A 56,989-nucleotide genomic window follows, 5' to 3' on the forward strand; every position below is an offset into this window, starting at 1 on the left:
CCGTGCGCAGCGCGGTGGTGAGCGTGAGTTCGGACAGCAGCACGGGGTAGCCCGTGTCGACCTCGGCCAGCACGCCGAAGGCCATGACCGTGGGCAGGCCGACCTGCGTGTTGTGCGGATGGCCGTTGACGTACTTGAAGGCGTAGGCGCCGTCGTCGGCCACGGGCATGAGTTCGATCACCCCCAGGTGCGAATGGCTGGCCACGCGCGCCTTCTTGTCGAACTCGCGCCAGCGCAGGAAATCGTCGCGCAGCGCGTCGGCCAGGGTGATGAGGAATTCCGGAACGCCGGTCTCATCCACCAGGCGAACCAGGCTGTGAACATCGATGAAGCGGGTCATGGCGCGGCTCCTTGCGTAGCCCTGACACGGCGCTTCATCCGTTCACACGGTCTCCACCATGGCTGATTCAGGATGCGCCTGCGCCAAGGGTTCAAGCCATTGTGCGCCTGCGCGCGTCAACGTGCCAACACGGCCTTAAGAGCTACGCCAGTGTGCGTACCCAATCGCACCACCTCCTCCGGCGGCGCTGCCGCGACGATGCGTCCGCCGGCGTTGCCGCCCTCGGGGCCGAGGTCGATGATCCAGTCGGCTTCGGCGATCACGTCGAGGTCGTGCTCGATCACCACCACGCTGTGGCCGCCGTTCACCAGCCGGTGCAGCACGTGGATCAGCTTCTCGACGTCGGCCATGTGCAGGCCCACGGTCGGCTCGTCGAGCACGTACAGCGTGTGCGGCGGCTTCTGGCCGCGGCGCGTGATGTCGTCGCGCACCTTGCTGAGCTCGGTCACCAGCTTGATGCGCTGCGCCTCGCCGCCCGACAGCGTGGGCGACGGCTGCCCCAGCGTGAGGTAGCCCAGGCCCACGTCCTTCAGCAGCTGCAGCGGATGCGCGATGTTGGGCATGCTGGCGAAGAACTCGACCGCTTCGTCGACCTCCATCTTCAGCACGTCGCCGATGCTCTTTCCGCGCCAGCTCACGGCCAGCGTCTCGGGGTTGAAGCGCGCGCCGTGGCAGACCTCGCAGGGCACCTTCACGTCGGGCAGGAAGCTCATCTCGATGGTGCGCACGCCCGCGCCATCGCAGCCCGGGCAGCGGCCTTCGCCGGTGTTGAAGCTGAAGCGCGCCGGACCGTAGCCGCGCGCCCTGGCTTCCAGCGTGTCGGCAAAGAGCTTGCGGATGGTGTCCCAGAAACCGATGTAGGTGGCGGGGCAGCTGCGCGGCGTCTTGCCGATGGGGGTCTGGTCGACCTCGAGCACGCGGTCGATGACCGCGTAGCCGTCGACGCCGCGGCAACCGATCCAGGCCGGGCGCTTGCCCGCGGCATCGGCGTCGCGGCCGGCCTTGGTCATGCGCTGCACGACGATGCCCTGCACGCTGGCCAGCAGCACGTCGCGCGCGAGCGTCGACTTGCCCGAGCCGCTGACGCCGGTGACCACCACGAGGCGGTGCAGCGGCAGCGTGGCGGTCACGTCCTGCAGGTTGTGGAGGTCGGCGCCGTGCACGGTGAGCCAGTTGCCGCTGTCTTCCGCCTTCGGATCGGGCGAGGGAATCAGGCGGCGCGCCTGCAGCGGGTGCTTGATGGCATCGCGCAGGTAGCGGCCGGTCTGCGAATCGCTCGCCTTCTGGATGTCGGCCACCGTGCCCTCGGCCACGAGGCGGCCGCCGCGCTTGCCGGCGCTGGGACCGATGTCGATGATGTGGTCGGCGCGGCGGATGGTGTCTTCGTCGTGCTCCACCACCACCAGCGTGTTGCCCTTTTCGCCGAGCTTGTGCAGTGCGTTCAGCAAGATCTGGTTGTCGCGCGCATGCAGCCCGATGGTCGGCTCGTCGAGCACGTAGCACACGCCCTGCAGGTTGCTGCCCAGCTGCGCCGCCAGGCGGATGCGCTGCGCCTCGCCGCCCGAGAGCGTGGGCGCGCCACGATCGAGCGTGAGGTAGCCCAGGCCCACCTCTTCGAGGAACTCGAGGCGGCTCTTGATCTCTGGCACAAGGTCACGTGCGATCTCGGCTTCGCGGCCGGTGAGCACCAGCCCTTCGAACCACTGGCGCACCTCGGTCACGCTCATGCGCGCGAGCTGCGTGATGCCGATGCCACCCGAGCCGTCGGCCGCGGTGCCGAAGCCCACGGCGCGCGCGGTGGCGTTCAGGCGCGTGCCTTCGCAGGTCGGGCACGCCACGTCGGCGAGGTCTTCCACCTCGGGTTCGGCGAAGGTCTGCTCGCGGCCCTTGCTGTCGTCGTCGCGGATCGAATCGTCGAAGACCTTGCGCTGGTCCTTGCTGAGCTTCACGCCCGTGCCCACGCAGTCGGGGCACCAGCCGTGCTTGCTGTTGTAGCTGAACAGGCGCGGATCAAGCTCGGCATAGCTGGTGCTGCACACCGGGCAGGCGCGCAGCGTGGAGAACACCTGCACGCGGCCGATGCCCACGGCGGACACGCCGGCCATCATCGCGGCGCGCAGGCCGTCGAGTTCGCTCAGCACATGCACCACGCCCTTGCCGTGCTCCAACGCCTTGGTGAGTGCGGCGCGCAGCTCGTTCTCCTGCGAGGGCAGCACGTCGAGGCTGGCCACGGGCAGCTCGATGCTGTGTTCCTTGAAGCGGTCGATGCGCGGGAAGCCCGTGGTCGGCAAAAAGTCGCCGTCCACGCGCAGGTGCGTGAAGCCGCGCGGGCGCGCCCAGTCGGCCAGCTCGGTGTACACGCCCTTGCGGTTGCTCACCAGCGGCGCGAGCAGGCCGATGTGCTGGCCCTTGAAGTTGCGCATGAGCTGCGCGGCGATGCTGTCGGGCGTCTGCGGCTGCACGGCCGCGCCGTCGTGCACGCAGTGCTGGATGCCCAGCTTCACGTACAGCAGGCGCAGGAAGTGCCAGACTTCGGTGGTGGTGCCCACCGTGCTCTTGCGGCCGCCGCGCGACAGGCGCTGCTCGATGGCCACGGTCGGCGGAATGCCGTACACCGCATCCACTTCAGGCCGGCCCGCGGGCTGCACGATGCTGCGCGCGTAGGCGTTGAGCGATTCGAGGTAGCGACGCTGGCCTTCGTTGAACAGAATGTCGAACGCGAGCGTCGACTTGCCTGAGCCGCTCACGCCCGTCACCACGCTGAACTTGCCGCGCGGAATGTCGACGCTGAGGTTCTTCAGGTTGTGCTCGCGCGCGTTGACGATCTCGATGGCGTTGCTGCCCGGCGCCGTCTTCGCGTTGGCGATGTAGCGCCGCGCGGCGCGTTCGGCCACCTTGTAGGCGCCGGGGCCGATGGCCAGTTCGTAGTCGGCCAGCGCCGCGCCGGTGAGCGAGGCGCGGTTTTCGCGTAGCTGCTCGGGCGTGCCCTCGGCCACCACCTCGCCGCCGCCCTCGCCGCCTTCGGGGCCGAGGTCGATGAGCCAGTCGCTGGCGCGGATCACGTCCAGGTTGTGCTCGATGATGATCAGCGAATGGCCGGCGTCGAGCAGCTTGCGCAGCGCGCGCATGAGCCGCGCGATGTCGTCGAAGTGCAGGCCGGTGGTCGGCTCGTCGAACAAAAACAGCGTGCCCTTGCGCGCCACCATCTGGCGGCTCGCGGTCGCGCTCTTGGCGGCCTCGGCCAGGAAGCCCGCGAGCTTCAGGCGCTGGGCCTCGCCGCCCGACAGCGTAGGCACGGGCTGGCCGAGCTTCACGTAGTCCAGGCCCACGTCGACGATGGGCTGCAGCACGCGCAGCACGTCGCGGTCGGTGTCGAACAGCGCCGCAGCCTCGGCCACGGTGAGTTCCAAAATATCGGCCACGTTGTAGCCCTTGCCCTTGCGCTCGATCTTCACTTCGAGAATCTCGGGCCGGTAGCGCTTGCCGTCGCAGTCGGGGCAGCGCAGGTACACGTCCGACAGGAACTGCATCTCGACGTGCTCGAAGCCCGAGCCGCCGCAGGTCGGGCAGCGCCCGTCGCCGGAGTTGAAGCTGAACTTGCTCGCGGTGTAGCCGCGCTGGCGCGACAGCGCCGCGGTGGCGAAGATTTCGCGGATGGCGTCCCACGCGCCCACGTAGCTCGCGGGGTTGGAGCGCGCGGTCTTGCCGATGGGCGACTGGTCGACGAACACCACGTCGCCCAGGTGGTCGGCGCCGAGCATGCGGTCGTGCGCGCCCGGCGTCTCGGTGGCCTTGCCGAAGTGGCGCATGAGCGCGGGTGCCAGCACGTCCTGGATCAGCGTCGACTTGCCCGAGCCGCTCACGCCGGTCACGCACACGAGGCGCGCGAGCGGAAAGTCGACCGTGATGTTCTTCAGGTTGTGCTCGCGCACGCCTTCGAGAATGAGCCGGTGCGTGTTCTCGCTCACGATCCGCTTGAAGCCCATGCCGATCTTCTTGCGCCCGCCCAGGTACTGGCCGGTGAGCGTGTCGGCGTCGCGCAGCATGTCGGTGGTGCCGTCGAACACGATCTGTCCGCCGCGCACGCCGGGGCCGGGGCCCATGTCGATCACGCGGTCGGCGGCAAGCATCACGGCCGGGTCGTGCTCGACCACCACCAGCGTGTTGCCGGCATCGCGCAGGCGCAGCATGGCCTCGGTGATGCGGTTCATGTCGCGCGGGTGCAGGCCGATGCTGGGCTCGTCGAGCACGAACAGCGTGTTCACCAGCGAGGTCCCCAGCGCCGTCGTGAGGTTGATGCGCTGCACCTCGCCGCCGCTGAGCGTGCGGCTCTGGCGGTCGAGCGTGAGGTAGCCGATGCCGACGTCGTGCAGGTAGCGCAGGCGCGTGGTGATTTCCTCGAACAGCAGCTTCAGCGCCTGCGCCTCGCCTTCGCTCGCGGGGCTGCCATTGCCGTGGTGCTCCACGCGGTCGAAGAACCTGCGCAGCCGCTCGATGGGCAGCAGCATCAGGTCGTGCAGGCACAGGCCGGGCAGTGCCTCGAGCTGGGCGCGGCTCCACTTCGCGCCGGTGGGCAGGAAGCGCTTTTCAGGCGGCAGCACGGCGTCGGCGTCGTCCTTGCTGCCGATGCGCCACAGCAGCGGATCGAGCTTCAGGCGCGCGCCGCTGCAAACGGGGCACGGCGTGTAGCTGCGGTACTTCGACAAGAGCACGCGGATGTGCATCTTGTAGGCCTTGCTCTCCAGATAGCCGAAGAAGCGGCGCACGCCGTACCACTGCTTGTTCCAGTTGCCGTCCTTGTAGTTGGGCGTGCCCTCGATCACCCAGTGCTTCTGCTCCTCGGTGAGCTTGTTCCACGGCGTGTCGCGCGGAATGCCGGCCGCCTCGGCGTGGCGCATGAGGTCGTCCTGCGCCTCTTTCCACGCGGGCGTCTGGATGGTCTTGATGGCGCCGGCGCGCAGCGTGAGCTTGTCGTTCGGGATCACGAGCCCCAAATCGACGCCGATCACGCGGCCGAAGCCGCGGCAGGTGTCGCAGGCGCCCACGGCCGAGTTGAACGAGAACATCGACGGGATCGGGTCGGTGTAGCGGATGTCGCTTTCGGGGCAATGCAGGCCGGTCGAGAACTTCCACACGTCGGTGGGTGCGTTCTCTTCCGCGCCAGTCGCATGCACGGTGACGCGCCCGCTGCCGCGCTTGAGTGCCACCTCGATGGCTTCGACCACACGCGCCCGCTCGGCACTCGAGATGCGGAAGCGGTCGGCCACCACGTCGAGCACCTTGCGCGGCCCGGTGGGCGTGGCCACCTCGCGCTCGGCCTGCACGCGCGTGAAGCCGCTGGCCGACAGCCACTGCGTCACTTCTTCAGCCGACGTGCCGGCCGGCAGCTCGACCGGGAAGGTGATGACGATGCGCGGATCGCCCGCGGCCGCCGCCCGCTCGGCGATCTGCGCGTAGATGCTGTCGGGCGAGTCGTGGCGCACCGGCAGCGCGGTCTCGCGATCGAACAACTGGGCTGCGCGCGCGTAGAGCAGCTTCAGGTGGTCGTTCAGCTCGGTCATCGTGCCGACCGTGGAGCGCGACGAGCGCACCGGGTTGGTCTGGTCGATGGCGATGGCGGGCGGCACGCCCTCCACCTTGTCGACGGCGGGCTTGTCCATGCGGTCCAGGAACTGGCGCGCATAGGCGGAAAAGGTCTCCACGTAGCGGCGCTGGCCTTCGGCGTAGAGGGTGTCGAACACCAGGCTCGACTTGCCCGAGCCGCTGGGCCCGGTCACCACGGTCATCTCGCCGGTGCGGATGTCGAGGTCGAGGTTCTGGAGGTTGTGCTGGCGCGCGCCGCGAATCCGGATGGAGCCCTGTGTCATGAGTGCCTTGAGGGGTGGGGCAAACATTCTAGGGAGAGCTTCGTGACGCTCCGGCCCACGCCGGCGCATGGGCGGCGCCCGCGCAGGGGTTTGTCCGGATTCGTCGCAAGACACTTTGTGAAACAAATGCGACATTTGTTTTCACAATTGTTCAGTGAGTCTCCCGAAGGCTCCGAAAGGCTTTCATGACGAAGAAGAAAGTGGCAGGTTCACGGCACGCGCTCAGCGTGGCCGCCCTGCTCGCGCTGTGCGCGATGGGTGCCTCCGCCCAGATCGTGATCGGCCAGACCGCCGGCATGACCGGCTCGGTGGCCGCGAGCGTCAACGAGACCATCGGCGGCGCGCAGCTGGTGATCGACGCGGCCAACGCCCAGGGCGGCATCCACGGCGAGAAGATCGAGGTGATCCGGATGGACGACGCCTTCGACGTGAAACGCGCGGGCGACAACGCACGCGCGCTCATCGAGGACAAGAAGGTGCTCGCGCTCTTCATGAGCCGCGGCACGCCGCACTCGCAGGCCATCATTCCGTACCTGGACAAGAACGAGGTGGCGCTCATCGGCCCCTCGACCGGCGCGATGGTGTTGCACAAGCCGCTGCAAAAGCATGTGTTCAACGTGCGCGCCACCTACCAGCGCGAGGCCGAGAAGGCGGTGCAGCACCTGCTGACCATCGGCCTCACGCGCATCGCCGTGGTCCACGTCACCGACTCGTTCGGCGCCGACGCGCTGCAGGGCGCGATGAACGGCTTCACCAAGGGCAAGGCCCAGCCGATCGCCACCGTGCCGGCCGACCGCGAGAAGCCCGACTACAAGACCATCGTGCCCGCCATCATGAAGGCCGACGCGCAGGCGGTGGTATGGATCGGCTCGGGCGTGGCGGTGGTCGACGGCATCAAGGCGCTGCGCGCCGCGGGCTCGGCGGCGCAGGTGGTCACGCTGTCGAACAACGCCTCGTCGGGCTTCATCAAGCAGTTGGGCGACGCCAGCCGCGGCGTGATCGTGACGCAGGTGTTCCCCAACGAACGCTCGATGGGCCAGCCGATGGTGAAAGAGGCACTGACGCTCGCCCGCGCCAAGGGCCAGGGCGAGCTGTCACCGGCCGCGCTCGAAGGCTTCGCCTCGGCCAAGGTGCTGGTGGAGGCATTGCGCCGCGCGGGCCCCAAGCCCACGCGCGCCAAGGTGCTCGCGGCGCTCGAAAGCCTCAAGGGCTACGACCTGGGCGGCGGGCTCGAGGTGAGCTACTCGCCGCAGGACCACAGCGGCATCGACTTCGCGGACCTCGCGATCATCAGCGAAGGCCGCTTCAAGCGCTGACAGGGCCCGTTACTTCGCGGCGGAAGCCGCGGCAGCCGGTGCCGAGGCGCCAGGCGCCGGCGTGGTCGCGTGCGTCGCGTCGCCGCCGTGCTTCTCGCCGGACATGTCGATCTTGTCGCCGCCCATCGAAATCACATACAGGGCAATGGCGGCGAAGATGACGAAGCCGACAACGATTTTCCACATGGGTACTGTCTCCTGAGAAGGTGAAAAGGGGGATGAAGCGCGTTCAAGAAAAAGGCCTCATGCCGCTGGGCATGAAGCCTCTTTGTTGAACGGAGGGCAGCCGCCGCGCGGCCCCCTCCAACTGCGCGCAGATCAGTCGTTGGCGTAGATGTCCACGTCCTTGGTCTCGCGGATGAACAGCGTGCCGATCACCAGCGTGATGCCCGCGATGATGATCGGGTACCACAGGCCGTTGTACATGTTGCCGGTCGAGGCCACGATGGCGAAGGCGGTGGTCGGCAGCAGGCCGCCGAACCAGCCGTTGCCGATGTGGTACGGCAGGCTCATCGAGGTGTAGCGGATGCGCGTGGGGAACATCTCGACCAGCATCGCGGCGATCGGACCGTAGACCATAGTCACCAGCAGCACCAGCCAGAACAGCAACACGATGGTCAGCACCTTGTTGATCTTGGCGGGGTCGGCCTTGGCCGGGTAGCCGGCGATCTTCAGGTCTTCGGCCACGCCCTTCTTGAAGGCGGCAATGGCCTTGACGCTGCCTTCGTCGAACTTGGAGTTCGCGACCACGCCGGTGGGTGCCTCGACGGTCTTGTCGCCGATCTTCACGACGGCGGCAGAGCCGGGCGCACCGGCCACATTTTCGTAGCTCACCGAGTTCTGCACGAGGTAGCGCTTGGCGATGTCGCACGAGCTCTTGAAGTCGATCTCGCGGGCCACCGGGTTGCCCTGGAACGAGCAGGTCTTCGGGTCGGCCGTCACCGTGACGCCGGCCGTGGCTTGCGCGCGGGCCAGGTCGGGGTTGGCGGCTTCGGTCAGCATCTTGAAGACCGGGAAGTACGTGACCACGGCCAGCAGGCAGCCGGCCATGATGATCGGCTTGCGGCCGATCTTGTCGGACAGCGTGCCGAACACCACGAAGAAGGGCGTGCCCAGCAGCAGCGCGGCGGCGATCATCAGGTTGGCCGTGGTCGCATCGACCTTGAGCTGCTGCGTCAGGAAGAACAGCGCATAGAACTGGCCCGAGTACCAGACCACGGCCTGGCCGGCCGTGAGGCCCACCAGCGCCAGGATCACGATCTTCAGGTTCTTCCACTCGCCGAACGATTCGGACAGCGGCGCCTTCGAGGTCTTGCCCTCGGCCTTCATTTTCTGGAAGGCCGGCGACTCGCTCAGCGACAGGCGGATCCACACCGAGACGCCCAGCAGCAGGATCGACACCAGGAACGGAATGCGCCAGCCCCAGTCGCCGAATGCCTGCTCACCGAGCCAGGTGCGCACGCCCAGAATGACGATCAGGCTCAGGAACAGGCCGAGCGTGGCCGTCGTCTGGATCCACGAGGTGTAGGCACCGCGCTTGCCGTGCGGCGAGTGCTCGGCCACGTAGGTGGCGGCACCGCCGTACTCGCCGCCGAGCGCCAGGCCCTGCAGCATGCGCAGCGCGATCAGGATCACCGGCGCCGCGACGCCGATGGTCGCGTAGCTGGGCAAGAGGCCGACGATGAACGTCGACAGGCCCATGATCAGGATCGTCACCAGGAAGGTGTACTTGCGACCGATCATGTCGCCCAGGCGGCCGAACACGATGGCGCCGAACGGACGCACCAGGAAGCCGGCGGCAAACGCCAGCAGCGCAAAGATGAAGGCCGCGCCCGCATCCAGCCCGCTGAAGAACTGCTTCGCGATGATCGCGGCGAGCGAACCGTACAGATAGAAGTCGTACCACTCGAACACGGTGCCGAGCGAGGAGGCGAAGATGACCTTCTTCTCCTCCGCGGACATGGGCCGGGGGGCCGGATGCGGCATTCCCCTTGAATCTAGCGTGGCTGCCATCGTCGTCTCCTGGTGTGTATGTATGCGTTCATCGGTGCCCGGCATTCGGGACCGTGAGGCATTCTTGGAGGCGCGACTGACCCGAGGCTTTCGCGAAACTGAACGGGCGCTTACGGTTTAGGGTGAAACCCGCGCTGCTCGTTTCAGCTTGTAAGAAACAAAGACCCTGCGCGGGTTTGTCCTCATCCGGGCTTTTCAGCCCTTGCTGCTGCGCAACAAAGACGGACGCTGGTCGGCGCCGGTCCATTGCGGACCGTCGAACCACGCATCGCCCTGCAGGTAGGCGCGCAGCATCGCCAGGCCGTCGAAACCCCAGAACAGGCGCCCGTCGACCACGTAGCACGGCACGCCGAACACGCCCTGCGCCACGGCCTCGTCGGTGTTGCGCTTGAGCAAGGCCTTGTTCTCGTCGCCGTTCACATCGCGCTTGGGCTGCAGCTGCGCCGTGAGCGCGGCCAGCCGCGTGGCGTCGCCCGCTTCTTCGCCGCCGCGCCACACGTGGCGAAAGAGGGTCTCGGCCGCGAGGCGGTTGATGCTGCCGTCGTCGCCCGTGGCCACGGCCAGGCGCAGGTGCGGCAGCGGGTTGTAAGGATGCGAGGCCGGCATCTCGATGGGGATGCCATGCGCCTGGCCCAGCCACAGCACGTGGCGGTAGGTCCAGCTGCGCTTGGAAGGAATCTCGGCCGGGCCGAGCTGGCCGTGGTGCTTGAGCAGCGCGCCCAGCAGCACGGGCTTGTAGGCCACGCTCACGCTCAGGCCTTCGAGCGCCTCGGGCAGGTGCTCGAACGCGAGGTGCGCGTAAGGCGAAATGAAGTCGAGATAAAAGTCGATGTGCTTCATGCGTCGGTGTCTCCGGGGGTGGTTTCGGGCACGCGCCAGATGCCCGCCTGGGCGCGCAGTTCGATCGCGCGCCACACCTGGCGCCGCGTGTCGTCTTCCATCTTGCTCCAGCCGGCGATCTCGGGAATGGTGCGCAGGCAGCCTTCGCAGAAGCCGCTCAGGCGGTCCATGCGGCACACCGACGAGCACGGCGAAGGCACCTCGCCCTCCGTGCGCTGCACGGCGGTGGCGCGCTCGGCGAGCGCGTGCGCTTCGTCGAAGTTCACACCACGTCGGCCACCGGCGCGCCGGTGAGCTTCTCTAAATCGTTCGGGTGCAGCTGGAACACGGCGTGCGGGTGGCCCGCGGCGGCCCAGATTTCCTCGAAGCGAAACAGCTCGCGGTCGATCAGCACCACGGGCTTCGTCACATGGCCCACCGGCGACACGCCGCCGATGGTGAAGCCGGTGCGCGCCTTCACGAAGTCGGCGTCGGCGCGGCCGGTCTTGCCGACGATGGCATCGACCTTTTTCTCGTCGACGCGCTTGTCGCCCGAGGTGATGACCAGCACCGCCGCCTCGTCGCTCTTGCGGCGGAAGATGATGCTCTTGGCGATCTGACCGACCGAGATGCCGAGCGCGTCGGCGGCCTGCTGCGCAGTGCGGCAGGCGTCGTCGAGCATGCGGGGCGATGGGGATGGCCGGCGTCCTGCAGCACGCGGGAGACGCGCTGGACACCTTCAGGGAGGGAATGGAGTTCGGAGCCGCACATGGCAAGTTCTTCGAGGTTCGTGGGGGCGTTCGCCCTGCGTTGCAAGGCCTCGAGCATACGGAAAAGCCCCGCGCACCGACGCCACCGCCGCATCCGCCCCTCCACCCCGGCGCACCAATGCGGAGAGCGCCGGCGCACGACGCCCGTGCGTTCCACGCCGCGCCCGGTCCGCTTTCGGTGCGCCATCGGCCGATGAGGCCCGCCACACGGGCTTTGGCGCGCGGCACGCTTATTGCTGAGCAACGTTGCGACCCACCGGCCTCTGCGGCGGGTTCGCAGTGCCTCCGCTAACGACGGCGGGGTTCAAGCGCACCGATGGCCGCCCGCCGCCGGTTCGTCTGCTCCAACCCATTTCGCATCCGTTCCGTCGCGGGGGCCCCAACGACGCTGTCTGTTCGACAGCGGCTGCGGGGGCGCCTTCCAGGGCCGGTTGCGTGCAGGACCCCCAATGAAGATCGCAGTCATCGGCCACGGCATGGTCGGCCACAAATTCCTCGAGCAACTCCACACGCTCGGCATTCCCGGTGCACAGGTCACCGTGCTGTGCGAAGAGCCGCGCCCGGCCTACGACCGGGTGCACCTGTCCGAATACTTCTCCGGCAAGACAGCCGACGACCTGTCGCTGGTCGAGCCGGGCTTCTTCGAGCGCAGCGGCTTCACGCTGCGCCTGGCGGCCCGCGCGGCGGCCATCGAGCGGCGCAACAACACCGTCACCACGGCCGACGGCGAGGTGATCGCCTACGACAAGCTGGTGCTGGCCACCGGCTCCAACCCCTTCGTGCCGGCCGTGCCGGGCCGCGACCGGCCGAACTGCTTTGTCTACCGCACCATCGAGGACCTGGACGCCATGAAGGCCTGCGGCGCCAAGTCGCGCAGCGGCGTGGTGGTGGGCGGCGGCCTGCTGGGCCTGGAATGCGCCAAGGCGCTGCGCGACATGGGCCTGGAAACGCACGTCGTCGAGTTCGCGCCGCGCCTCATGGCCGTGCAGGTCGACGAAGGCGGCGGCCGTGCGCTGCGCGGCAGCATCGAGGCGCTGGGCCTGCACGTGCACACCGGCCGCAACACGGTGGAAATCACCGACGGCGCGAGCGCGCGGCACCGCATGGTGTTCGCCGACGGCACGCACCTGGAGACCGACATGATCGTGTTCTCCGCCGGCATCCGCCCGCGCGACGAGCTCGCGCGCCAGAGCCTGCTGGCCGTGGGCCCGCGCGGCGGCGTGGCGATCGACAGCCACTGCCGCACCAGCGACCGCAACGTCTACGCCATCGGCGAATGCGCGTCGTGGAACGAACAGACCTTCGGCCTCGTCGCGCCGGGCTACGACATGGCGCGCGTGGCCGCCCGCCACATCGCCGGCCAGGACGACGCCGCCTTCACCGGCGCCGACCTGAGCACCAAGCTCAAGCTGATGGGCGTCGATGTCGCCAGCATCGGCGACGCGCACGGCAAGACGCCGAAGTCGCGCGCCTACCAGTACATCGACGAGCGCAAGCAGGTCTACAAGAAGATCGTGGTGAGCGAAGACGGCAAGCAGCTGCTGGGCGCCGTGCTGGTCGGCGACGCCACCGAGTACGGCACGCTGCTGCAGCTGGCGCTCAACGGCATCGCGCTGCCCGACGAGCCCGAGTTCCTGATCCTGCCGTCCAGCGACGGCAAGGCCAGGCCGGGCCTGGGCGTCGATGCGCTGCCCGACAGCGCGCAGATCTGCTCGTGCAACAGCGTCACCAAGGGCCAGATCTGCGAGGCCGTGGGCCAGGGCGTGTGCACGCCCGCCGAGATGAAGGCCTGCACCCAGGCCGGCGCCACCTGCGGCGGCTGCGTGCCGCTGGTCACGCAGGTCATGAAGATGGAAATGGCCAAGCGCGGCATGGCCGTGAACAACCACCTGTGCGAGCACTTCCCCTACTCGCGCCAGGAGCTGTACCACCTCATCCGCGTGGGCGAGATCCGCAGCTTCGCCGACCTGCTCACGAAACATGGCAAGGGCCTGGGCTGCGACATCTGCAAGCCGACCGCCGCGAGCATCTTCGCCTCGTGCTGGAACGAGTTCGTGCTCAAGAAAGACCTGGCCGGCCTGCAGGACAGCAACGACTACTTCCTGGGCAACATCCAGAAGGACGGCACCTACTCCGTCGTGCCGCGCATGCCCGGCGGCGAGGTCACGCCCGACGGGTTGATCGCCGTGGGCCATGTGGCCAAGAAGTACGGCCTGTACACCAAGATCACCGGCGGTGCGCGCGTGGACATGTTCGGCGCGCGCGTCGAACAGCTGCCGTCCATCTGGGAAGAACTCATCGCCGCCGGCTTCGAGTCGGGCCATGCCTACGGCAAGTCGCTGCGCACGGTGAAGAGCTGCGTGGGCTCCACCTGGTGCCGCTACGGCGTGGACGACAGCGTCGGCCTGGCCGTCGAACTGGAGAACCGCTACAAGGGCCTGCGCGCGCCGCACAAGATCAAGTTCGGCGTGTCGGGCTGCACCCGCGAATGCGCCGAGGCGCAGGGCAAGGACGTCGGCATCATCGCCACCGACAAGGGCTGGAACCTCTATGTGTGCGGCAACGGCGGCATGAAGCCGCGCCACGCCGAGCTGCTGGCGAGCGACCTGACCAAGGCCGACCTGATCCGCATGATCGACCGCTTTCTGATGTTCTACGTGCGCACGGCCGACCGCCTGCAGCGCACCAGCACCTGGCGCGAGAACCTCGAAGGCGGCCTCGACTACCTCAAGGGCGTGCTGCTGCAGGACACGCTGGGCCTGGGCGCCGAACTCGAGACCCAGATGCAGCACGTGGTCGACACCTACCAGTGCGAATGGAAGACCGCCGTGACCGACCCCGCCACGCGCCAGCGCTTCCGCTCCTTCGTGAACAGCGAGAAGCCCGACGAGCACATCGTCTTCGTGCAGGAGCGCGGCCAGAACCGCCCCGCGCGTCCCGAAGAGCGCCGCGAAACCAGCGCCGCCTGAGCGACCAAAAAAGGACACCCCCACCATGACCACAGACACCCTGAACTGGACCGCCGTGTGCGCCGCCGGCGACATCCTCCCCGACACCGGCGTGTGCGCGCTGGTCGACGGCGTGCACGTGGCGATCTTCCGCGTCAGCCAGGAGCCGTCGCTCTTCGCCATCGACAACGTCGACCCGAAGGCCGGCGCCAGCGTGCTCTCGCGCGGGCTGGTCGGCAGCCTGGGCGATCGCATCGTCGTGGCCTCGCCGCTCTACAAGAACCACTTCGACCTGCGCAGCGGCGAATGCCTCGAGGCGCCCGAGCACTCGGTGCGCGCGCATGCGGTGCGCGTCGAAAACGGCCGCGTGCTCGTCGCGCTCGCCTGACGCCGCCCCCTCTTCTCTTTCTTTCAGCCTCTCTCCAAGGACTCCGAATGGCCTACCTCGCTCCTGCCGAATTCGTGACCAAGATGGTCGACGCCGGTGAATCCAAGCTGCTGATGTCCACGCGCGACACGCTGATCCGCTCGTACATGGCCGGCGCCATCCTCGCGCTGGCCGCGGCCTTCGCCGTGAGCATCACCGTGAACACCGGCAATGCGCTGGTGGGCGCGATGCTGTTCCCGGTCGGTTTCATCATGCTGTACCTGATGGGCTTCGACCTGCTCACCGGCGTGTTCACGCTGGCGCCGCTGGCCGTGCTCGACAAGCGCCCCGGCGCCACCTGGGCCGGCGTGATGCGCAACTGGAGCCTGGTGTTCGTCGGCAACTTCGCCGGCGCGCTGACGGTCGCGGTGTTCATGGCGATCATCTTCACCTTCGGCTTCAGCGAGGCGCCCAACGCCATCGGCGAGAAGCTCGGCCACATCGGCGAAGGCCGCACGCTGGGCTACTCCGCGCACGGCGCCGCCGGCATGCTCACGCTGTTCATTCGCGGCGTGATGTGCAACTGGATGGTCTCGACCGGCGTGGTCGCGGCCATGATGTCGACCACCGTGTCGGGCAAGGCCATCGGCATGTGGATGCCCGTGATGATCTTCTTCTACATGGGCTTCGAACACTCCATCGTCAACATGTTCCTGTTCCCCGCCGGCCTGATGCTCGGCGGCAAGTTCACCTTCATGGACTACCTGATCTGGAACGAACTGCCCACCGTCGTCGGCAACCTCGTCGGCGGCCTGACCTTCGTGGGCCTCACGCTGTACGCCACGCACTACAAGACGGCCGCCAAGCGCGTGATCGGCTGAACCGCAGCAGCAGCATCAGCACCCTCACCGTTCGCATGCCCGCGCCGCCGCGCAAGCAGCTGCGCGTGACGCTCGGCCAGCACTCGCTGGCGGGGAGCCACGCGCCGGTCAACCAGGACTTCCACGGCGCCATGCTGCCCGAGGGCACGCTGCGCGCGTCCAAGGGCATCGCCGTGGCGCTGGCCGACGGCATCGGCTCCAGCCGCGTGAGCCAGGTGGCGAGCGCGGCGGCCGTGCGCGGTTTTCTCGACGACTACTACGCCACCTCCGACACCTGGTCGGTGCAGCGCGCGGCGCAGCGCGTGCTCGGCGCCACCAATGCCTGGCTGCACGCGCAGACCCAGCGCAGCGACGCGCGCTTCGACAAGGACAGCGGCTACGTCTGCACCTTCAGCGCGCTGATCCTCAAGGGCCGCGACGCACACCTGCTGCATGTGGGCGACGCACGCATCCACCGGCTGCACGCCGGCGCGCTCGAACAGCTCACCGAAGACCACCGCGTGCGCGTGTCGTCGGTCGAGTCGTACCTCGGGCGTGCGCTGGGCGCGGGCGCGCATGTGGAGATCGACCATCGCTGCTGGGAGGCCGAGGTGGGCGAGGTCTACCTGCTGGCCACCGACGGCGCCTACACGCACCTGGACGCCGCCGCCGTGCACGAGGCGCTGGCACTGCACGCAGACGACTTCGACGACGCAGCGCGCTGGCTCACGGAGGCTGCGCGCACCAAAGGCAGCACCGACGACATCACGGTGCAGCTGCTGCGCATCGACGAGCTGCCCGACGCCGCCGCGCCACCCGCACAACTGCAGCGCGAGGGCCTGGCGATGCCGCCGGCGCTCGCGCCGCGGGCCCGCTTCGAGGGCTTCAGCCTCGTGCGCGAAATCCACATGAGTTCGCGCAGCCACGTCTACCTGGCCACCGACGACGCGACCGGCCAGCCCGCCGTGCTGAAGCTGCCGTCGGTCGACCTGCGCGACGACCCCGACTACCTCGACCGCTTCGTGCTCGAAGAGTGGGTGGCGCGGCGCATCGACAGCCCGCACGTGCTCAAGGCCAGCGCCGTCGAGCGCCCGCGCGCGCACCTGTACGTGGCCATGGAGTACGTCGACGGCCACACGCTCGCGCAATGGATGGTCGACCACCCCCGCCCCGACCTGGACAGCGTGCGCGGCATCGTCGCGCAGCTCGCGCGCGGGCTGCAGGCGCTGCATGGCAAGGAAATGCTGCATCAGGACCTGCGGCCCGAGAACGTGATGATCGACCGCACCGGCACCGTGAAGATCATCGACCTGGCCTCGACCCACGTGGCCGGCCTGGCCGACGGCAGCGGCGAAGCCCGCGCACTCGCCATCGAAGGCACGCTGCAATACACCGCGCCCGAGTACTTCACCGGCCACGGCGGCAGCGCGCGCTCCGACCTGTTCTCGCTGGCCGCGATCGTCTACCAGATGCTGTGCGGCCAGCTGCCCTACGGCCTGCACGTGTCGCGCGTCCGCACACAAGCCGACGTGGGTCGGCTGCGCTACGTGCCGGTGCGCCACCTGCGGCCCGAGTTGCCCGCGTGGGTCGATGCCGTGCTGCAGAAGGCGCTGCACCCGCAGGCCGCGAAGCGGCAGCAGGCGGTGTCGGAGTTCGTGCACGACCTGCGCACGCCGGGCCCGGAGTTCCTGAGCGCGCGCATGCCGCCGCTGATCGAGCGCCGCCCCGTGCTCTTCTGGCAGTGCACCACCGTGCTGCTGGCCGCGGCGGTGGTCGTGCTGCTGGGGCTGCGCGCCTTCGGACGCTGAGACGAAAGAGGGCTCAGCCCGCGCGCTTGGTGCGGATCGCCTTCGAGGCGCGCGAGTTCGGCTCGCGGCCCAGCGCTTCGCTGATGTACACGCCGGCGTCGATCAGCTTGTCCAGGTCGATGCCGGTCGCGATGCCCATGCCGTGCAGCATGTAGACCACGTCTTCGGTCGCGACGTTGCCCGTCGCGCCCTTGGCGTAGGGGCAGCCGCCCAAGCCCGCCGAGGACGACTGGAAGTTCCACACGCCCATCTCGAGCGCCGCCAGCGTGTTGACCAGCGCCTGCCCGTAGGTGTCGTGAAAGTGGCCGGAAATCGCGGCGACATCGAAGTGCGCCAGCGTGGCCTCCATCGCCGCCTGCACCTTGCGCGGCGTGCCCACGCCGATGGTGTCGGCCACGTCCACGCGCTGCACGCCGATGCCCTTCATCAGTTGTGCGAGGTACCCGACCTTGGACGGATCGATCTCGCCTTCGTAGGGGCAGCCCACCGTGCACGACATCGCGCCGCGCACGGCGATGCCCTTCGCGCGCGCCGCCTCGACCACGGGCGCGAAGCGCTCGATGCTCTCGGCGATCGAGCAGTTGATGTTCTTCTGGCTGAAGGCCTCGCTCGCCGCGCCGAACACCACGATCTCATCGGGCCACTCGTCGCGCGGCGCGGCAATGGCGGCCTCGAAGCCCTTCATGTTGGGCGTGAGCACCGAGTAGAGAACGCCCGGCTTGCGCGTGATGCCGTGCATCACTTCGGCGTTGTCGGCCATCTGCGGCACCCACTTGGGCGAGACGAAGCTGGTGACCTCGATCTCCTTCAGGCCGGCGTCCTGCAGGCGGTGCACGAGGCCGATCTTGACCTCGGCGGAGACGGGTTGCTTTTCGTTCTGGAGGCCGTCGCGCGGACCGACGTCGACGAGCTTGACCTGGGCGGGGAGTTTCATGGGATGTCTCTTGTGTCGCTGTCGCGGGAGGATGCTGAAAAACCGGCTTCGATTGTCTGACACATGGGCTTGCGCTGCTTGGTACACAAGTCGCAGAAGGTAGCAATGCGCGCCTGTGGGGTTGCAAATGGTGCCAACCGGGTGGCTGCGCAGGAAAACCGCCGCTAGACGGTTTCTCGTTGCGTGAAACCGTCGGGCAGATCGTCCGTGGCGTCGGCCTCGTTCACATCGACCGCATCCACGCGCGCACCGGCAGGCCCCTGGCGCGCCCAATGCACCAGCGCTTCGACCGCATCGGCGGCGCCGGCCACGAGCGCTTCCACGTTGCCGTCGCGCCGGTTGCGCACCCAACCGCGCACGCCGAGCCGCTGCGCGGCCTGCACCATCGACCAGCGGTAGCCCACGCCCTGCACGAGGCCGTGGACGACGAGGTGGCGGGTGACGGTGGCGTGTGGGTTCATGAGCAGTGGTCAGTACGACTTCGGCAGCCCCAGTGCTTTTTCGGCGATGAAGTTCAGGATCATCTGCGGGCTCACCGGTGCGATGCGCGGAATGTAGCTCTCGCGCAGCAAACGCTCAACGTGGTATTCCTTCGCGTAACCCATGCCGCCCAACGTGAGCACGGCGTTCTGGCAGGCGTCGTGCGCCGCTTCGGCCGCGAGGTACTTGGCGGCGTTGGCCTCGATACCGCAGGGCTCGCCCGTGTCGTACAGCGTGGCGGCCTTGAAGACCATCAGGTCGGCGGCTTCCAGGTTGGCCCAGGCGCGCGCGAGCGGGTGCGCCACGCCCTGGTTCTGGCCGATGGGCCGGCCGAACACGATGCGCTCCTGCGCGTACTGCGCGGCGATGCGCAGCGCGGCGCGGCCGATGCCGATGGCTTCGGCTGCGATCAATATACGCTCGGGATTCAGGCCGTGCAGGATGTATTCGAAGCCCCGGCCCTCCTCGCCGATGCGGTCTTCTTCGGGCACCTCGAGGCCGTCGATGAAGAGCATGTTCGAGTCGACCGCCGCGCGGCCCAGCTTGTGGATCTCGCGCACCTCGACCTTGCTGCGGTCCAGCGCCGTGTAGAACAGCGTGAGGCCCTGCGTGGGCTTCTTCACTTGATCGATGGGCGTGGTGCGTGTGAGGATCAGCATGCGGTCGGCCACCTGCGCAGTCGAGATCCAGATCTTGCGGCCGTGCAATACATAGCTGCCGTTCGGCTGGCGCACTGCCTGCGTCTTGAGGCTGGTGGTGTCGAGCCCCGCGTCGGGCTCGGTCACGGCGAAGCAGGCCTTCTCGGTGCCCGCGATGAGCGGCGGCAGGAAGCGCTGGCGCTGCGCCTCGGTGCCGAACACCACCACGGGGTTGAGGCCGAAGATGTTCATGTGCACCGACGACGCGCCCGACATGCCCGCGCCCGACGCGCTGATGGCGCGCATCATCAGCGCCGCCTCGGTGATGCCGAGCCCCACGCCGCCCTGCGCTTCGGGCATCGCGATGCCGAGCCAGCCGCTGTCGGCGACGGCGCGGTGGAACTCGTGCGGGAACACGGCGCGGTCGTCGTGGTCGCGCCAGTAGTCGATGGGGAAGTCTTCGCACAGGCGCTCGATGGCCGCGACGAGCGAGCGCTGGTCTTCGTTCAGGGAAAAATTCATTCGCTGTTGTCTTTCATGGGGGCCGGCTGCAGCGTGACGCCGCGCGCAAGCATGCGGTCGATGGCCTCGTCCGCGTAGCCCGCTTCGCGCAGCAGCTCGACGCTCTGCTCGCCGATGCGCGGCGCAGGCCGGCGGATGGCCGCGGGCGTGGCGCTGTAGCGACCGACGGGCGCGAGCGTGCGGATGCGGCCTTCGGTCGGGTGGTCGAACTCGGGAAAAAAGTCGACGGCGCGCAGGTGCGGGTCGTCGAGCAGGCTTTCGGTCGTGTGCAGGCGTGCGACGGGAATGTCGGCCGCTTCCAGCAGCGCCATCCATTCGTCGCTGCCGCGCGTGACCATCACCTCGGCCACGAACGCATAGACCGCGCCGATGTTCGCGGCGCGCGCCGTGTGCGTGCCGAACATCGGCGAGCTGCGCAGCTCCGGCCGGCCGATCACGTCGAAGAAGGCCTGCCAGTGCTTGTCGTTGTAGATGAGCACGCCGAGGTAGCCGTCGGCCGTGGCGTAGGGCTTGCGGTGCTCCGCGAGCAGGCGCGCGTAGCCGGTGGGCCCGAGCGGCGGCTCGAAGCTGTGGCCGCCGAGGTGATCGCCCATCACGAACTGCGAGAGCGCCTCGAACATCGGCACATCCACCGACTGGCCCTGGCCGGTGCGCTGCGCGCTGAGCACGGCGGCGAGCAGCGCGATGGCGGCCTGCAGGCCCACGGCGCGGTCGGCCAGCGTGACGGGCGCGTAGCGCGGCGCACCGCCGCTTTGCTGCGCGAAGAGCGAGGCGACACCGGCCGCGCCCTGGATCAGGTCGTCGTACGCGGGCTTGCCGGCGTACGGACCTTCTTCGCCGTAGCCGAAGGCGCCGAGGTAGACGATCTTCGGATTGACCGCGGCGACGGCGTCGTAGCCGAGCCCCAGCCGCGCCATCGCCTGCGGGCGCGTGTTGTAAATGAGCGCATCGCAACCCGCCGCGAGCCGCAGGCAGGCCTCGCGGCCTTCGGGCTGCTTGAGGTCGAGCACGATGGAGCGCTTGTTGCGGTTCAGGTGCATCGCCATCGCGCCCATGCCGGCGTGGCGCATCGGGCCGACGGCGCGCAGGTTGTCGCCCGACGGCGGCTCGACCTTGATGACGTCGGCGCCGAGGTCGCCGAGCGTCTGCGTGGCGTAGGGGCCCATCACCACGGCCGTGAGGTCGAGGATGCGGATGCCTTCGAGGGGTCCGGTGGTGTTCATGTCTTTGCTCCTTCCCCCTCTGGGGGAAGGTTGGGATGGGGGCAGGCAGAGCGCGCGATGGGTACGCCGCTTGCCCCCACCCCTGCCCTCCCCCAGAGGGGGAGGGAGAAAGTCAGTTCAGCGCTCATTCGGGTTGAATGCCCGCGGCCTGAATCAGCTTCTTCCACTTCGCCAGCTCGGACACGGTGAACGCCCCGAGTTCTTCCGGCGTGCTGCCGAACGCATCGAAGCCCAGCCGGCTCACGCGCTCGCGAAAGACCGCGCCGTTCGCCATCTCCGACAGCGCCTTGTTGAGCTTCAGCACGACATCGCGCGGCGTGCCGGCCGGCGCGAACACGCCGTTCCACGAGGTGATGTCGAAGCCCTTGAGCTCGGGCGTGTCGGCCAGCGGCGGCAGTTCGGGAAAGAGCTTCGTGCGCTCCTGCGTGGTGACCGCAATCGCGCGCATCTTGCCGACCTTGACTGTCGCGAGCCCCGCGGCGAGGTCGACCACCATCATCGACACTTGCCCGCCGATCAGGTCGGCGATGGCCGGCGGCGTGCTCTTGTAGGGCACGTGCAGCATCGGGATGCCGCTCATGCGTGACAGCGTGGCGCCGCTCACGATGCCGGTGCTGTTGCCGCTCGCATAGGTCAGCTTGCCGGGATGCGCGCGGCCCCAGGCCAGCAGCTCGGCGACGCTCTTCACGGGCAGGTCGTTGTTCACCACCAGCATGAACGGCAGGTTGCCCATGCGGCTCACGGGCGCGAAGTCTTTCACCGGGTCGTAGGGCAGCGACTTCATCAGGCTCGGGTTGGCCGAGTGCGTGGTGTTGGTCGTCATGAAGAGCGTGTAGCCGTCGGGCGGCGCCTTGGCCACCAGCTCGGCCGCGATCACGCCGCTGGCGCCGGCGCGGTTGTCGACGATCACCGAGCCCTTGAGCGCCTCGCCCAGCATCTGCGCAGTGATGCGCGCCACCGCGTCGGTGCCGCTGCCGGCGGCGAAAGGAACGATCAGCTTGATCGGTTGTTTCGGGTAGCCGTCCTGCGCAAAGGCCCAGGGCGCAGCGCCCACGAGGCCCGCGGCAGCGCCGATGGAAATGAAGCGGCGGCGGCTTTCCACCGCGACTGTTTCTGTCGCGTTCTTCGTCTGCATGGTTGTGTCTCCGGGGGTTGTCGTTCAGGGCCGGATCACGCGCTCCGGCGATTCCTCGTACGGCGGGCTGTAGATCACCAGCACGCGCACCGGCTCGTCGCTCACCACCGTGAAGGTGTGCATCGCGTCGGCCGGAAAAAAGCAGCTGTCGCCAGGATGCAGCTCCTGCCGCTGGCCGCCCACCTCGGCGACCGCGCGGCCTTCGAGCATGTAGCAGACCTGTTCGATGCCCGGGTGCGCATGCGGCAGCGCGCCCTTGCCCTTCTGGATGTGCCCCACCAGCACCTCGAGCTGCTTCGCGCCCACGGTCTCGGGGCCGATGAGCCGCTTGTTCAGCGTGCCGGTGTGGTTGGCCGGGTGGTAGCCGGTGATCTCGTCCTCGCGGACGAAGTAGCGTGCAGCGGTTGCGGTCATCGGGGGCTTTCTGTCTTGGGTTCGATGGCGAGGCAGGCCGAACGCAGCATCGCGGCGATGTCGTCGATGCGCGCTTCCATGCGGTAGCGCGGGCCGGCCACCGAGATCGCGTAGGCCTCACCGCCGATGCGCAGCGGCCAGGCCAGGCCGATCAGGTCGGGAATGCTTTCGCCGAGGTTGCCGTACCAGCCGCGCGCGGCGCCGCGCTGCAGCTCGGCCTCGATGGCGTCGGCGGTGGTGAGCGTGGCGTCGGTCAGGGGCGTGAGCGTCATGCCGTCGAGCCGCTTGCGACGCGCTTCGGGCGTGAGCGTGGACAGCAGCGCGCGGCCCATCGAATTGGCATACGCGGGCCGCGTTTCGCCCGACTCGGCCGTGTAGCGGATGCGCTGCGGCGCGCTCAGCACGTCGAGATAGACGACGTTTTCCGCATCGCGGAACTTGCCGAACACCACCGTTTCGCCCGCGGCGTCGCGCAGTTCTTCGAGCGTGGCCTTCACCCGGTCGAGCACCGGGTCGTGGGCGGCGATGACCTGCGCCATCGCCAGCAACCGGCCCGTGGGGTAGTAGCCCTGGCGGCGGCCGGTCTCGTACATGTAGCCCTGCTCTTCGAGCGTGCGGATCAGGCCCAGGCAGCTGGACACCGGCATCTCGAGCAGCCGCGCCATCTCGGACAGGGCCAGCGGCTGCTTCTCCCTGGCGAAGAGCTCGACGATCTCGATCACGCGAAACGCAGTTTTCACAACCATGAAGAAATTTTCTCGTATGTGAAAAACAAAAGCGTCGGGGTTTTCCCCCGCCGGCCGCGTTTCAGCCGGTTCGTCGCCGTCGGCGCAGGGGGGTCAGTAGCCCCGGACGGGATCGACGATGCCGGCGATCGGCAGCCCCTGCTCCATCGCGCGAATCTTCCCGGCGATCTGGGCGATGGACTCCTCGCGCAGCGTGCGCGCCGAGCCGTGCGGCGTGACGGTGATCTTTGGGTGGCGCCAGAAGGCATGGTCGGCCGGCAGCGGCTCGACCTGGAACACGTCGAGCGTCGCGCCCGCGAGCTGGCCGGCGTCGAGCATCGGGATCAGGTCGTCTTCGACCAGGTGGCCGCCGCGCGCGATGCTGATGAGGTAGCCCTCGGGCTTGAGCTTGCCCAGCGTCGTGCGGTTCAGGATGCCGCGCGTGGACTCGGTCAGCGGCAGCAGGTTGACCAGCACGCGCGTGGAGGCCAGGAACTCGTCGAACTGCGCCTCGCCGCTGAACACCTGCACGCCGTCGAGCGCCTTGGGCGAACGGCTCCAGCCGAGCACCGGAAATTCGAACTGCGCCACGGCCTTGGCCACGCGCTCGCCGAGCACGCCCAGGCCCATGATGCCGACCGGAAAATCGCGCCGCAGCTTCGGCTTGCGGTAGCTCCACTTGCCCTCGCGCGCATCGGCCTCGTACACGTCGAACTCGCGGAAGTGACGAATGAGCGTGTGGCACACGTACTCGGCCATCTGCACCGACATGCCCGCGTCATCGAGCCGCACGATGCGCGTGTGCGCCGGCACCTTGAGCTTGAGCAGCGCATCGACGCCCGCGCCGATGTTGAACAGGCCGCGCAGGTCGGGCTGCTCGTCGAGAAACTGCTGGGGCGGCGCCCACACCACGCCATGGTCGGCCTGCGGCGCGCCGGGCGTCCAGGCTTCGATGGTGGCTTCGGGGAGTTCGGCCTTGAGGCCATCGATCCAGGGATCGGGACGGTTGTCGGTGAGGTAGACGGAGATTCGCATGGCCGCCATCTTAGAAGGCACCGGCTTGTTGCGTCGGGCCCCATCTCCTATGCTCGACCGCATTCAGCCACCCAGGAGACACCCCCCATGATCAAAGTCAGCGTGATGTACCCCCACACCCCCGGCGCGCGGTTCGACCACGACTACTACCGCGACCAGCACATGCCGATGCTCAAGGCCCGCATGGGCGACGCCTGCCTCTCGTACACCATCGACAAGGGCCTGGGCGGCGGCGCACCGGGCGCGCCCCCCACCTACGTCGGCATGTGCCACGTATTCGCCGAATCGGTCGAGTCCTTCCAGAAGGCCTTCGGCCCGCACATGAAGGAGATCATGGGCGACGTGAAGAACTACACCGACATCGCGCCGGTGATGCAGATCAGCGAAGTGGTGGTGGGCTGACGCACCACTTCGCTTCCGACCGGACTCAGGCCTTGCCCGTCCGGCGACGGCGCCACAGCACCCGCACCAGCCACCCCACGGGCAGCACCACCAGCAGCAGCCACGGCAGCGCCGCGGCCACGAAGGTGATGAGCGCGCCCACGCTTTCGGCCAGCACGTCGCCCGCATTGCGCAGCGCGTGCGCCATCGGGCTGTAGCCGTCGCCGCCCTGCACCAGCGCGCGCTTGGGCGTGAACTGGATCTGGATGTGCTGCTTGCTGGTCTGCTGCGCGAGCACCTTGCGCTGGGTGGCGATAGCGTCGAGTTCGGCTTGCGTGTCCGACAGCGTGCGCTGGATCGCCAGCAGGTCGGCCATGGTGCGCTTGGTGACGGTGTCGCGCAGCATCACGCGCAGGCTGTCGCGAAACTCGGTGCGGTTCTTGATGCGGGCTTCGACGTCGATCACCTCGGAGGTCTTGTCCTCGCTGGTGGTGGTGTGCGAGACCACGTTCGCCACGCCGGCCAGGGCGCCGAGCAGCTTGTCGACGTCGGCGGGTTCCACGCGCATCTCGAGCAGGGCGTTGCCCGGCTGCTGCGGCGTCTCGCGCAGCAGCGAAGAAGACAGCAGCTCGCACTTCAGCGTGCCGCACAGGTCGCGCACCTTGCCCCAGGCATCGGCGAGCTGTTCGGCCGGGACTTCGACATTCAGGTCCTGGCGCACGGCCAGGAAGCGCTGCAGCGCGGTCTCGCCGCTGCCCTGCCGCGCCTCGTCGGACTGCGACGCGGCGATCTCGGCCTGCGGCGCGCGCGCCCTCTGTTCTTTCATGGCCATGCCGCCGCCGTAACCCATCGGCGGTGCCGGCATGGGCGCGGAGACCGGCGCGGCCGACTCGGCACTGCGCTGGCGGTCGCAGCCGGCCAGCGACAGAGCAGCCGCCAGGGCCAGCAGGACAGCGCCTGCGCGGTGGCGCACGGCGGCGCGAGGTGTCGACAGGGAAAGGGTGCGGCGGATCATCAGGACTCCTTGCAAAAAATGACTACCACCGCTGATACGGGCGAGCGCCCGGATCGGGGTTAAGCGGCTGCCGCAGCCATTCGCAACAATTCGTCGCCCTCCGCCACCTGCTCGCCCGGCGAGAACATCAGTTCTTCCACCGTGCCATCGGCGGGCGCGGCGATGGTGTGCTCCATCTTCATGGCTTCCATCACGGCCAGCGGCTGGCCGCGGCTGACCTTGTCGCCCGCCTTGACCGCGAAGGACACGACCTTGCCGGGCATCGGCGCCGTGAGGCGGCCACCTTCGGCGTGGGTGTCGCCCGCGTGCGCGAGGCGGTCGATGGCCGTGAGGCGCGTCGCGCCCTTCGCCGCGAACACGTGGGCGGTGGCGCCGTCCAGGTGCACGTCGAGGGTCTGGCGCGTGCCGGCGAACTCGAGCTCGAACTCGCCCGAGGGAAAGCGGCCGACCGTCAGCGGGCCATTCACGCCGCCCACTTCCAGGTTCAGGCCGCCGTCGCGGCGATAGGTCAGCAGCGCGCTGTGCTCGGCGCCGCGGAACTCGAAGTCGAAGCGGCGCTTGTACTCGCCGTGCGCACGCCAGCCGTCGCGGCGCTCGAAGGGGTCGGGCACGCCGACCGGTGCTTCTGTGACCAGCGTGCGCGTGATGGCGGCAGCGGCGGCCAGCGGCAGGCCCAGCGGCTCGCGGTCGAACAGCACGGCGCGCTCGCGCTCGATGAGCGCGGTGTCGAGGTTGGCCTTCGAGAACGACTCGGTCGCCAGGATGCCGCGCAAAAACTGCACGTTGGTCGACACGCCCACGATCTGCACCTGGGCCAGCGCGGCGTCGAGCCGGGCCAGCGCTTCGGCGCGCGTGCTGCCGTGCACGATGAGCTTGGCGATCATCGAGTCGTAGAAGGGCGAGATCTCGCCGCCCTCGCGCACGCCGTCGTCGATGCGCACGCGGCTGCGCTGGAAGGCGGTCGCCTGCGGCTTGCGGTACACGCGCAAGGTGCCGGTGGCGGGCAGGAAGTTGTTGTCGGGGTTCTCGGCGCAGATGCGCGCCTCGATCGCGTGGCCGTGGATCTGCAGCTCCGATTGCTTGGCAGGCAGCGGCTCGCCCGAGGCCACGCGCAGCTGCCATTCGACGAGGTCGAGGCCGGTGATCGCTTCCGTCACCGGGTGCTCCACCTGCAGGCGCGTGTTCATCTCCATGAAGAAGAAGTTCATCTCGCCGCCTTCGCGCTGCTCGACGATGAACTCGACAGTACCTGCACCCACGTAGTTCACGGCGCGCGCCGCAGCCACGGCCGCATCGCCCATTTCCTTGCGCATCGCTTCGGTCATGCCGGGCGCGGGCGCTTCTTCGAGCACTTTCTGGTGGCGGCGCTGCACCGAGCAGTCGCGCTCGAACAGGTAGACGTAGTTGCCCTGCGTGTCGCCGAACACCTGGATCTCGATGTGGCGCGGACGCTGCACGCACTTCTCGATCAGCACCGCGTCGTCGCCGAAGCTGTTGATGGCTTCGCGCTTGCACGAGGCCAGTGCGGCCTCGAAGTCGGCGGCCTTGTCGACCGCGCGCATGCCCTTGCCACCGCCGCCGGCGCTGGCCTTGATGAGCACCGGGTAACCGATGCGGTCGGCCTCGCGCTGCAGCAGCGCCGGGTCCTGGTCGTGGCCGTGGTAGCCCGGCACCAGCGGCACGCCGGCCTTTTCCATCAGCTGCTTCGACTCGGCCTTCAGGCCCATGGCCTTGATCGCCGAGGGTGGCGGGCCGATGAAGGCCAGGCCGGCGTCGGCGCAGGCCTGCGCGAACTCTTCGTTCTCGCTGAGGAAGCCGTAGCCCGGATGCACGGCTTCGGCACCCGTGGCCTTGGCGGCTTCGAGGATCTTTTCCCAGCGCAGGTAGCTGTCCTTCGGGGCGCTGCCGCCGAGGTACACCGACTCGTCGCAGGCGCGCACATGGTTGGCGTGCGCGTCGGCATCGGAGTACACGGCGACCGTGCGAACCGCCATGCGGCGTGCGGTTGCAGCCACTCGGCAGGCGATCTCGCCACGGTTGGCGATCAGGATCTTCTTAAACATTAGGGGTGTCTCCCGGAGGATTCTTTTTCAGTTGAAAGGCGGACGTGACGCCCGGATCGGGCCGGCCACTGAAGATGCGTGCCACGCGGCTGAACAGCGCGCGCAGAAAACGCCAGCTCTTGCGGATGAGCCACACGCTGAGCACGAGCACGAAGACGAACAGCACCAAAAAGACCAGCGGATGCGCCACCGCGAGCCACAGCCCGGCCGGCACCATCGAGTCTTCGACCAGCGAGGCACCGACGTTCGAGAACGGTTCGGGCGAGGTGTTGATGGCCGCGCGCGTGGTGGCCTTGGCCGCATGCGCCGTGGCCGCGAAGCCGCCGCCCAGCAGCGCCGCAACGACGGCCATCGCGCCATGGTCGGCGCCGAACACGCTGGCCGCGAGCGCTGCGCCGGCGGGGATGCGGATGGCGGTGTGCACCACGTCCCACAGCGAGTCGAGGCCGGGGATCTTGTCGGCGAAGAACTCGACGAACACCATGAAGCCGCTGACCGCGAGCACGATCGGATGCGCGAGCATCTGCAGCCCCGAGGGCAGCGGCACCCAGCCGAAGTAGCCGACCAGGCCGGTCAGCAGCACGACGAGGTACAGACGCACGCCGCTGGCCCAGCCGATGGCGGCGGCCAGTGCGAGCAGTTGCGGCATGTCGAGTGCGTTCATGGCGGTCCCTGGTTGGCTGTCAGCCGGCGAGCCAGGACGGCTTGCGCTTCTGCAGGAAAGCCTGCACGCCCTCGCGGCCTTCGTCGCTCGCGCGGATGTCGGCGATGCCTTCGACGGTCTTGGCGATGAGCGCGCCGTCGATCTCGCGGCCGGTCACGTCGGCGATCAGCTGCTTGCAGGCGCGCACGGCGGCGGGGCTGGCGCCGGTGAGCGCCTTGATGAGCTCGTCGACCTTGGCGTCGAGCGCGTCGGCCGCGACCACTTCATGCACGAAGCCGATGCGGTGCGCCTCGGCGGCGGTGAAGCGCTCGGCCGTGAGGAAGTAGCGCTGCGACGCGCGCGGGCCCATGGCGCGCAGCACGTACGGGCTGATGGTCGCGGGCACGAGGCCGATCTTCACTTCGCTGAGGCAGTACCACGCGGTGTCGACGCTCACGGCCATGTCGCACGCGGCCACGAGCCCCATGCCGCCCGCATACACATCGCCCTGCACGCGCGCGATGGTGGGCTTGGGGCACTCGGCGATGGTGCGCAGCATGTCGGCCAGCTTGCCCGCGTCGGCGAGGTTCTCGTCCCGCGTGTAGTCGGCCATGCGGCGCATCCAGTTGAGGTTGGCGCCCGCGCAGAAGGCCGGGCCGTTCGCGCCGAGCACGACCGCCTTGACCTGCGGCGCGCCGCCGGCTTCCAGAAAAGCCTGCGTCAGCTCGGCGATCACGACGTCGTCGAAGGCGTTGCGTGCGTCGGGCTGGTCGAGCCAGATGCGCGCGACCGCGCCGTCGATGGCGAGGTTCAGCTTGGTGAAGGTGCTGCTCATGCGATGCCCCTCGTCACATGCGGAAAATGCCGAACTTCGGCTCGGGGATCGGCGCGTTGCGCGATGCCGCCAGGCCCAGTGCGAGCACGCGGCGCGTGTCGGCCGGGTCGATGATGCCGTCGTCCCACAGGCGCGCGGTGGCGTAGTAGGGGTGGCCCTGGTCTTCGTACTGCTGGCGGATCGGGGCCTTGAAGGCTTCTTCTTCGTCGGCGCTCCAGCTGCCGCCCTTCAGTTCGATGCCGTCGCGCTTCACGGTGGCCAGCACGCTCGCGGCCTGCTCGCCGCCCATCACGCTGATGCGCGCGTTGGGCCACATCCAGAGGAAGCGCGGGCTGTACGCACGGCCGCACATGCCGTAGTTGCCGGCGCCGAAGCTGCCGCCGATGATGATCGTGAACTTGGGCACGTTGGCCGTGGCCACGGCCGTCACCATCTTGGCGCCGTGGCGCGCGATGCCTTCGTTCTCGTACTTGCGGCCGACCATGAAGCCGGTGATGTTCTGCAGGAACACCAGCGGGATCTTGCGCTGGCAGCACAGCTCGATGAAGTGCGCGCCCTTCTGCGCCGACTCGCTGAACAGGATGCCGTTGTTCGCGATGATGCCGACCGGCATGCCCTCGATCTCGGCAAAGCCGCAGACCAGCGTGGCGCCGAAGCGGGCCTTGAACTCGTGGAACTCGCTGCCGTCGACGATGCGCGCAATGATCTCGCGCACGTCGAAGGGCTTGCGTGTGTCGGTGGGGATCACGCCGTACAGCTCCTCGCGCGGGAACTCGGGCGCGCGCACTGCGGCGCCGTCCGGCTTCTCTGCCGACTTCGCATTCAGGTTGGCCACCGCCGAGCGCGCCAGCGCCAGTGCGTGCAGGTCGTTCTGCGCCAGGTGATCGACCACACCCGACAGGCGCGTGTGCACGTCACCGCCGCCCAGGTCTTCGGCCGACACGACCTCGCCGGTGGCCGCCTTCACGAGCGGCGGGCCGCCCAGGAAGATGGTGCCCTGGTTCTTCACGATGATCGATTCATCGCTCATCGCCGGCACGTACGCGCCACCGGCCGTGCACGAGCCCATGACCACCGCGATCTGCGGAATGCCCTGGGCGCTCATGTTGGCCTGGTTGTAGAAGATGCGGCCGAAGTGGTCGCGGTCCGGGAACACCTCGTCCTGGTTCGGCAGGTTGGCGCCGCCCGAGTCGACGAGGTAGATGCAGGGCAGGCGGTTCTGCTCGGCGATCTCCTGCGCGCGCAGGTGCTTCTTGACCGTCAGCGGGTAGTAGGTACCGCCCTTCACGGTCGCGTCGTTGCACACGATCATGCAATCGACACCGTTCACGCGGCCGATGCCGGTGATGATGCCGGCGCCCGGTGCCGACTCGGCCCCCTTGCCGTCGAGGTACATCGCGTGCGCGGCCAGCGGCGCGATTTCGAGGAAGGGCGTGCCCGGGTCGAGCAGCTCGGCCACGCGGTCGCGCGGCAGCAGCTTGCCGCGCGCCGTGTGCTTGGCGCGCGCGGCCTCGCCGCCGCCCTGCTCCACTTTGGTGAACTGCTTTTGCAGATCGTCGACCAGCGCGCGCATGGCCGCGGCATTCGCCTGGAAGTCTGCGGACCGGGCGTTGAGTTTGGTTTCGAGTTTGCTCATGCTGTCTTTTCTTGCGTGAGACCGAGTTGCTCGGTCATGGCATCGCGGATCTTGAATTTCTGGATCTTGCCGGTCACCGTCATCGGGAACTCGGAGACGAACTGGATGTACTTCGGCACCTTGTAGTGCGCGATCTGGCCTTTGCAGAAATCGCGGATCTCGGTGTCGGTCGCGGTCTGGCCGGGCTTGACGATGATCCAGGCGCACAGCTCTTCGCCGTACTTTCTGTCGGGCAGGCCGACCACCTGCACGTCCTGCACCTTCGGGTGGCGGTACAGGAATTCTTCGATCTCGCGCGGGTAGATGTTCTCGCCGCCGCGGATCACAAGGTCCTTGATGCGGCCGACGATGTTCACGTAGCCCTCGGCGTCCATCGTGGCGAGGTCGCCGGTGTGCATCCAGCGTTCGGCGTCGATGGCTTCGCGTGTTCGGGGTTCGTCCTCCCAGTAGCCGTGCATCACCGAGTAGCCGCGCGTGCACAGCTCGCCCGACTTTCCGATGGGCATGACCGCGCCGGTCTCGGGGTCGATGATCTTCACCTCGAGGTGCGGCTGCACCGTGCCGACGGTCGACACGCGCTTGTCCAGCGGCGTATCGGTGCTGCTCTGGCAGCTCACGGGGCTGGTTTCGGTCATGCCGTAGGCGATGGTGATTTCGTTCAGGTGCATCTGATCGACCACGCGCTTCATCACCTCGGTCGGGCACGGCGAGCCGGCCATGATGCCGGTGCGCAAGGTCGATAGATCGAACTCCTTGAAGCGCGGATGGTCCAGCTCGGCGATGAACATCGTGGGCACGCCGTGCAGGCCCGTGCATTTTTCGGCCTGCACCGTTTCGAGCACCGTGAGCGGATCGAAGCCGTCGTTCGGGTACACGATGGCCGAGCCGTGCGTGAGGCAGGCCAGGTTGCCGAGCACCATGCCGAAGCAGTGGTACAGCGGCACGGGAATGCAGAGCTTGTCGACGGGCGTGAGCTTCATGCACTCGCCGATGAAGAAGCCGTTGTTCAGGATGTTGCGGTGCGTGAGCGTCGCGCCCTTGGGGAAGCCCGTGGTGCCGCTGGTGAACTGGATGTTGATCGGGTCGGTGGCCTTCAGCGTCTTCTGCGTGGCGGCCACGCGCGCATCGGCAGCGTCGCCGCTGGTCAGCAACTCGCTGAAGCGGCGCATGCCCGGCTGCTCATCGCCCTGGCCGGGCTTGTCGATCCAGAAGGTGTGCAGCAGCTGCGGCAGCTTCGCCGGGCCCAGCTCGCGCAGCATGCCCAGGTAGTCGCTGGTCTTGAACTGCGCCATCGTCACCAGCGCCTTGCAGCCGACCTTGTTGAGCGCGTACTCGAGCTCCGAGGTGCGATAAGCCGGGTTGATGTTCACGAGGATCAGGCCGACCTTGGCGGTGGCGATCTGCATCAGCACCCAGGGCACGTTGTTGTGCGACCAGATGCCCACGCGGTCGCCGGGCACGAGCCCCAGGTTCAGCAGCGCGCTCGCGAGGCGGTTCGATGTGGTCTGCAGTTCACGGTAGGTGAAGCGCTGGCCTTCGTGGCGGCTGACGAGGGCTTCGCGCTCGGGCTGCTTTTCGACCATGTCGTCGAAGAAGTCGCCGATGGGGTGTTCGATGAGGGGGACGTTGGTGGCGCCCTTGCCGTAGCTCTCGGTCAACGCAGCAGTCATGCTCATGTTCCTTGTCTCCTTGACTTGCTCCTTCCCCTTCCGGGGGAAGGTTGGGATGGGGGCAAGCGGCGTTTGTTAGGCGCTGTGCTTCATCGAACGCCGCTTGCCCCCATCCCAACCTTCCCCCGGAAGGGGAGGGAGAAAAACAACCTAGGCCGTTTCGCTGAACAGCTCGCGCCCGATCAGCATGCGGCGCACTTCGCTCGTGCCCGCGCCGATCTCGTACAGCTTGGCGTCGCGCCACAGCCGCTCGACCGGGAAGTCCTTGGTGTAGCCCACGCCGCCCAGCGTCTGGACCGCCTCGCCGGCCATCCAGGTCGCCTTTTCGGCCGAATACAGGATGGCGCCGGCGGCGTCCTTGCGGAAGGTGCGCGCATGGTCGTTGCGGTCGCAGGCCTTGCCCACGGCGTACACGTAGGCGCGGGTGGCCTGCCAGGTCGAGTACATGTCGGCGATCTTCCCCTGCATCAGCTGGAACTCGCCGATGCTCTGGCCGAACTGCTGGCGCTCGTGGATGTACGGAATCACGGCGTCCATGCAGGCGGCCATGATGCCCAGCGGGCCGCCCGAGAGCACGGCGCGCTCGTAGTCGAGGCCGCTCATCAGCACCTTGGCGCCCATGCCTTCGCCGCCGAGCACGTTCTCTTCGGGCACTTCGCAGTTGTCGAAGAACAGCGGATAGGTGTTGGAGCCGCGCATGCCAAGCTTGTCGAGCTTGGTGCCGGCCGAGAAGCCCTTGTAGTTCTTCTCGACGATGAAGGCCGTCATGCCTCGCGCGCCCATTTCAGGTTCGGTCTTGGCGTAGATGACCAGCGTGTCGGCATCGCCGCCGTTGGTGATCCACATCTTGCCGCCGTTGAGCACGTAATAGCCGTCCTTCTTCTCGGCCTTGAGCTTCATGCTCACCACGTCGGAGCCGGCGTTGGGCTCGCTCATGGCCAGCGCGCCGACGTGCTCGCCGCTCACCAGCTTGGGCAGGTATTTTTTCTTCTGCGCGTCGCTGCCGTTGCGGTGAATCTGGTTCACGCACAGGTTGGAGTGCGCGCCGTACGACAGGCCCACCGAGGCCGAGGCGCGCGAGACTTCTTCCATGGCCACGATGTGGGCCAGGTAGCCCAGCTCGGTGCCGCCGAATTCTTCCTTCACCGTCATGCCGTGCAGGCCCAGCTCGCCGAGCTTTTGCCACAGGTCGTGCGGGAACAGGTTGTCGCGGTCGATCTCGGCGGCGCGGGGCGCGATTTCGTTAGCGGCGAAGTCCTGGATCGCGCTGCGCAGCGCGTCGATGTCGTCGCCCAGGTCGAAGTTGAGGCCGAAATCGTGCATGAGTCTTGTCTCCTCTGAGGGGGTCGGCGCGCAGGGCTGCCCGCGCGGAATGGCGCTTGAAAAGTCGCAGCTTACGCCTCGTCGCGCCGCAATTGGCGCCACAATGGTTGCAAATTGCGCCACGACCGATGCACTCAACCTTGTCGTCTCCCGCCTTCCTGCGACCCGCCCGCGCCGTCACGCCGATGGCCTTCGTGCGAGCCATCGTGCAAGGGTATGCCCGCTACGGCAAGGACCCGGCGCAGGCCCTGCAGGCGGCACAGATCGCGCCGCGTGAACTGGCCCGCCCCGGCGCGCGGGTAACGGCCGCGCAGTTCGAGGCGCTGTCGGGCCACGCCATGCAGGAGCTCGACGACGAGGCGCTGGGCTGGTTCTCGCGCCGCCTGCCCTGGGGCAGCTACGGCATGCTGTGCCGCGCCTCGCTCACCTCGCCCGACCTGGGCGTGGCCATCAAGCGCTGGTGCCGCCACCACCGCCTGCTGACCGAAGACATCACGCTCGCGCTGGAGGTGACCGGCGGCGTGGCCACGCTGCGCATCACCGAGAACCGCCCGCTCGATCCGGCGTTCCGCGAGTTCTGCCTCGTGACCAGCCTGCGCTTCATGCACGGCTACGTGTGCTGGGCCATCGACTCGCGCATCTCGCTGCGCCAGGCCACCTTTCCGTTCGAAGCGCCGCCGCACCACGACGCCTACCCGCTGATGTTCACGCCCGACGTGCACTTCGATGCGCCGCAGGCCAGCATCAGCTTCGACGAGCGCTACCTCGCGCTGCCGCTGCTGCGCGACGAGCGCGCGCTGCGCACCATGCTCAAGCGCGCCCTGCCGCTCACGGTGCTGCAGTACCGCCGCGACCGCCTGCTGGGCCAGCGTGTGCGCGAACTGCTGCGCGCGCGCGCCGGCGAGGCGACCACGGCGGAGGCGCTGGCGGGGCTGCTGAACGTGTCGGGGCGCACGCTGCACCGGCAGCTGCATGAAGAGGGCACCTCGCTGCAGGTGCTGAAGAACGAGGTGCGGCACGAACTCGCGGTGGAGCAACTGCGCCGGACCACGCGACCGATCAAGCAGGTGGCACTGGCGGTGGGCTTCCGTAACGAGAAGAGTTTTTCGCGCGCGTTCCTGCAATGGACGGGGCACGCGCCTCGGGATTTTCGGCAGCTGGGGTTGTAGCGGCCCCGTTTAGGGCGCGCGCCCTGAACGCCGCAACTCAGCCCGGCGAATCGATCAGCGCCAGCGCATCGGCGATCGACTGGCTGTCTTCCGGCCGCACCAGCTTCGCGACCTGTTGCCCGTCGCGCATGAACACCAGCGTGGGCCACAGCCGCACGTTGAACGAGCGGCCCAGCGGGCGGCCGCTGCCGTCTTCCACCTTGATGCGGCGCACGTTCGGGTACTTGGCAAAGGCCTCGGCAATGTTCGGCTGTGCGGCCTTGCAGATGCCGCACCAGTTGGTGCCGAACTCCACCACGGCCGGACCCTGGAGCGCGTCGATCTCGCTGCGGTCGGGTTGCTCGGTCTGGTATTCGGAGGTCATGGGCGAAGTCCTTGCGAAACGTGAGAAAGCGTGAAGAGGAATGCGTGTGCGCGGCGGGCGCGCGACACGCTGACGGGCGTCATTGCACCAGAAACTCAGGCCGCCTGCAGGCCGTAGCTGGCGAGCAATGCGGGCAGCTCGGTCATGTCGCTGAACACGGCCACGGCACCCGCGGCGCGCAGTGCGCCGGGGCCGCTGTGGCCCGACTCGCCGGTGCTGTAGCCGAACACCGTGGCACCCGCGGCCACGCCGGCCGTGGCGCCGGTGACCGTGTCTTCGACCACCGCGCAGCGCGTCGGGTCGACACCGAGCGCTTCCGCTGCGGCCAGGTACACGTCGGGGTACGGCTTGGAACGCGGCATCTCGTGGCCGCTGAAGATGCGGCCTTCGAAGCAGTCGAGCAGGCCGACCTTGGCCAGTTGCAGCTCGACTTTGTGGCGGTCGGCGCCCGAAGCACAGGCGATGCGGCCCTTGAGCCGCGTGTGAATCTCGCGGATGGCGGCGGGCGCATGGGGAATGGCGACGAGGTCGCGGTCGAGCGCCTCGTTGCGGCGGGCGCGGAAGCCACGCAGCCAGTCGTCGGTGATCTTGAAGCCGGTCTTGGCCTCGATGAGCGCCGTTTCGTCCTTCACGGCCTTGCCGGTGAAGATGTTCATCGATTCCTCGGCCGTGAGCTGCCAGCCGAGCTCGCCGAGCATGTCGGCGAGCACGCGGTTGGTGATGGGCTCGGAATCGACGAGCACGCCGTCGCAATCGAAGAGAACGGCGGAAAAGGGGAAAGGGGTCATTGCGAGGCAGGAGTTCAGGGGTCTGGCCCCATGGTAGCAACGCCCCCTTTCCGCACGGGGAGACTCAGGCTATCGGGCCCTCTCAGGCCATTTCAGACGACGGGGCGGATCGGGATGTAGATCTCGCCGCCGCCGGCCATGAATTCTTTCGACTTCTCTTCCATGCCCTCGGCCATGGCCTCGCGCTCCGCCACGCCCTTCTTGGCGGCGTACTCGCGCACTTCCTGCGTGATCTTCATCGAGCAGAACTTCGGGCCGCACATCGAGCAGAAGTGCGCCACCTTGCTCGAGTCTTTCGGCAGCGTTTCGTCGTGGAATTCGCGCGCGGTGTCGGGGTCCAGGCCCAGGTTGAACTGGTCTTGCCAGCGGAACTCGAAGCGCGCCTTGCTCAGCGCGTCGTCGCGCGAGCGCGCTCCCGGGTGGCCCTTGGCCACGTCGGCGGCGTGCGCGGCGATCTTGTAGGCAATGATCCCCTGCTTCACGTCGTCGCGGTCGGGCAGGCCCAGGTGCTCCTTGGGCGTCACGTAGCAGAGCATCGCCGTGCCGGCCCAGCCGATCATCGCGGCGCCGATGGCGCTGGAGATGTGGTCGTAGCCCGGCGCGATGTCGATGGTCAGCGGGCCGAGCGTGTAGAACGGCGCTTCGTGGCAGTGCTTGATCTGCTCGTCCATGTTCGCCTGGATCATGTGCATCGGCACGTGGCCCGGGCCTTCGATCATGGTCTGCACGTCGTGCTTCCAGGCGATTTGCGTGAGCTCGCCCAGCGTGCGCAGTTCGGCAAACTGTGCCTCGTCGTTCGCATCGGCACCCGAGCCGGGGCGCAGGCCGTCGCCGAGCGAGAAGCTCACGTCGTAGGCCTTCATGATGTCGCAGATGTCCTCGAAGTGCGTGTAGAGGAAGCTCTCCTTGTGGTGCGCGATGCACCACTTGGCCATGATCGAGCCGCCGCGCGACACGATGCCCGTCATGCGGTCGGCCGTGAGGTGAATGAACGGCAGGCGCAGGCCCGCGTGGATGGTGAAGTAATCGACGCCCTGCTCCGCCTGCTCGATGAGCGTGTCGCGGTAGATTTCCCAGGTGAGGTCTTCGGCCACGCCGCCCACCTTTTCGAGCGCCTGGTAGATCGGCACCGTGCCGATGGGCACCGGCGAGTTGCGCACGATCCAGTCGCGCGTCGTGTGAATGTTCTTGCCGGTCGACAGGTCCATGACGTTGTCAGCGCCCCAGCGAATGGCCCACACCAGCTTTTCGACCTCTTCCTCGATGCTCGAGGTGACGGCCGAGTTGCCGATGTTGGCGTTGATCTTCACCTTGAAGTTGCGCCCGATGGCCATCGGCTCGACCTCGGGGTGGTTGATGTTCGCGGGAATGATCGCGCGGCCGCGGGCCACTTCGTCGCGCACGAACTCGGGCGTGATGATGCGCGGAATGCTCGCGCCCATCGGGTTGCCCGCCACGCGCTTGGCGCGCTCCTCGTTGGCCAGGTACTCGGCCATCCATTCGCGCTTGCCGTTCTCGCGCAGCGCCACGTATTCCATCTCGGGCGTGACGATGCCGCGGCGCGCGTAGTGCATTTGGGTGACGTTGGCGCCCGACTTGGCGCGGCGCGGCGTGCGCTGCAGCGCCGAGGCACCGGCGCGCAGCTCGGCCAGGCGCTGCGCGTCGCGGTCTTCGTTCTTGGCGCCGTCGTCCAGCGCGTGGTGCGTGCGGCCTTCGTAGCTTTCGGTGTCGCCACGCTCGATGACCCAGGCGCTGCGCACATCGGGCAGGCCGCGGCGCACGTCGATCTCGACCTTCGGATCGGTGTAGGGGCCCGAGGTGTCGTAAAGCGACACCGTTTCGCCGTTGGTCAGCGCCACGTCGCGCACGGGCACGAACAGGTCAGGCCGGCTGCCCGGAATGACGCATTTGTGCGACGCGGGAAAGGGTTCGCGCGTCAGCGACAGCAGCGAGGTGAATTTATCGGGGGCATTCATCGGGAGGCACTCCTTGTTGAGGGAAAGGGTGCTCCGCAATCGCTCAGTGGACCTCGGGAGGCCCGCCACCAGAAAAGGGAGTGACGGACCGAAGTCAGGGAGTGCAGCTCTTCTTACGCCGGTATGACCCGGATCAAGTTCGCGGGTCGGCAGCTTTGCCATCTCAGCACACCACATGTGTGCACCCCGGAGCGGGGCCGATTGTGCGGGCCGAAGCCCGGTGCCGTCAACCCGGGGGCTGGTGCAGATCGCCGTCGACGTAGAACCAGCGCTCGTTCTCGCGCACGAAGCGGCTGCGCTCGTGCAGGCGGAACGCCACGCCCGTCGCGCTGCGCTGGCGGGCGACGAACTCGACCTCGGCGTGGTCGGCATCGAGCACCGAGCGCGAGCGGATGTCCAGCCCCAGCCATTTGACGCCCGGCTCGAACTCGACCGAGGCCGGCCGCTTCGACGCATGCCAGGTGGCGAGCAGGTAGTCGGCGCGGGCCAGCACGAAGGCCGAATAGCGCGAACGCATCAGCGATTCGGCGTCGGGCGCGGGCGTGTTCTCGAAATCGTCGAGGTAGCGCCCACAGCACAGGGAGTAGCCGATGGGCTTGTCGCGACGGTCGGTGCGGCCGCAGGGGCAGGGGCCGGGAGTGGGGTCGGTGGCGCTCATGAAGGGCTCTATTGGAACACTTGGCGCGGCGGGGGCTGAAGGGGGCCGTAGAGAGCCTCTGGGCATGTCCGCTTCGCGTGAGTCTGGGGTGGAGGATGCGCTCAAGCGTTTTGCATCGATAGACCGTGCTCGACCGGGAGTCGCCCATCCTCTTCCTCTGCGTCTCAGCACATGCTCATATGAACTCAATCCCATTGACTCTTGGAAAGCCATACTTCACAGGCCCGATGGCGTCGACGGACTTGGGTGCGGGTGGCGTCTTCTTCTGTGCGGTCTATCGCGAATGCCTGCAATTCGAGACAGATGGGCGTGTCCACTGGTGGCGCGAGGTGTTGGATAGTTCCAGACCTTATTTCAACGACCTGAATGAATTCCGAAAGCTCCGCCTGGATGGTTCGTATGGGCTCAACGACCGGGACTACTTGGTTTGCAAGTTTCCTCAGATGGAGTTGACTGGCCTGCCATGCAAAGACGCCCCTGCCTTGATGGCATTTCATGCTTGGTACCCCTCAAACCAATCGGAGGGAAGTCGCGTCTTTCACGCACCGGAATCAGTGCCCAGCGAGCCGGCGAGTGACGCATCTGGCCTCTGACCAAGGACGGCAGAGTGCGGCAAAGGGGTTCTTCGAGAATCCTCCGAACGTCACTCATGCCGGCGCGCGATCTCTTCGCACGCATCAAGGGTGAAAAGATCCGTGCAATGAATCATCGAGTATTCGTCGAGTTGATGGACAAATAGCCGAGCGTTATCTTCGGGGCTACGTTCAGCGGGAAACATGCTGGAATCGCCGTTGATGACAAACGCAAGATCAGTCCGGTCAACCACTTCGTCTCGCGACCCAACATGACGATAGCGAACAGACTCCAGATAGACGACACCGTCGCGGTGCATGATCTTTACTGAATGAAAGTGTGGCTTCAAGTAGCTCGGGTACTTTTTCTTTAGGTCAGGAAGAATTTCGACGCCACTGTTAGCGCCTATGCGAGGGACGATAAATCCCGCCGACTCCTCCATTAGCCCGCGTATTGCTTCGCGTATGGGAATCCGAAAGAACTCCCGGTTGGGTTGGCATCGGTAGTCATCGAATCGCTGGTGCAGGCGCGTTTCGACGAATTTGCAATCCGTCACCAACTCGTCATAGACCACGATGAAATCGTCGGGGACTCCGGTTCCTCGCAACTCACCCGCCCGTGCCTTCGACGTGCGTTCGGTCAATCCAATCTTCACCAATCCTCGCATCGCGGGATTGATCATGATGTATACAAATCCAGAGTTCATAAGTGCAAGTAGTTACCGTTCGACCTGAGAGAAGCCTAGTAGTTTTGATCGCCGACGATCTGCTGAAGAATGCCACAACCGCATTGCTTCCAAGATCGAAAGAGCTAGCCGCGAACCAATAGCGCTACTCGGCAAATGCATCGCACTGCGCTTCAATCCGCGCATGCAGAAGCCCCAGCGATACCGCAAGAAACCGCTGCAGCGAACTGCGCTGGCATGCATCGAAAATCGGCGCAGAGTTCGCATCAGAAGAAGCGGCATCGCGCCGATCTTCATCCCATTCGAGCAGCTGTACCAACGTCTGCGCACCCTGCACCACGTCACGCGCATCGTTGAGGAACGCAGCGTGGCTTTGCAGTGAAGGAGCAAGCCGTTCGCCTTGCACCCATTCAAAGGGTTTGAACAAGGCAGTGGGTCGTTGAGACGCGCAAGGGCAACCGGCGTCGGTACCCGCATTTGAAGCAGTGGCCATAGGCCTCCAAGGATGTCGATTTGCAACAACCGACGCACCCGCTGCTAAACGAGGGCGGCGGCTCGAACGGGTTAGCAGACCGGGACATCCTTGCGGAAACCGGCAGGGCGCGAGCCCTCCCATTCGAGCCGCCTAAAAAGGAGCACGAACGAAAAAGCCGCAGACCCTGTGCGGTAACTGCGGCTTTCGTCGCAGGATGTCAGCGGGCTGCTAAACCCGGCCCCGCTCATCACGAGGCGAAGGCAATGTAAGCGGTCTCTCGGACGCCCGTCAAGTTTCAGCGACTGGCACGCCCCGCCCTACCGAAACATCACCCACTCTGGCCGTGGCGTTCCTTCACGTGATCGTCAGGCGATCAAGCAATCACGCCAGCGCGCGTTGAATCAGCAGCTTCTGGATGTCCGACGTGCCTTCGTATATCTGGCACACGCGCACGTCGCGGTAGATGCGCTCCAGCGGAAAGTCGTTCACGTAGCCGTAGCCGCCCAGGGTCTGGATGGCGGCGCTGCACACGCGCTCGGCCATTTCGCTGGCGAAGAGCTTGGCCATGGCGGCTTCTTTCAGGCAGGGCCGGCCAGCGTCGCGCAGGCTGGCGGCGTGCCAGATGAGCTGGCGCGCGGCTTCGATCTGCGTGGCGCAGTCGGCGAGGCGAAAGCCCACGGCCTGCTGGTCGAAGATGGCGCCGCCGAAGGCCTGGCGTTCCTTGGCGTAGGCCACGGCCACGTCGAAGGCGCTGCGGGCCATGCCGACGCTCTGCGCGGCGATGCCGATGCGGCCGCCTTCGAGTGCGCCGAGTGCGATCTTGTAGCCCTCGCCTTCGGCGCCGATGAGGTTCTCGGCCGGGATGCGGCAGCTGTCGAAGTTGATCTGCGCGGTGTCGCTGCTGTGCTGGCCGAGCTTGTCTTCGACGCGCGCGACGTTGTAGCCGGGCGCGTCGGTCGGCACGATGAACGCGCTCATGCCGCGCTTGCCCGCACCCTTGTCGGTGACCGCGATGACGATGGCCACCTGGCCGTTCTTGCCGCTGGTGATGAACTGCTTCACGCCGTCGATCACGTAGCCGTCACCGTCCTTGCGCGCGGTGGTGCGCAGGCTCGAGGCATCGCTGCCGGCCTGCGGTTCGGTGAGGCAGAAGGCGCCGAGCATCTGGCCCTGGGCCAGCGGCTCGAGCCACTTCTTCTTTTGCTGCGCGTTGCCGTAGCGCATGAGGATGGCGTTGACGGGGCAGTTGGTCACGCTGATGGCGGTGCTGGTGCCGCCGTCGCCGGCGGCGATTTCCTCAAGCACGAGCGCGAGCGTGAGGTAGTCGAGGCCTGCGCCGCCATGCTCCTCGGGCACGCAGATGCCGTAGGCGCCCAGCGCGGCCAGGCCCTGGTGCACTTCCTTCGGAAAGCGGTGGTCGCGGTCCCACTTCGGGGCGTTGGGCCAGAGCTCGGCCTGCGAGAAATCGCGCACGGCGTCGCGGATGGCTTCCTGGTCTGCGCTGAGCAGCATGGCGTTGTCTCCGGTTCTTTCTTGTCGGTGGGTGCGCGGCTTACTTGCCGGCGCCCAGGTCCATGATCAGGCGCGCGGCCATGTACAGGCGGCGCGGAATGGCGCTGATGTCGACGTACTCGGCCTTGTCGCTGTGGTAGCCGAAGCCGGGCAGGCCCAGGCTTTCGATCACGGGCTTGCCCGAGAGCGCCGCGTAGGCCGCGTCGGTGCCGCCGCCGGTGCGCTCTTCGACGCCCACGCTGCCACCGGCTTCCTTGTAGAAGACCACGGCCTTGTCGACCAGCTTCTTGCCGCCCTCGCCCGCGTTGAAGGCCGGACGGCCGCGCGTGACGAGCACCTTGACGTCGGCCTCGGGCAACTTCTTCTGCTGCGCCTTTTCTTCGAGCGTCTTCATGGCGGCGTCGAAGTCTTCGTTGCGTGCGTAGCGCACGTCGGCGTTCAGCGTGGCGCTGGCCGGGATGATGTTCGACACGTTGCCGGCCTTGGCAATGGTCCAGTTGAAGCGCAGGTTCTTCGACTTGTCGTCGATGCTCATGGTGCGCAGCACGAGGTCGGAAGCCTCGACCAGCGCGTTCACGCCCAGCTCGGGAGCGGCGCCCGCGTGCGAGGCCTTGCCGGTGATGTTGACCTGCACGTAGGCGATGCCCGAGGTGCCGAGCGACATCTTTTCGTCGCCGGCACTGGTGGGCTCGAACGAGAGCACGTAGTCGGCCAGCTTGGCTTCTTCCTGGATCAGGTCGCGCGAACCGAAGGAGCCTTTTTCTTCGTCGGTGTTGAACAGCACGGTGATGGTGCCGTAGTCGCGCACGCCGTAGTCTTTGAGCAGCTTGAGCGTGTGCAGGATGACGGCGTTGCCGCCCTTGTCGTCGGCGATGCCGGGGCCGTAGGCCTTGTCGCCTTCGATGCGGAACGGCGCCTTGGCGAGCGTGCCCTTGGTGTACACGGTGTCCATGTGCGACATGAGCAGCAGGTTCTTGCCGCCGCGGCCCTTGAGCTTGCCGACGATGTTGTCGCCGACCACGAGGCCGGCCGACTTGCTGCGCGTGACGGTGAAGCCGAGGCTCTTCAGTTCGCCTTCGAGGTACGCGCCGGCGGCGGCCATGCCTTCGGCGTCACCGGTGCCGGTCTCGATGTTGACGAGTTTCTCGAGCGTCTTGATCACCGCCGGCTGCTCGTCGGTGGCGGCCTGGAACAGCACGTTGTCGCGCTTCTGGGCCCAGGCGCCACCTGCCACGAAGGCGGTAGCGAGCACGGCGGCAACGGCGGTACGGTGAAGGGATGGGCGCATGAAATCTCCTGCTCTACGCATGGTTTTGTTTGAGGTGTCCGGGGTGGAAACCGGCCGGCGCGCTCTCCCGGGCGCCTGCGGCTCCTGGCGTTATAGCAATTCGAGCGCGACCGCGGTGCCTTCGCCGCCGCCGATGCACAGCGTGGCGACGCCGCGCTTCTTGCCGCGCGCCTTCAGCGCGTGCAGCAGCGTGACCATGATGCGCGCGCCGCTGGCGCCGATGGGGTGGCCCAGCGCGCAGGCGCCGCCGTTCACGTTGACGATGTCGTGCGACACGTCGAGCTCGTGCATGAGGGCCATGGGCACGACGGCGAAGGCTTCGTTCACTTCCCACAGGTCGACGTCCTTCACGGTCCAGCCGGTCTTGGCGAACAGCTTCTGCACGGCACCGACCGGCGCGGTCGCGAACCACTCGGGCTGCTGCGCGTGCGTGGCGTGGCCGACGATGCGCGCCAGCGGCTTGGCGCCGATCTTCTTCGCGTGCGACTCGGTCATCATGACCAGCGCGGCGGCGCCGTCGTTGATCGACGAGCTCGATGCGGCGGTGATGGTGCCGTTTTCTTTCTTGAACGCGGGCTTGAGCGTGGGGATCTTGTCGAGCTTGACCTTGCCCGGACCTTCGTCGATGGAGATGACGGTGTCGCCGCTGCGGCCCTTCACGGTGACGGGCGTGATCTCGTCCTTGAAGGCGCCGGATTCGGTGGCGGCCTTGGCGCGCTGCACGCTGGCGATGGCGAAGGCGTCCTGCTGCTCGCGCGTGAAGTTGTACTTGGCGGCGCAGTCTTCGCCGAAGGTGCCCATGGAGCGGCCCGGCTGGTAGGCGTCTTCGAGGCCGTCGAGCATCATGTGGTCATAGATCCTGTCGTGGCCCATGCGGTAGCCGCCGCGGCCCTTGAGCATGAGGTAGGGCGCGTTGGTCATGCTTTCCATGCCGCCCGCCACGATGACGTCGTGCGTGCCGGCCAGCAGCAGGTCGTGCGCGAGCATCGCGGCCTTCATGGCCGAGCCGCACATCTTGCTGAGCGTGACGGCGCCCGCGCTGTCGGGCAGGCCGCCCTTGTAGGCCGCCTGGCGCGCCGGAGCCTGACCCTGGCCGGCCATGAGGCAGTTGCCGAACAGCACTTCACCCACGCTCTCGGGCGCGATGCCGGCGCGCTCGACGGCCGCCTTGATGGCCGCGCCGCCCAGGTCGTGCGCGGAGAGGGACGAAAAGTCGCCCTGGAAGCCACCCATGGGGGTGCGGGCGGCGCCGACGATGACGATGGATTCGGACATGGAGGTCTCCTTCAGGAATGTGAAAGTGGAATCAAAGACAAAGCGAAAACGGAATCGGGGAACGGGCGGTCAGAAATGCGTCGCGTGGCCTTCGTGCTGGAAGCGTTGCGACTCTTCGTACGGGAACACATCGAGCATCTGGCCCGCCTGAATGCGCTCCTTGTGGTGCTGCCAGAAGGCGGCGTCGAGCAGGTCGGCGTGGTGCGCCATGAAGGCGGCGCGCACGTCGCTGTTGCCGAGCAGGAAGGGCTCGAAGGTCTCGGGAAACACGTCTTTCGGGCCGACCGAATACCAGACCTCGCCGCTCATCTCGTCTTCTTCGTTGCGCGGCGTGGGCACCTTGCGGAACTTGCAGTCGGTGACGTATTCGATTTCGTCGTAGTCGTAGAACACGACCTTGCCGCCGCGCGTGACGCCGAAGTTCTTCCACAGCATGTCGCCGGGGAAGATGTTGGCGGCGACCATGTCCTTGATCGCGTTGCCGTACTCGATCACCGCGTGTTCGAGCTGGTCTTTGGCGCGCTTGGCATGGGCCGGGCTCTCGGGGTGGGCCAGCGTGTCGAAGGCTTCCTGCAGGTAGATGTTCAGCGGAATCATGCGGCGCTCGATGTAGACGTGCTTGAGCACGACCTCCATCTCCCCGTTGCCGTCGCGGTCGCCGATCTCGAGCTGGCTGGGCGCGAACTTGCGGATCTCCTCGATGAGCTCGGGCTCGAAGCGGTCGAGCGGAAAACCCACGTTGCTGTACTCGAGCGTGTCCGCCATGCGGCCCACGCGGTCGTGCTGCTTCACGAGCATGTACTTGCCCTTGATCTGCTCGCGCGTGGTGTCCTTCTGCGGCGGATAAAAGTCTTTGATGACCTTGAACACGAACGGAAACGACGGCAGGTCGAACACCAGCATGACCATGCCCTTGATGCCGGGCGCGATGCGGAAGCGATCGCTCGAGTAGTTCAGGTGCGACAAAAAGTCGCGATAGAACAGCGTCTTGCCCTGCTTGGCCAGGCCGAGCGCGTTGTAGATTTCGGCGCGCGGCTTGCGCGGCATGAGCGAGCGCAAAAACTGCACCCAGGCCGAGGGCACTTCCATGTCGACCATGAAGTAGGCGCGCGCAAAGCTGAACAGCATCTGCAGGTCGTCTTCGCCGAACAGCGCCGCATCGATGTAGAACTTGCCGTGGGCATCGTGCAGCAGCGGCAGCGAGAACGGAATCTCGGTGAAGCCGTTCATGATCTTGCCGACCACGTACGCGCCCTTGTTCCGGTAGAACAGGCCCGACAGCACCTGCAGCTGGAAATTGGCGCGCAGCTTGACCTGGTGAAAGCGGTTCAGGATGACGTGCGCCACGCGCTCGGCATCGCGCCGCTTGTTGGCGTAGCTGCCCTGCAGTGCGAAGTCGTCGAGCATCTGCTCGATGATGTCGGGCAGCGTGGCCTGCGACGGGTAGTACGGCCGGTAGGTGGGTGCGCCGCGCGGCTCGATGTACTCGGTGCTGATGGCCGGGCGCACGAAGATGAAGTCGTTCTGGAAGTACGCGCGGTGCAGGATCTTCGTGGTGACCGAGTTGAAGAAACTCTCGGCCAGCTCGGGCTGGTGGTGGTTCACCAGCAAGCCGATGAAGTGCAGCTTGACCTGGTGCCAGACTTCCATGGGCTGGTCGCCGGCCTTGAACTCTTTCTCGAGCCGGGCCACGGCCTCGTTCACGCGCAGGTCGTAGAACTCGATGCGCTCGCGCTGTGCGCGCTGCTGGCCGTGCCAGTCGGCCGTTTCAAAGCGGTGCTTGGCGCGCGCCGATTCGGCACGGAACAGCCGGTAGTGCCGGTTGAACCCGTCGATCATCGCCTTCGCGATGTCGTAGGCCAGCGGGGAATCGAGGCGCTGCGGGAACATGGCGACAGTACCGACGGTGGCGGCGATGGCAGCGGCGACGGGTTCGCTCAGGCGACGGGCGGGGTCTCTGCGCTCTTTGCTGCGCCTTCGGTGCCATCGGCACCGGCCAGCGCCGACGGCGAGGCGCCTGCGGGCTTGCTCCACTTGTAGCGAATGCGCTGCACGGCGGCCTTGTAGATGGCGTCGAGCGGCTTGTCGCCCTCGACACTCAGGCCGAGGTCCTGCAGCAGGCCGTCGTGCACACCGAAGGTCCAGCCGTGGATGCGCACCTTCTGGCCGCGTGCCCAGGCGTCGACCATGACGGTGCTGACGGCCACGTTGACCACCTGCTCGGCCACATTGAGCTCGCACAGTGCATCGACGCGCACGTCTTCGGGCAGGCTGTCGAGCATCACGCTGTGGCGGTCGCGCACGTCCTGGATGTGGCGGATCCAGTTGTCGGCCAGACCGATGCGCTTGCCGCTGAGCGCAGCCTTCACGCCGGCGCAGCCGTAGTGACCCACGACCATGATGTGCTCGACCTTCAGGTGCTCGACCGCGAACTGGATCGCCGAGAGCGCGTTGAGGTCGGAGTGCACCACGATGTTGGCGACGTTGCGGTGCACGAACACTTCACCCGGCTCCAGGCCGGTGATCTGGTTGGCGGGCACGCGGCTGTCGGAACAGCCGATCCACATGTAGCGCGGCGTCTGCTGCTTGACGAGGCCGGTGAAGAAGCCGGGCCGGTCGCGCTCCATCTGGGCGGACCAGGCACGGTTGTGGGCAAAGAGGTCGTCGAGGTTGTCTGAGGACATGGTGGGCTATTTTGTCAGTGAGTCGTTGTGTCGGGCGTGCATTCGCCGGCGGGGGCGTCCTTGGTGGCCTTGACGGCCTTCTGCGCCTTGACCAGCGTGGCGCGGCCCTTTTTTTCGTGCTCTCGCACTTCGGCGAGGTTGGCCTGCAGCTCGGCCAGCTGCGCCTCGAGCTGCGCCCGGTGCGAGCCGAGCACGCCCAGGAATTTTTCCAGCTGCGGCACGGTGTCGCGCGGGCTGTCGTACATGTCCAGGATGTCTTTCGCCTCGACCAGCGTCAGGCCCAGGCGCTTGGCGCGCAGCGTGAGCGTGAGCCGCGCCCGGTCGCGCGCGCTGTACACGCGCTGCAGGCCGGCCCGCTCCGGCGACAGCAGGCCCATGTCTTCATAGAAGCGGATGGCGCGCGTCGTGAGGTCGAACTCCTTGGCGAGCTGGCTGATGGTGAAGGTCTGCGCGGGCATGGGCGGCAAGGGTTGCGGGGGCGACAGCAGGTTGGTGGCGCATTCTTTACAATGAAGCCTCAACCCATGACGTTTACGTAAACGTCAATCATACATGAACCTCCTCGAACGCGAACTCCACTACCCCCTGGGCGACACCCTGCCCGCCGCCGGCGAAGCACTGGAAGTGGCGCCCGGCGTGCGCTGGATCCGCATGCGGCTGCCCTTTGCGCTGGACCACATCAACCTCTGGCTGCTGCGCGACACGATCGACGGCGTCGAGGGCTGGACGGTGGTCGACTGCTGCATCGCGCACGACGAAGCCCGCGCGCAGTGGGAACAGATCTTCGAGACCCAGCTGCAGGGCCTGCCGGTCCTGCGCGTGATCGTGACCCACATGCACCCCGACCACATCGGCCTGGCCGACTGGCTGTGCAAGCGCTGGAACGTGCCGCTGTGGATCAGCGCCACCGACTACCACGTGGCGCGCGTGCTGTGCAGCGCCGGCGACACGCTCGCGGGCGGCGATGCGGCGGCCGACTTCTTCGTCTCGCACGGGCTGAGCAATCCCGAGTCGGTCGCCAAGATCCGCGCGCGCAGCAGCTACTACACGAACATGGTGCCCGCCGTGCCCGACCGCTACGTGCGCATGATGGATGGCGACATCGTCACCATCGGCGGGCGCGAGTGGCGCTGCATCAGCGGCTACGGCCATGCGCCCGAGCACATCGCGCTGTACTGCGCCGAACCCAAGCTGCTGCTGGGCGGCGACATGATGCTGCCGCGCATCTCGACCAACGTGAGCGTGCACGCGGGCGAGCCCGAGGCCAACTCGCTGCGCTTGTTCCTGGACAGCATCGACAAGTTCAAGGCCCTGCCGGCCGACACGCTGGGCCTGCCCTCGCACGGCAAGCCCTTCACCGGCATCCACCGCCGCGTCGACCAGCTGCAGGAACACCACCGCGACCGCCTGGCCGAGCTGCTCGAAGCCTGCCTTGCGCGGCCGATCACCGCGTCGGAAGGCCTGCCGATCCTGTTCAAGCGCGAGCTCGACCTGCACCAGATCACCTTCGCGATGGGCGAGACCGTGGCCCACCTGCACCTGCTGTGGTTCTCGGGGCAGGTGAAGCGCACGCTCGATGCCGACGGCATCTACCGCTTCGGCGCCGGGGCAGGCTCGGCTGGGTAGACTTCCCGCATGGACACGCTGGCTGAGCTGCGCGCCGGCCGGCTGGCTGGCGCACGACGACTGGACCTCTCGTGCGGACTCACCGAGTTTCCGCGCGAGATTTTTGCGCTCGCCGATACCCTCGAAACGCTGAACCTCACGGGCAATGCGCTCAGCACATTGCCCGATGATTTGGGCCGCCTGCACCAACTGCGCGTGCTGTTCTGCTCCGACAACCGTTTCACCGAACTGCCGGCCTCCCTCGGCCAGTGCCGACAGCTCGACATCGTGGGCTTCAAGGCCAACCGCATCGCCCACGTGCCCGCCGAGGCGCTGCCGCCCTCGCTGCGCTGGCTGATCCTCACCGACAACGCCATCGAGGCACTGCCCGACACGCTCGGCGACTGCACCCGCATGCAGAAGCTGATGCTGGCCGGCAACCGCCTGCGCGCGCTGCCGCCGTCGGTGGCCCGCTGTCGGCAGATCGAGCTGCTGCGCCTGTCGGCCAACCGCTTCGAGGCGCTGCCCGAGTGGCTGCACACGTTGCCGCGCCTGGCGTGGCTGGCGTGCGCGGGCAACCCGTTCGATGCGCCGACCGAAGACGCTGCCATCGATGCGCCCACCGTGCCGCATGTCGAGTGGCGCAACCTCACGCTGGGCCCGAAGCTCGGTGAAGGCGCCTCGGGCGTGATCCACCGCGCCACGCTGGCCACACCGGACGACGCTGCGCTGCCCGTGGCGGTGAAGCTGTTCAAGGGCGCCGTCACCAGCGACGGCTGGCCGCACAGCGAGATGGCGGCCTGCATCGCGGCCGGCGCGCACCCGACGCTGATCGCCGCGCAAGGCCGCATCGACGGCCACCCCGATGGCACCGAAGGCCTGGTGATGGCGCTGGTGCCGCCGTCGTTCATCACCCTCGCCGGGCCGCCGAGCCTGGCTTCGTGCACCCGCGACGTCTATGCCGACGATGCGCGCTGGTCCGCCGATACCGCGCTGCGCATCGCTCGTGATATCGCCGCGGCCATGGCGCACCTGCATGCGCGCGGCCTGCTGCATGGCGACCTGTACGCCCACAACATCCTCTGGCACGCGCAGGACGGCGGGCGGCTCGGCGACTTCGGCGCGGCCTGGATGACCAGCGCGCTCGACCCGGCGCACGCGAAAGCCCTGCAAGGCGTGGAGATGCGCGCCTTCGGCTGTCTGCTCGAAGAGCTGGCCGAGCGCTGCGACGATGCGGCTTCTTCTTCGCCCTTGACCACGCTCGCGGCGCGCTGCCTGCAACCGGAGGTCGCGGCACGGCCGTCGTTCGCCGAGCTGCTGTCGGTGCTGGACGCCGCCGCGCCATGACGCGCCCCCGCTTCGTCGTTCCCATGCCCACGCGCGACGGCGTGAGCCCGAGTTGTGTCTCGCTGCCTTACGGCCCCTGGCCCACCATCGCCGACTTTCTCACCGAGCGTTTTCCCGCCATCTCGCGCGAGGCCTGGCTCTCGCGCATTGACGCGAGCGACGTGTGCGACGAGCACGGCGTGTCCGTCACCGCCACGCGCCGTTATGAATCGCCGCTGCGCGTGTACTACTACCGCGCGCTCGACGCCGAGACGCCCATCCCTTTTGAAGAGCGGGTGCTGCACCAGGACGACGACCTCGTGGTGGTCGACAAGCCGCCCTTCGTGCCCGTCACGCCCACCGGCAAGTACGTGCAGCAGAGCCTGCTGGTGCGCCTGAAACGCAAGCTCGGCCTGGACGACCTCGTGCCGCTGCACCGCATCGACCGCAACACCTCGGGGCTGGTGCTGTTCTCGGTGCGCCCCGAAACGCGCGGCATCTACCAGGCGATGTTCCCCGAGCGGCGCATCGACAAGCACTACGAGGCTGTGGTGCCGTGGCAGGAGGGCGTGTCGTCGGTGCCCGCCGTCTACCGCAGCCGGTTGGTGGACGACGACCACTTCATGCGCATGCGCGAAGCGCCCGGCGAGCCGAACTCCGAGACCCGCATCGTGCTGCGCGAGGCGCGCGACGGCCATGCGCTGCTGGAGCTTTCACCCGTCACCGGCCGCAAGCACCAGCTGCGCGTGCATTGCCAGGCGCTGGGCCTGCCGATCGTGAACGACCCGTTCTATCCCACGCTGCAGCCCGCGGGGAACGACGACTTCGACAAGCCGCTGCAGCTGCTGGCCCGGTCGCTGGCCTTCGTCGACCCGCTGAGCGGCGCCTTGCGCACCTTCGAGAGCCCGCGCCGGCTGGCTCTGCCTTCTCTTTCTGCTGCCGCCTAGGTGACGCAGCGCGGGCGGATCGCGCACTAAGCTTTCTCCTGACGGGAATTCACCTTCCTCTCTTTCACCACTCAGGAGACAAACGCACATGGACACCACCCAACTCTTCTCGCTGAAGGGCCGCAGCGCCTTGATCACCGGCGGCTCGCGCGGCATCGGTCGCATGATTGCCGAGGGCTTTCTGGCGCAGGGGGCGCGTGTGTACATCTCGGCGCGCAAGGCTGCGGCTTGTGATCAGACGGCGAAGGAGCTGTCGGCGTTTGGGCATTGCGTGTCGCTGCCGGCCGATGTATCGACTCTCGAGGGGGCGCAGGCGCTGGTCGATGCTTATGCGAAGCATGAAGGGTCGCTCGATATTCTGGTCAACAACGCGGGGGCTGCCTGGGGGGCGCCGTATGAGGAGTTTCCGGAGAGCGGTTGGGACAAGGTCGTCGACCTGAATTTGAAGACGCCCTTCTTCCTGACCAAGGCGTTGACGCCGATGCTCAAGAAGGCTGCTACGGATCATTTGTCTAAGGTGATCAACATTGCTTCTATTGACGGGATTTCTGTGAATCCGCAGGAGACTTATTCGTATGCGGCTAGCAAGGCGGGGTTGATTCAGCTGACTCGGCGGATGGCGCTGCGGTTGGCGCAGGACCGGATCGTGGTGAGTGCGATTGCTCCGGGGGCGTTTGCTTCGGATATGAACAAGGATGCAAGGGATCACGGGGATGAGGTCAAAGGCCGCATTCCCGCTGGCCGCATTGGTACGCCTGAGGACATGGCTGGGGCGGCTATTTTTCTGGCGTCGCGGGCTGGGGACTATGTGATGGGGTCTACGTTGGTGGTGGACGGTGGGGTCACGCACGCTCGTTGATTTTTTGGCGCTCGGGGCTGGTTGAGTTCCGAGGCCGGGTCTCGGCCCGGCGGCCGACCTACTTTTCTTTGCTTCGCCAAAGAAACGTAGGCAAAAGAAAGGCGACCCTGCTGTCTGCGTCCCTCCGCTTCGCTACGGGCAACCTGCGGTGCTCACGTTTCGCGGGGTCTCGCAGAACTCGCTCCACTGCGTTGCGCTCAAACAGCTGCGAGCCCTGATCCGCGAAACGCTCCGCTCCTCGGCGCATACAGAAGGGGTTGGGATACCGACGGGCCATCGCTTTGCTCGGCCACCAAGCCGCCGCAGGCGCTTCGCGCCTGCGGCGGTTGGCATTGGGAATCGCGTTGGCCTTGCCGTGAGCGCAGGCGCAGACACAAGTGCAAGTGCAAGTGCAAGTGCAAGTGCACGTGCAGGAGCCGAGCCAGGGCCAGAGCTGTTCGCGCAGAAGGTGGGCGTGTCGCAGCGCGAATGGCTCGCGCGGCAATCTGCGAGAGCGAGAGCCCCCGTGGCATCCGGCTGTTGGAAGTTCCCGAGCCGAGCGAAGCGATGGCCCGCCCGGTATCGAAGCCCCTCTGGCTGCGCCGAGGAGCGCAGCGTTTCGCGGATCAGGGCTCGCAGCTGTTTGAGCGCAGCGAGTTCTGCGAGACCCCGCGAAACGCGAGCACCGCAGGTTGCCCGCAGCGAAGCGAAGGGTCGCAGACAGTGGGGTCGCCTTTTCTTTGCTTACTTTCTTTTGGCGAAGCAAAAGAAAGTGAGTCGCCCGCCGGGGCGAGTCCCGGCCTCGGGAAGCAAACCAGAAAACTCAGCCCCACCGAGGCACAGCCTCATCCTTCAACTGCTGCCTCAACACCCCATAGTCAGGCACAACACTCTCAACGGTCTCCCAAAACCGATGCGAATGATCCATCACCCGTAGATGCGCCAGCTCATGCGCCACAACGTAGTCGATCACAGGCAACCGAAAGTGAATCAACCGCCAGTTCAACCGAATCGACCCATCCGCACTCGCACTCCCCCACCGCGTAGCGGCGTTGGACAACGACAGCTTCTGCCATGACACCCCAAGCAGTGGCGCAAAGTGATCCAGCCGTTCAATGAACAGCTTCCGCGCCTGCCGCATCAACCAGGCCTGCGCCGCATCCCGAATCTGCGAAGGCGCCGCGTTCTGCGCCACTGCCAACCGCAGCGTCCGCGGGCCACCGCCTTCGACAGCGGGGTCGAGCGTGCCGCCAACGCTCGCGAAACCGTGCTTCGGATCGAGCCGGATCACCACCAGCTCGCCAAGAAAAGGAAACTCCGCCCCATCTTCCCAAGCAATTCGCGTCGCCTCGACACGCGCATTGCGCTGCTGCGTCTCCGCCAGCTTGCGCAGAATCCAGTCGGCCTTCTCACGCACCGCCGCATCGACATCCCGCAGCGTGACCCACCGCGGCGCACGCACCGACAAGCCTTCGGCACCGACAAGAAAACCGATGGTCTTGCGCTGCCCCCGCTTGAACTCGTAGGCCACACGCGCCGACCCCAGCACCACTTCACGCGTGGCCTGCGGGTGTGTGAAATTCGCCAGCGTCAGTGTGTCGGCCAGCGGCACCGCAGGACGCGGATCAACAGGTCCAATGGATAAAGGAGTGACCGCCGGCACGGGAGCAGGTGGCACAGGCACAGGCGCCTTCTTCCGCGGCCGCCGCGGCGGAGCAGCAGGCGCCGGCGTGCTCCCCAACCCCTCGAAGAGGTCCATCGTGAACTGCAGCATTCCCCGCATGTCGGGCCCGGTCTGAGGCTGGTGCGTCAGCCCGCTTCGCGCGGCAACGTCTGCTGCGGCTGCGCCGGGCTGTCGCTGTAGGCCTCGGGGTCGAGGCGGCGCATCTCGGCCTCGATCCAGGCTTCGACCTCGCGCATCAACTCGTCGGGCTTGCGACCCACGCTCGAGATCGCCGGCCCGATCGACACGTCGACCACGCCAGGGCGCTTGACAAAGGCCTTGCGCGGCCAGACCTTGGCCGACGTGACTGCGATCGGGATCACGGGCACGCCGGTTTCGCAGGCCAGGCGCGTGCCGCCGCTCTTGTAGGTGCCCTTCTGGCCGCGCGGAATGCGCGTGCCTTCGGGGAACATGATGATCCAGATGCCCTGCGCGAGCAGCTTGCGGCCCTGGTTCACCACCTTGTTGAACGCCTGCGCGCGCTGGCTGCGGTCGATATGAATCATGTCCAGCCGCGCCATCGCCCAGCCGAAGAACGGCACGTAGATGAGCTCCTTCTTGAACACGAAGGCCAGCGGGTGAGGCATCAGCGTGGGCATGAGGAAAGTCTCGAGCGTGGACTGGTGCTTCACCAGCAGCACCGCGCCGGCGAGTTGGTCGGTCGGCAGGTTTTCCATGCCGGTCACGCGGGTCTTGATGCCCAGCAGCACGCGCGCGCCACCGATGGCCCAACTGAGCCATTGCTCGGCCATCCAGTACAGCGGAATGCCGCGCTTCCAGAGCGAGCAGACGCACATGATGATGCCCCAGGGCACCACGGTGACAAGCATCCACAGGGCGTGGAGAACGGAACGGATAAACGCCATCAGACAGCCACCTGCAGTGCAGCCCGCGCTTCGCGCGCGAGCAGAAAGTCGACAAAGGCGGCGAGGTCGTCATGCACCCTCGTGTCCGCCGGATATTCGGGAGGCAGCGGGTGGACCCCGCGGCAGGCCGCGCCCATGCCCGTGAGCAGCAGGTGCGGTTCGCAGCCGGCAGCAGCGCCGGCCTGTAGGTCGCGCAGACTGTCGCCCGCGGTCGGCACGCCCTTCAGGTCGATGCCGAAGCGGTCGCCGATCTGAAGGAACAGCCCGTCCTTGGGCTTGCGGCAGTCGCAGCCTTCGTCGGGGCTGTGCGGGCAATAGAACACCGCATCCACCTTGCCGCCCACGGCCGCGAGCATCTTGTGCATCTTGGCGTGCATGGCATTGAGCGACGCCATGTCGAACAGGCCGCGGCCCAGGCCCGACTGGTTCGAGGCCACCACCACGTGCCAACCCGCATGGTTGAGCCGCGCCACGGCCTCGAGCGCACCGGGCAGCGGCGTCCACTCGATGTCGCTCTTGACGAAATCTTCGCGGTGCACGTTGATCGTGCCGTTGCGGTCGAGGATGACGAGTTTCATGGCAGAGCCACCCATGGTGAGGTTGTCTGGAAGATCAGACGGCCAGCCGCTCGAGCTGCGCCACGCGGTTCATCGCGGCGTGCAGCGACATCAGCAGGCCCAGGCGGTTGAGCCGCAGGTCGGCCTGCTCGGCATTCACCATCACGTCCGTGAAGAACGCATCGACCGGTTCGCGCAGCGCGGCCAGCGTCTGTAGCGAGCCGGTGTAGTCGCCCGCGTCGAACTGGGCGTTGGCAGCGGGCACGACCTGCGCCATGGCGGCGTGCAGCGCCTTCTCGGCGGGCTCCTGCAGCAGCAGCTCGCTGACGTGGGCGTCGGCTTCGGGCGCCTTCTTCAGGATGTTGCCGATGCGCTTGTTGGCAGCAGCCAGCGCGGCGGCGGCGGGCAGTGCAGCGAAGGCGCGCACGGCCGCCAGCAGCTTGGGCACTTCGCCCAGGCGCTGCGGCAGCGGGGCCAGCACGGCATCGACTTCCTGCGCGCTGGCGCCCTGCTCGCGCAGGCTGCCGGCAAGGCGGTCGAGGATGAAGTCGCGCAGCTCGACCGTGGCCTTGCTGCTGTCGAAACCGTCGATGGCGCTGAACTGCGCGGCGGCGTCCTGCAGCAGGGCGTCGAGCCCCAGCGCGAGGTCTTTCTCGATCAGCATGCGGATCACGCCCAGCGCATGGCGGCGCAGCGCAAACGGGTCGCGGTCGCCGGTGGGCAGGTTGCCGATGCCGAACATGCCGACCAGCGTTTCGAGCTTGTCGGCCAGCGCGACCGCGAGGCCCACGCTGTTGCGCGGCAGCTCGTCGCCGGCGAAGCGCGGCTTGTAGTGGTCTTCGATGGCGTCGGCCACCGCGGCGTCGAGGCCGTCATGCAGCGCGTAGTAGCGGCCCATGGTGCCCTGCAGCTCGGGGAACTCGCCGACCATGTCGGTCACGAGGTCGGCCTTGGCCAACTGAGCGGCCTGCGTCGCCTGCGCAGCCAACGTGGCGTCGCCGAGCTTTTCAGCGATGCCGCGCGCGATGTGCATCACGCGCTGCACGCGTTCGCCCTGCGTGCCGAGCTTGTTGTGATAGACCACCTTGCCCAGCGACTCGACGCGCGAGGCCAGCGATTTCTTGCGGTCCTGGTCGAAGAAGAACTTGGCGTCGGCCAGGCGCGGGCGCACGACGCGCTCGTTGCCCTGGATGACCGCGCTTGCGTCGTCGGGCGTGATGTTGCTGACGACGAGGAACTTGTTCGTGAGTTTGCTCGACGCATCGAGCAGCGGAAAGTACTTCTGGTTGGCCTTCATCGTGAGGATGAGGCACTCCTGCGGCACTTCGAGAAACTCGGGCTCGAAGCTGCAGACCAGCACGTTGGGGCGTTCGACCAGCGCCGTGACTTCGTCGAGCAGCGCGTCGTCGTGGATCGGCACCGAGCCGCCGCCGACCTTGACTGCAGCGGCTGCGAGCTGTCGTGCGATTTCGGCGCGGCGCGCCTCAAAGCTGGCGATGACGGCGCCGTCGTCCTGCAGCTGCAGCGCGTAGCTGTTGGCATCGCGCAGCACCACCGGGTCGACCGCTGCTTCGAAGCGGTGGCCGTGCGTTTCGCGGCCGGCCTTCAGGCCCAGCGCCTCGATGGGCACCACGGCGTCGGCATGCAGCGCCACGAGGCCGTGCGCGGGGCGCACGAAGCTCACGCTGCTCCAGCCCGGCATTTCGCAGCCGCTTTCGAGCTGGTAACTCATGACCTTCGGAATCGGCAGCTTGGCGATGGCTTCGGCCAGCGCCTTCTGCAGGCCTTCGGCCAGCGTCGCGCCCTTGGCGGTGCTTTCGTAGAACAGGGCTTCGGCCTTGCCGTCCATGGCGCGCTTAAGGCCGGGCACGGCCGAGGCGTCGGCGCCGAGGGCGGCCAG

General features: G+C 67.3%; 48 protein-coding genes, 1 pseudogene and 1 riboswitch (2 of these 50 only partly in view). Of the genes and pseudogenes, 11 read left to right on the plus strand and 38 right to left on the minus strand.

Annotated elements, in window-relative coordinates; all coding sequences use genetic code 11:
• Together CY658_RS12235 and uvrA are read right to left on the minus strand one after the other, a co-directional pair.
• Positions 1-340, minus strand: partial view of an ornithine cyclodeaminase gene (locus CY658_RS12235; protein WP_101490494.1) — the 5' portion only. The gene continues 710 nt to the left of window position 1, outside the view; the window shows 340 of its 1,050 coding nt (coding positions 1-340); the start codon lies at positions 338-340; its stop codon lies beyond the left edge, outside the window.
• Between the two features lie 116 nt (positions 341-456).
• Complete coding sequence (gene uvrA / locus CY658_RS12240) at positions 457-6,207, minus strand: excinuclease ABC subunit UvrA (RefSeq protein WP_101490495.1); 5,751 nt, start codon at positions 6,205-6,207, stop codon at positions 457-459.
• Between the two features lie 185 nt (positions 6,208-6,392).
• On the opposite strand from uvrA, the gene CY658_RS12245 reads away from it, so the two are divergent.
• Positions 6,393-7,523, plus strand: a complete 1,131-nt coding sequence (locus tag CY658_RS12245) for an ABC transporter substrate-binding protein (protein ID WP_101490496.1) — start codon at positions 6,393-6,395, stop codon at positions 7,521-7,523.
• A 9-nt stretch (positions 7,524-7,532) separates the two neighbouring features.
• Here the strand turns inward: CY658_RS12245 and CY658_RS32755 are convergent, their stop codons facing one another.
• The 5 genes and pseudogenes from CY658_RS32755 to CY658_RS12265 all read right to left on the minus strand — a co-directional run bounded on the left by CY658_RS32755 (position 7,533) and on the right by CY658_RS12265 (position 11,126).
• Positions 7,533-7,709, minus strand: coding sequence for a hypothetical protein (locus CY658_RS32755; protein WP_180838938.1), 177 nt, complete (start codon positions 7,707-7,709; stop codon positions 7,533-7,535).
• A 132-nt stretch (positions 7,710-7,841) separates the two neighbouring features.
• On the minus strand, positions 7,842-9,536 hold the full coding sequence (locus CY658_RS12250; RefSeq protein ID WP_101490497.1) for an MFS transporter: 1,695 nt from the start codon (positions 9,534-9,536) through the stop codon (positions 7,842-7,844).
• A gap of 195 nt (positions 9,537-9,731) precedes the next feature.
• Complete coding sequence (locus CY658_RS12255) at positions 9,732-10,376, minus strand: 2-hydroxychromene-2-carboxylate isomerase (protein WP_101490498.1); 645 nt, start codon at positions 10,374-10,376, stop codon at positions 9,732-9,734.
• On the minus strand, positions 10,373-10,642 hold the full coding sequence (locus CY658_RS12260) for a DUF1289 domain-containing protein (RefSeq protein ID WP_101490499.1): 270 nt from the start codon (positions 10,640-10,642) through the stop codon (positions 10,373-10,375). Before CY658_RS12260 ends, CY658_RS12255 begins: the two co-directional genes overlap by 4 nt.
• Positions 10,639-11,126 (minus strand): annotated as a pseudogene (locus tag CY658_RS12265) (YbaK/EbsC family protein). The gene CY658_RS12260 and the pseudogene CY658_RS12265 overlap by 4 nt, the downstream one beginning before the upstream one ends.
• A 448-nt stretch (positions 11,127-11,574) precedes the next feature.
• Here CY658_RS12265 and nirB point away from each other — a divergent pair.
• From nirB to CY658_RS12285, 4 genes are read left to right on the plus strand one after another with little or no spacing between them, the layout of a single operon-like run.
• The gene (gene nirB, locus CY658_RS12270; protein WP_101490500.1) at positions 11,575-14,094 is read left to right on the plus strand and encodes a nitrite reductase large subunit NirB; all 2,520 of its coding nucleotides are present in this window, start codon (positions 11,575-11,577) and stop codon (positions 14,092-14,094) included.
• 25 nt (positions 14,095-14,119) lie between these two features.
• A complete protein-coding gene (gene nirD, locus CY658_RS12275; RefSeq protein WP_101490501.1) occupies positions 14,120-14,461 on the plus strand; it encodes a nitrite reductase small subunit NirD in 342 nt (113 codons plus the stop codon).
• A 47-nt stretch (positions 14,462-14,508) separates the two neighbouring features.
• Complete coding sequence (locus tag CY658_RS12280) at positions 14,509-15,321, plus strand: formate/nitrite transporter family protein (protein ID WP_101490502.1); 813 nt, start codon at positions 14,509-14,511, stop codon at positions 15,319-15,321.
• 35 nt (positions 15,322-15,356) lie between these two features.
• Positions 15,357-17,108 carry a bifunctional protein-serine/threonine kinase/phosphatase gene (locus tag CY658_RS12285; RefSeq protein ID WP_101490503.1) on the plus strand — a complete coding sequence of 584 codons (1,752 nt, stop codon included), beginning with the start codon at positions 15,357-15,359 and terminating at the stop codon, positions 17,106-17,108.
• Positions 17,109-17,121: 13 nt separating this feature from the next.
• Here the strand turns inward: CY658_RS12285 and CY658_RS12290 are convergent, their stop codons facing one another.
• The 8 genes from CY658_RS12290 to CY658_RS12325 form a co-directional block, all read right to left on the minus strand.
• Complete coding sequence (locus CY658_RS12290) at positions 17,122-18,042, minus strand: hydroxymethylglutaryl-CoA lyase (RefSeq protein ID WP_101490504.1); 921 nt, start codon at positions 18,040-18,042, stop codon at positions 17,122-17,124.
• Between the two features lie 164 nt (positions 18,043-18,206).
• A complete protein-coding gene (locus CY658_RS12295; protein WP_101490505.1) occupies positions 18,207-18,503 on the minus strand; it encodes an acylphosphatase in 297 nt (98 codons plus the stop codon).
• Between the two features lie 9 nt (positions 18,504-18,512).
• Positions 18,513-19,682 (minus strand): acyl-CoA dehydrogenase family protein, encoded by a 1,170-nt coding sequence (locus CY658_RS12300; RefSeq protein WP_101490506.1) that lies wholly within the window; start codon positions 19,680-19,682, stop codon positions 18,513-18,515.
• On the minus strand, positions 19,679-20,905 hold the full coding sequence (locus tag CY658_RS12305; RefSeq protein ID WP_101490507.1) for a CaiB/BaiF CoA transferase family protein: 1,227 nt from the start codon (positions 20,903-20,905) through the stop codon (positions 19,679-19,681). The genes CY658_RS12300 and CY658_RS12305 overlap by 4 nt, the downstream gene beginning before the upstream one ends.
• Positions 20,906-21,029: 124 nt before the next feature.
• A complete protein-coding gene (locus CY658_RS12310) occupies positions 21,030-22,040 on the minus strand; it encodes a Bug family tripartite tricarboxylate transporter substrate binding protein (RefSeq protein ID WP_101490508.1) in 1,011 nt (336 codons plus the stop codon).
• 24 nt (positions 22,041-22,064) lie between these two features.
• Entirely contained in the window at positions 22,065-22,454 is a 390-nt protein-coding gene (locus CY658_RS12315; RefSeq protein ID WP_095746917.1) for a cupin domain-containing protein, read from the minus strand.
• Entirely contained in the window at positions 22,451-23,200 is a 750-nt protein-coding gene (locus tag CY658_RS12320) for an IclR family transcriptional regulator (protein ID WP_101490509.1), read from the minus strand. Before CY658_RS12320 ends, CY658_RS12315 begins: the two co-directional genes overlap by 4 nt.
• Positions 23,201-23,293: 93 nt before the next feature.
• On the minus strand, positions 23,294-24,214 hold the full coding sequence (locus CY658_RS12325) for a 2-hydroxyacid dehydrogenase (RefSeq protein WP_101491266.1): 921 nt from the start codon (positions 24,212-24,214) through the stop codon (positions 23,294-23,296).
• Between the two features lie 87 nt (positions 24,215-24,301).
• Between CY658_RS12325 and CY658_RS12330 the strand changes: the two genes are divergently transcribed.
• Positions 24,302-24,616: an EthD family reductase gene (locus tag CY658_RS12330; protein WP_101490510.1), complete on the plus strand. Its 315-nt coding sequence runs from the start codon at positions 24,302-24,304 to the stop codon at positions 24,614-24,616.
• A 25-nt stretch (positions 24,617-24,641) separates the two neighbouring features.
• Here the strand turns inward: CY658_RS12330 and CY658_RS12335 are convergent, their stop codons facing one another.
• The 7 genes from CY658_RS12335 to CY658_RS12365 all read right to left on the minus strand — a co-directional run bounded on the left by CY658_RS12335 (position 24,642) and on the right by CY658_RS12365 (position 33,780).
• Entirely contained in the window at positions 24,642-25,610 is a 969-nt protein-coding gene (locus CY658_RS12335; protein ID WP_101490511.1) for a DUF4349 domain-containing protein, read from the minus strand.
• A gap of 59 nt (positions 25,611-25,669) precedes the next feature.
• Complete coding sequence (locus tag CY658_RS12340) at positions 25,670-27,673, minus strand: acetyl-CoA carboxylase biotin carboxylase subunit (protein ID WP_101490512.1); 2,004 nt, start codon at positions 27,671-27,673, stop codon at positions 25,670-25,672.
• The gene (locus CY658_RS12345) at positions 27,666-28,337 is read right to left on the minus strand and encodes a DUF4126 domain-containing protein (protein WP_062478695.1); all 672 of its coding nucleotides are present in this window, start codon (positions 28,335-28,337) and stop codon (positions 27,666-27,668) included. Before CY658_RS12345 ends, CY658_RS12340 begins: the two co-directional genes overlap by 8 nt.
• Positions 28,338-28,356: 19 nt before the next feature.
• The gene (locus tag CY658_RS12350; RefSeq protein ID WP_101490513.1) at positions 28,357-29,151 is read right to left on the minus strand and encodes an enoyl-CoA hydratase/isomerase family protein; all 795 of its coding nucleotides are present in this window, start codon (positions 29,149-29,151) and stop codon (positions 28,357-28,359) included.
• A 13-nt stretch (positions 29,152-29,164) separates the two neighbouring features.
• The gene (locus CY658_RS12355) at positions 29,165-30,787 is read right to left on the minus strand and encodes a carboxyl transferase domain-containing protein (protein WP_101490514.1); all 1,623 of its coding nucleotides are present in this window, start codon (positions 30,785-30,787) and stop codon (positions 29,165-29,167) included.
• Positions 30,784-32,463, minus strand: coding sequence for an AMP-binding protein (locus tag CY658_RS12360; protein WP_101490515.1), 1,680 nt, complete (start codon positions 32,461-32,463; stop codon positions 30,784-30,786). The genes CY658_RS12355 and CY658_RS12360 overlap by 4 nt, the downstream gene beginning before the upstream one ends.
• 144 nt (positions 32,464-32,607) lie before the next feature.
• On the minus strand, positions 32,608-33,780 hold the full coding sequence (locus CY658_RS12365) for an isovaleryl-CoA dehydrogenase (RefSeq protein ID WP_101490516.1): 1,173 nt from the start codon (positions 33,778-33,780) through the stop codon (positions 32,608-32,610).
• A 140-nt stretch (positions 33,781-33,920) separates the two neighbouring features.
• Here CY658_RS12365 and CY658_RS12370 point away from each other — a divergent pair, with 140 nt between their 5' ends.
• Positions 33,921-34,949, plus strand: a complete 1,029-nt coding sequence (locus CY658_RS12370; RefSeq protein ID WP_101490517.1) for an AraC family transcriptional regulator — start codon at positions 33,921-33,923, stop codon at positions 34,947-34,949.
• 37 nt (positions 34,950-34,986) lie between these two features.
• On the opposite strand, the gene CY658_RS12375 is transcribed toward CY658_RS12370, so the two are convergent.
• From CY658_RS12375 to CY658_RS12430, 12 genes are all read right to left on the minus strand, one after another.
• Positions 34,987-35,313, minus strand: a complete 327-nt coding sequence (locus tag CY658_RS12375; RefSeq protein WP_101490518.1) for a thioredoxin family protein — start codon at positions 35,311-35,313, stop codon at positions 34,987-34,989.
• 95 nt (positions 35,314-35,408) lie between these two features.
• Complete coding sequence (locus tag CY658_RS12380) at positions 35,409-36,101, minus strand: HAD family hydrolase (protein WP_101490519.1); 693 nt, start codon at positions 36,099-36,101, stop codon at positions 35,409-35,411.
• Positions 36,102-36,193: 92 nt separating this feature from the next.
• Positions 36,194-38,077 carry a phosphomethylpyrimidine synthase ThiC gene (gene thiC / locus CY658_RS12385; protein WP_095746928.1) on the minus strand — a complete coding sequence of 628 codons (1,884 nt, stop codon included), beginning with the start codon at positions 38,075-38,077 and terminating at the stop codon, positions 36,194-36,196.
• Between the two features lie 93 nt (positions 38,078-38,170).
• Positions 38,171-38,276: riboswitch (TPP riboswitch) on the minus strand.
• A gap of 27 nt (positions 38,277-38,303) precedes the next feature.
• A complete protein-coding gene (locus CY658_RS12390; RefSeq protein ID WP_101490520.1) occupies positions 38,304-38,735 on the minus strand; it encodes a YchJ family protein in 432 nt (143 codons plus the stop codon).
• A gap of 643 nt (positions 38,736-39,378) precedes the next feature.
• Entirely contained in the window at positions 39,379-40,014 is a 636-nt protein-coding gene (locus CY658_RS12395; RefSeq protein ID WP_101490521.1) for a GIY-YIG nuclease family protein, read from the minus strand.
• Between the two features lie 124 nt (positions 40,015-40,138).
• Positions 40,139-40,420 carry a hypothetical protein gene (locus tag CY658_RS12400; RefSeq protein ID WP_308217208.1) on the minus strand — a complete coding sequence of 94 codons (282 nt, stop codon included), beginning with the start codon at positions 40,418-40,420 and terminating at the stop codon, positions 40,139-40,141.
• A gap of 429 nt (positions 40,421-40,849) precedes the next feature.
• The gene (locus tag CY658_RS12405; protein WP_101490523.1) at positions 40,850-41,980 is read right to left on the minus strand and encodes an acyl-CoA dehydrogenase family protein; all 1,131 of its coding nucleotides are present in this window, start codon (positions 41,978-41,980) and stop codon (positions 40,850-40,852) included.
• A gap of 40 nt (positions 41,981-42,020) precedes the next feature.
• Positions 42,021-43,268 carry a glutamate carboxypeptidase gene (locus tag CY658_RS12410; protein WP_101490524.1) on the minus strand — a complete coding sequence of 416 codons (1,248 nt, stop codon included), beginning with the start codon at positions 43,266-43,268 and terminating at the stop codon, positions 42,021-42,023.
• Between the two features lie 90 nt (positions 43,269-43,358).
• Positions 43,359-44,543: an acetyl-CoA C-acyltransferase gene (locus CY658_RS12415; protein ID WP_101490525.1), complete on the minus strand. Its 1,185-nt coding sequence runs from the start codon at positions 44,541-44,543 to the stop codon at positions 43,359-43,361.
• Between the two features lie 69 nt (positions 44,544-44,612).
• The gene (aceK, locus tag CY658_RS12420; RefSeq protein ID WP_099793225.1) at positions 44,613-46,433 is read right to left on the minus strand and encodes a bifunctional isocitrate dehydrogenase kinase/phosphatase; all 1,821 of its coding nucleotides are present in this window, start codon (positions 46,431-46,433) and stop codon (positions 44,613-44,615) included.
• Positions 46,434-46,480: 47 nt separating this feature from the next.
• Entirely contained in the window at positions 46,481-47,227 is a 747-nt protein-coding gene (gene can / locus CY658_RS12425; RefSeq protein ID WP_101490526.1) for a carbonate dehydratase, read from the minus strand.
• Positions 47,228-47,241: 14 nt separating this feature from the next.
• The gene (locus tag CY658_RS12430; protein ID WP_101491267.1) at positions 47,242-47,685 is read right to left on the minus strand and encodes a MerR family transcriptional regulator; all 444 of its coding nucleotides are present in this window, start codon (positions 47,683-47,685) and stop codon (positions 47,242-47,244) included.
• 94 nt (positions 47,686-47,779) lie between these two features.
• On the opposite strand from CY658_RS12430, the gene CY658_RS12435 reads away from it, so the two are divergent.
• The 4 genes from CY658_RS12435 (at position 47,780) to CY658_RS12450 (ending at position 51,964) form a co-directional block, all read left to right on the plus strand.
• Positions 47,780-48,853, plus strand: a complete 1,074-nt coding sequence (locus CY658_RS12435) for an MBL fold metallo-hydrolase (protein ID WP_101490527.1) — start codon at positions 47,780-47,782, stop codon at positions 48,851-48,853.
• Positions 48,854-48,862: 9 nt separating this feature from the next.
• Complete coding sequence (locus CY658_RS12440; RefSeq protein WP_101490528.1) at positions 48,863-50,179, plus strand: leucine-rich repeat-containing protein kinase family protein; 1,317 nt, start codon at positions 48,863-48,865, stop codon at positions 50,177-50,179.
• Positions 50,176-51,105 (plus strand): pseudouridine synthase, encoded by a 930-nt coding sequence (locus CY658_RS12445; protein WP_101490529.1) that lies wholly within the window; start codon positions 50,176-50,178, stop codon positions 51,103-51,105. Before CY658_RS12440 ends, CY658_RS12445 begins: the two co-directional genes overlap by 4 nt.
• Before the next feature lie 88 nt (positions 51,106-51,193).
• The gene (locus CY658_RS12450; RefSeq protein ID WP_099793237.1) at positions 51,194-51,964 is read left to right on the plus strand and encodes an SDR family oxidoreductase; all 771 of its coding nucleotides are present in this window, start codon (positions 51,194-51,196) and stop codon (positions 51,962-51,964) included.
• A gap of 802 nt (positions 51,965-52,766) precedes the next feature.
• Here CY658_RS12450 and CY658_RS12460 read toward each other — a convergent pair.
• The 4 genes in view from CY658_RS12460 to glyS are tightly spaced (at most 50 nt apart) and all read right to left on the minus strand, a layout consistent with a single transcriptional unit that may run on beyond the window.
• Positions 52,767-53,702 carry a M48 family metallopeptidase gene (locus CY658_RS12460; RefSeq protein ID WP_101491268.1) on the minus strand — a complete coding sequence of 312 codons (936 nt, stop codon included), beginning with the start codon at positions 53,700-53,702 and terminating at the stop codon, positions 52,767-52,769.
• 50 nt (positions 53,703-53,752) lie between these two features.
• Positions 53,753-54,532 (minus strand): lysophospholipid acyltransferase family protein, encoded by a 780-nt coding sequence (locus CY658_RS12465; RefSeq protein ID WP_101490530.1) that lies wholly within the window; start codon positions 54,530-54,532, stop codon positions 53,753-53,755.
• Entirely contained in the window at positions 54,532-55,125 is a 594-nt protein-coding gene (gene gmhB / locus CY658_RS12470) for a D-glycero-beta-D-manno-heptose 1,7-bisphosphate 7-phosphatase (RefSeq protein WP_101490531.1), read from the minus strand. The genes CY658_RS12465 and gmhB overlap by 1 nt, the downstream gene beginning before the upstream one ends.
• A 19-nt stretch (positions 55,126-55,144) precedes the next feature.
• Positions 55,145-56,989: the 3' portion of a glycine--tRNA ligase subunit beta gene (gene glyS, locus CY658_RS12475; RefSeq protein ID WP_101490532.1), read on the minus strand. The gene runs 288 nt beyond the window's last position; only the last 1,845 of its 2,133 coding nucleotides appear in the window; its start codon lies beyond the right edge, outside the window; it ends in the stop codon at positions 55,145-55,147.

Source organism: Variovorax sp. RO1, assembly GCF_002849325.1.
In the GTDB taxonomy this organism is placed as follows: Bacteria; Pseudomonadota; Gammaproteobacteria; order Burkholderiales; family Burkholderiaceae_C; genus Variovorax.

Excerpts from the sequence above, each read along its gene's own strand:
- uvrA (WP_101490495.1), bottom strand. The coding sequence starts at position 6,207 with ATGACACAGGGCTCCATCCGGATTCGCGGCGCGCGCCAGCACAACCTC.
- CY658_RS12245 (WP_101490496.1), top strand. The coding sequence starts at position 6,393 with ATGACGAAGAAGAAAGTGGCAGGTTCACGGCACGCGCTCAGCGTGGCC.
- CY658_RS32755 (WP_180838938.1), bottom strand. The coding sequence starts at position 7,709 with ATGTGGAAAATCGTTGTCGGCTTCGTCATCTTCGCCGCCATTGCCCTG.
- CY658_RS12250 (WP_101490497.1), bottom strand. The coding sequence starts at position 9,536 with ATGGCAGCCACGCTAGATTCAAGGGGAATGCCGCATCCGGCCCCCCGG.
- CY658_RS12255 (WP_101490498.1), bottom strand. The coding sequence starts at position 10,376 with ATGAAGCACATCGACTTTTATCTCGACTTCATTTCGCCTTACGCGCAC.
- nirB (WP_101490500.1), top strand. The coding sequence starts at position 11,575 with ATGAAGATCGCAGTCATCGGCCACGGCATGGTCGGCCACAAATTCCTC.
- nirD (WP_101490501.1), top strand. The coding sequence starts at position 14,120 with ATGACCACAGACACCCTGAACTGGACCGCCGTGTGCGCCGCCGGCGAC.
- CY658_RS12280 (WP_101490502.1), top strand. The coding sequence starts at position 14,509 with ATGGCCTACCTCGCTCCTGCCGAATTCGTGACCAAGATGGTCGACGCC.
- CY658_RS12285 (WP_101490503.1), top strand. The coding sequence starts at position 15,357 with ATGCCCGCGCCGCCGCGCAAGCAGCTGCGCGTGACGCTCGGCCAGCAC.
- CY658_RS12290 (WP_101490504.1), bottom strand. The coding sequence starts at position 18,042 with ATGAAACTCCCCGCCCAGGTCAAGCTCGTCGACGTCGGTCCGCGCGAC.
- CY658_RS12295 (WP_101490505.1), bottom strand. The coding sequence starts at position 18,503 with ATGAACCCACACGCCACCGTCACCCGCCACCTCGTCGTCCACGGCCTC.
- CY658_RS12300 (WP_101490506.1), bottom strand. The coding sequence starts at position 19,682 with ATGAATTTTTCCCTGAACGAAGACCAGCGCTCGCTCGTCGCGGCCATC.
- CY658_RS12305 (WP_101490507.1), bottom strand. The coding sequence starts at position 20,905 with ATGAACACCACCGGACCCCTCGAAGGCATCCGCATCCTCGACCTCACG.
- CY658_RS12310 (WP_101490508.1), bottom strand. The coding sequence starts at position 22,040 with ATGCAGACGAAGAACGCGACAGAAACAGTCGCGGTGGAAAGCCGCCGC.
- CY658_RS12315 (WP_095746917.1), bottom strand. The coding sequence starts at position 22,454 with ATGACCGCAACCGCTGCACGCTACTTCGTCCGCGAGGACGAGATCACC.
- CY658_RS12320 (WP_101490509.1), bottom strand. The coding sequence starts at position 23,200 with ATGGTTGTGAAAACTGCGTTTCGCGTGATCGAGATCGTCGAGCTCTTC.
- CY658_RS12325 (WP_101491266.1), bottom strand. The coding sequence starts at position 24,214 with ATGCGAATCTCCGTCTACCTCACCGACAACCGTCCCGATCCCTGGATC.
- CY658_RS12330 (WP_101490510.1), top strand. The coding sequence starts at position 24,302 with ATGATCAAAGTCAGCGTGATGTACCCCCACACCCCCGGCGCGCGGTTC.
- CY658_RS12335 (WP_101490511.1), bottom strand. The coding sequence starts at position 25,610 with ATGATCCGCCGCACCCTTTCCCTGTCGACACCTCGCGCCGCCGTGCGC.
- CY658_RS12340 (WP_101490512.1), bottom strand. The coding sequence starts at position 27,673 with ATGTTTAAGAAGATCCTGATCGCCAACCGTGGCGAGATCGCCTGCCGA.
- CY658_RS12345 (WP_062478695.1), bottom strand. The coding sequence starts at position 28,337 with ATGAACGCACTCGACATGCCGCAACTGCTCGCACTGGCCGCCGCCATC.
- CY658_RS12350 (WP_101490513.1), bottom strand. The coding sequence starts at position 29,151 with ATGAGCAGCACCTTCACCAAGCTGAACCTCGCCATCGACGGCGCGGTC.
- CY658_RS12355 (WP_101490514.1), bottom strand. The coding sequence starts at position 30,787 with ATGAGCAAACTCGAAACCAAACTCAACGCCCGGTCCGCAGACTTCCAG.
- CY658_RS12360 (WP_101490515.1), bottom strand. The coding sequence starts at position 32,463 with ATGAGCATGACTGCTGCGTTGACCGAGAGCTACGGCAAGGGCGCCACC.
- CY658_RS12365 (WP_101490516.1), bottom strand. The coding sequence starts at position 33,780 with ATGCACGATTTCGGCCTCAACTTCGACCTGGGCGACGACATCGACGCG.
- CY658_RS12375 (WP_101490518.1), bottom strand. The coding sequence starts at position 35,313 with ATGACCTCCGAATACCAGACCGAGCAACCCGACCGCAGCGAGATCGAC.
- CY658_RS12380 (WP_101490519.1), bottom strand. The coding sequence starts at position 36,101 with ATGACCCCTTTCCCCTTTTCCGCCGTTCTCTTCGATTGCGACGGCGTG.
- thiC (WP_095746928.1), bottom strand. The coding sequence starts at position 38,077 with ATGAATGCCCCCGATAAATTCACCTCGCTGCTGTCGCTGACGCGCGAA.
- CY658_RS12390 (WP_101490520.1), bottom strand. The coding sequence starts at position 38,735 with ATGAGCGCCACCGACCCCACTCCCGGCCCCTGCCCCTGCGGCCGCACC.
- CY658_RS12395 (WP_101490521.1), bottom strand. The coding sequence starts at position 40,014 with ATGAACTCTGGATTTGTATACATCATGATCAATCCCGCGATGCGAGGA.
- CY658_RS12405 (WP_101490523.1), bottom strand. The coding sequence starts at position 41,980 with ATGCTGCTCAGCGCAGACCAGGAAGCCATCCGCGACGCCGTGCGCGAT.
- CY658_RS12410 (WP_101490524.1), bottom strand. The coding sequence starts at position 43,268 with ATGCGCCCATCCCTTCACCGTACCGCCGTTGCCGCCGTGCTCGCTACC.
- CY658_RS12415 (WP_101490525.1), bottom strand. The coding sequence starts at position 44,543 with ATGTCCGAATCCATCGTCATCGTCGGCGCCGCCCGCACCCCCATGGGT.
- aceK (WP_099793225.1), bottom strand. The coding sequence starts at position 46,433 with ATGTTCCCGCAGCGCCTCGATTCCCCGCTGGCCTACGACATCGCGAAG.
- can (WP_101490526.1), bottom strand. The coding sequence starts at position 47,227 with ATGTCCTCAGACAACCTCGACGACCTCTTTGCCCACAACCGTGCCTGG.
- CY658_RS12430 (WP_101491267.1), bottom strand. The coding sequence starts at position 47,685 with ATGCCCGCGCAGACCTTCACCATCAGCCAGCTCGCCAAGGAGTTCGAC.
- CY658_RS12435 (WP_101490527.1), top strand. The coding sequence starts at position 47,780 with ATGAACCTCCTCGAACGCGAACTCCACTACCCCCTGGGCGACACCCTG.
- CY658_RS12440 (WP_101490528.1), top strand. The coding sequence starts at position 48,863 with ATGGACACGCTGGCTGAGCTGCGCGCCGGCCGGCTGGCTGGCGCACGA.
- CY658_RS12445 (WP_101490529.1), top strand. The coding sequence starts at position 50,176 with ATGACGCGCCCCCGCTTCGTCGTTCCCATGCCCACGCGCGACGGCGTG.
- CY658_RS12450 (WP_099793237.1), top strand. The coding sequence starts at position 51,194 with ATGGACACCACCCAACTCTTCTCGCTGAAGGGCCGCAGCGCCTTGATC.
- CY658_RS12460 (WP_101491268.1), bottom strand. The coding sequence starts at position 53,702 with ATGGACCTCTTCGAGGGGTTGGGGAGCACGCCGGCGCCTGCTGCTCCG.
- CY658_RS12465 (WP_101490530.1), bottom strand. The coding sequence starts at position 54,532 with ATGGCGTTTATCCGTTCCGTTCTCCACGCCCTGTGGATGCTTGTCACC.
- gmhB (WP_101490531.1), bottom strand. The coding sequence starts at position 55,125 with ATGGGTGGCTCTGCCATGAAACTCGTCATCCTCGACCGCAACGGCACG.